Genomic DNA, 45,227 nt, shown 5'->3' on the forward strand with positions numbered 1-45,227 from the left:
CGCCGCCCCGGGCCAGTACGGCGCGGACGGCGTCGACGGTCCCGGGCGCGGGAGCCGCGGCGGCGGGGGAGGGCGCCACGGGCTGCGGACGCCGCACCGGCTCGGGCGCGGGCCTGCGCGCGGGCTCCGGCTCGGCGAACACGGTGGACACGGGCTGCTGGCCGCCCTCCACGGCGCGCACGGCGGCGAGCAGATCGGCGGCCGTCCCGCTCAGCCTGCCCCCGCTGTCGATCGGCGCCGCCTTCTGGGCCTTGCGCTGCTCGATCCGCTCCCGCTCCACGCGCTGCGCCACCAGCTCGGCCTGCGCCTCGGAGAGGTCGGCCGTCCCGTCGGACGCGCCGGCCGCCGCTCCGTCGTCGCCCGTACCGCTGTCGGGCGCGTCCGGGGCCCCGGACGCGGCGGCTTCCCCGCCGTCCGGGCCCTCGGGCTCGGCCGGCTCCGTGGTCGCGGGGTCCGTGGTCACAGCGTGCTCCAGTCGTGATCGGGATAGCGGTGCACGGGCGCCGACACGTCGTCGAGCGCCCGGCGGATCTCGTCAGGAAGCGTAAGGGTCTCCACTGACAACGCCGCCGTGAGCTGCTGCGTGGTGCGCGCGCCGACGATCGGGGCGGCGACGCCCGGCCGGTCGCGGATCCAGGCGAGGGCCACCTGCAACGGGGTCGTGGCGAGGCCGTCCGCCGCGGTGCGGACCGCGTCCACGATGCTGTTGGCCGTGTCGTCGAGGTACGGCGCGACGAAGGGGGCCAGGTGCTCGGAGGCGCCCCGCGAGTCGGCCGGAGTGGAGTGGCGGTACTTGCCCGTGAGCACGCCGCGGCCCAGCGGCGAGGAGGGCAGCAGGCCCACGCCCAGGTCCAGCGCGGCGGGCAGCACCTCCCGCTCCACGCCGCGCTGCAGCAGCGAGTACTCCATCTGCGTACTGGCCAGGCGGGTCCGGGTGCCCGGTGCCGCGAGCTGCCACGTCGCCGCCTTCGCGAGCTGCCAGCCGCAGAAGTCGGCCACGCCCGCGTACCGTGCGCGGCCGCTGCTCACCGCCAGGTCGAGCGCCTGGAGGGTCTCCTCCAACGGCGTCCCGGTGTCGAAGGCGTGGACGTGCCACAGGTCGACGTGGTCCGTGCCGAGGCGGGCCAGGGAGGCGTCCAGCGCGGCGAGCAGATGACCGCGCGAACAGTCGACGCGGCGCTCGGGGTCGGCGACGCTGCCCGCCTTCGTCGAGATGATCAGGTCCCGGCGCGGCACCAGTCTCTCCATGAGCTGCCCGAGCAGGTACTCGGCCTCCCCGTCGCCGTACACGTCGGCCGTGTCGACGAGGGTGCCGCCCGCCTCCCAGAAGGCCTTGAGCATGCCCGCGGCGTCGTGCTCGTCCGTGTCACGTCCCCAGCTCAGGGTGCCGAGCCCGATCCGGGACACACGCAGGCCGGTCCGGCCGAGATGCCTCTGCTCCATGCACGCGACATTACTGGCCTGTACTGGCTGTGTGGGGTGCCTGTGGACAACGTGCGGGGCGCGCCTGTGGACAACCGGCCGCGCCGCCTCCCGCGGGCCGGTCCGTGAGTTCCGTCTCCGGCGGACGGCGCCCTCACCACCGGGCCCGCCCGCGCGCTAGGGTCAGCGGCGACAGCGACGTTACTGATCGGTAAGGGGAATCGGCATGCAGCTCGGGATCAACCTCGGCTACTGGGGCGCCGGGATGGACGCGGACAATCTCGCCGTCGCCCAGGAGGCCGACCGGCTGGGCTACGCCGTGTGCTGGGCCGCCGAGGCGTACGGCTCCGACGCGGCCACCGTGCTCGCCTGGGTCGCCGCGCAGACCGAGCGCATCGACGTGGGCTCGGCGATCTTCCAGATCCCGGCCCGCCAGCCCGCGATGACCGCGATGACCGCCGCCACGCTCGACTCGCTCTCCGGCGGCCGGTTCCGCCTCGGCCTCGGCGTCTCCGGCCCGCAGGTCTCCGAGGGCTGGTACGGCGTGAAGTTCGACAAGCCGCTGGCGCGGACCCGCGAGTACGTCGAGATCATCCGCAAGGCGATGACCCGTGAGCGCCTCAGCCACGACGGTGAGCACTGGACGCTGCCGCTGCCGGGCGGCCCGGGCAAGCCGCTCAAGCTGACCGTGCACCCGCAGCGCGAGCACATCCCGCTGTACATCGCCGCGATCGGCCCGAAGAACCTGGAGCAGACCGGTGAGATCGCCGACGGCGCGCTGCTGATCTTCCCCTCGGCCGACCACCTGGAGGACACGGCCGTCCGGCACCTGCGCGCCGGACGGGAGAGGGCCGGGCTGACGATGGACGGCTTCGACGTGTGCCCGACGGTGCCGATCGCCGTCGGCCACGACGAGGACGTGACCACGCTCGCCGACACCTTCCGGCCGTACACCGCCCTGTACGTGGGCGGCATGGGCAGCCGCAAGCAGAACTTCTACAACCAGCTCGCACGGCGGATGGGGTACGAGGAGGCGGCCGGCGAGATCCAGGACAAGTACCTGGACGGCGACAAGGACGGCGCGGCGGCCGCCGTACCGCACGAGCTGATCGACGCGACGACGCTGCTCGGCTCCGTGGAGCGGGTCGCCGACCGGATGACGGCCTACGCCGAGGCCGGGGTCACCACCCTCACGCTGGCGCCCGCCGGCTTCACGCTGGAGGAGCGCATCACCTCGCTGCGGGCCGGCGCCGAGGCGCTGGAGCGGGCCGGACTCGCCTAGGGCCTTCCGGCGGACAGCGGACCGCGGGGGAGCCTCAGGGGGAAACTGGTCCGCGGCCGTGGTGGGGGCTCGGGGGTGCTCCCCGCCACGGCCGTCATCGACGGACAACGCACGCCGCTCCGATCGGTTACGCCCCTTGAGGCATGCCCCGTCCGTCGTTCGGCTGATTTGTCCGACCTGGGTGTTGCCCGGCCCCGGTCGTCGCATTTGACTCCTTCTCCGCGGAGATCTGCAGAGAGGGGCCCCGCATGCTCTCGGCCAAGAGCCTGTTCCAGGAGATCCTCGACCACGACGCGTCCTTCCGGCTGTTCTGCTCCATCGCGGCCGGCGGAGAGGCGCAGGGCGGCTGGGAGAACGCCCGGATCGCGGCGCTCACCCCCGAGGAAGAGCGCGGCCTCGCACCCAGGATCGCCCGTCACGGCGCCGACGAGGACAAGCACGGGCGGATCTTCCGCGCCCTGCTGAGGAAACGCGGACTCCAGCCCGTCGAGGTCCCGCCCGCCGCCGACTACACGATGCTCCTGGAGCGGGGCGGCATCGGCCTGGCCCACGCCAGGCTCAGTGGCGAGGAGCCGCTCACGGTCGAGGACATCGTCGTCTACCTCGCGCACAGCAGGGTCACCGAACAGCGCGCCTCCGAGCAGATGCGACTCCTGCGCAAGCACTTCGCCGACCACCCCGACATCGGCCGCGCGGTACGGATGATCGCCGACGACGAGGACGACCACCTCGCGTACTGCCACGAGGAGCTGCTGCGCCTCGCGGCGGCGGGCCACGGCCGCATGATCCAGCGCACCCTGCGCACCTGTGCCCTCGCCGAGATCCGCGTCCACCGCGACGTCAGCCTCGCCGTGACGGCCGCCATGGGACGCCTCCTCGGCTGGTCCTGGGCCAGGTCGGCGCTGCTCGCCGCGGGCATCCACGCCGTCTACGCGTACGAGCGGCTCGGCGGCTGGCGGCGCATGGTCTCGCTGCGGATGCCGGAGCGCCGCGACCCGCTGGGCGGCCCGGCCACCCCGTCCCCCGAGTTCGCCTGATCCGGTCCGTCGCAGTCCGTCCGGCCGGGGGCTAGAGCCATCCTCTTCGCTTGAACGTCCGGAACAGCAGCACCTCCAGCATGGCCATCACCGCGATCGCCGCCGGGTAGGACCACGTCCAGCTCAGCTCGGGCATGTGCTCGAAGTTCATGCCGTAGACGCCCGCGATCATCGTCGGGACCGCGGCCATCGCCGCCCACGAGGAGATCTTCCGCATGTCGTCGTTCTGCCGGACGCCCATCTGCGCGAGGTGCGCCGACAGCACGTCCGACACCAGCCGGTCCAGGTTCTCCACCGACTCGTTGACCCGGGTGAGGTGGTCGTTCACGTCGCGGAAGAAGGGCTGGGCGCTGTCGTCCACGAAGGGCAGCGCCACCTGGTGGCCGCCCGAGCCCGAGAGCCGGGTCAAGGGCGGGGCGAGCGGACCGGTGGCCCGCCGGAACTCCAGGACCTGCCGCTTGAACGTGTAGATCCGCGACGCCGTGTGCCGTGAGCTCCCGCCGTCCGGTGAGAAGACCTCCGCCTCGAGCTCCTCCAGGTCGTTCTGCAGCTCGGCCGCCACGTCCAGGTAGTGGTCCACCGTCGCGTCGGCCATCGCGTACAGCACGGCCGTCGGGCCCTTGCCGAGCAGTCCGGGCTCCTGCTCCAGCCGGCGGCGTACGGTCGCGAAGCGCGAGCCGTCCCCGTGCCGCACGGTCACCACGAAGCCCTCGCCGAGGAACACCATGACCTCGCCCGAGGAGACGGAGTCACTGGTCGGCTCGTACACGACCGGCTTCAGTACCAGGAACAGGGAGTCCTCGTACACCTCCAGCTTGGGCCGCTGGTGCGCCTTCAGGGCGTCCTCCACGGCCAGCGGGTGCAACCCGAACTCGCTGCTGACGTGGTCGAACTCTTTCTCCGTCGGCTCGTGCAGACCGATCCAGACGAAACCGCCCGCCGCGCGCGCGGCGCTCAGCGCCTCCGAGAAGTCCTCGGGCCCCTCGGTCCGGCGCCCCTCCCGGTAGACGGCACAATCAATGATCACCTGGTGGGTCCCTTCGCCGTACGGAACGAACCGTGCCTGCCCGTCGCACGGCCCGGGACGCGTCCCGGGCCGTGGCATACCCCGTGGAGTCCCTGGGACACCGGTTTAGGCTGGGCCGCATGCCCACGTTGATCCTTGTCCGACACGGGCGGTCCACCGCCAACACCTCCGGGGTGCTCGCCGGGTGGACCCCCGGCGTCGCCCTCGACGAGCGCGGGGCCGCGCAGGCGGCCGCGCTGCCCGGGCGGCTCGCCGCGCTGCCGATCTCCGAGGTGGTCCTCAGCCCGCTGCAGCGCTGCCAGGAGACGGTCCGGCCGCTCCTCGAGGCCCGCCCGGAACTGCGCCCGCACACCGAGGAGCGGATCGGTGAGGCCCACTACGGCGACTGGTCCGGCCGCAAGCTCGCCGAGCTGGCGGACGAGCCGCTGATGGAGGCCGTCCAGACGCACCCCTCCGCGGTCGAGTTCCCGGGCGGCGAGTCGATGCGGGCCATGCAGGCGCGCGCGGTGGAGGCGGTGCGCGAGTGGAACGCGCGCGTGGAACGCGACCACGGCGCCGACGCCGTGTACCTCATGTGCTCGCACGGCGACATCATCAAATCGCTCGTGGCGGACGCGCTCGGACTCCATCTCGACCTCTTCCAAAGGATCTCCGTGGAACCGTGTTCCATCACGGCGATCCGTTACACCCGGCTGCGCCCGTTTCTCGTGCGCCTCGGCGACACCGGGGACCTGGCGTCCCTGGCGCCGCGCGAGGAGGCGCCCGGTGTCGACGCACCGGTCGGGGGCGATGCGGGCGCACCGTGATCGTCAACCGCAGTAGGGTGAAGCGGTCGCGACGGCGCTGACCTTCGTCAGCAGCCGTCGAGCGGCCGGTCCCGACGTCGATTCCCATGGAGACAGGACGTGTCCCGTCAGGTGTTCCTCTACGACCCTCCGGACCGCTTCGTGGCCGGTACGGTCGGGCTGCCCGGGCGCCGTACCTTCTTCCTGCAAGCCTCCTCGGGGCCCCGCGTGACGAGCGTGGCCCTGGAGAAGACCCAGGTGGCCGCGCTCGCGGAACGCATGGACGAGCTGCTCGACGAGGTCGTACGGCGCAGCGGCGGCAACGCCGCGGTCCCGGCCGTCGCCCCCACGGAGATCTCCGACACCGGGCCGCTCGAGAGCCCCGTCGAGGAGGAGTTCCGCGTCGGCACCATGGCGCTGGCCTGGGACGGCGACGAGGAACGCATGATCGTCGAGGCGCAGGCCCTGGTCGAACTGGAAGCCGACTCCGACGAGGACCTCGCCGAGGCCGAGGAGAGGCTGCTCCAGGACGACGAGAACGGCCCGCCGATGCTGCGCGTCCGGCTCACCGGCGTGCAGGCCCGGGCCTTCGCCAAGCGCGCCCTCGACGTGGTCAACGCCGGGCGCCCGCCGTGCCCGCTGTGCAGCCTGCCGCTCGACCCGGAGGGACACGTATGTCCGCGCCAGAACGGATACCGCCGCGGAGCGTGACTCCGGGTCCGGACGCCGCCGACCTCCTCGCCGAGGGCGAGCTGACCGTGCGCGGGCGCATCCGGGAGGCGTCCAACGCGGCGCTGTACTGCACGGTCACCCGGGGCGACCGTGAGGCGGCCTGCATCTACAAGCCCGTCGCCGGTGAGCGCCCGCTGTGGGACTTCCCCGACGGGACCCTCGCCCAGCGGGAGGTCGCCGCGTACGAGGTGTCCGAGGCCACCGGCTGGGGCCTGGTGCCGACCACGGTGCTCCGCGACGGGCCGTACGGCGAGGGCATGTGCCAGCTGTGGATCGAGCCGGAACCCGGGCCCGCACCCGGTGACGGACTGCTCGCGCTGGTCGACGGCGAGGAGCCCGGAGAGGGCTGGAAGGCCATCGGCTTCGCGGAGGTGGAGGAGGACCGCACGGCGCTCCTCGTGCACGCCGACGACGAGCGGCTGCGGCGCCTCGCCGTCCTCGACGCGGTCATCAACAACGCCGACCGCAAGGGCGGCCACCTGCTGCCGGGCCCCGGCGGACGGCTGTACGGCATCGACCACGGAGTGACCTTCCACACCGAGGACAAGCTGCGCACCCTGCTCTGGGGCTGGGCGGAGGAGCCCCTCACCGCGGAGGCGACCGGGGCGCTGGACGCCCTGCGCACCGGTCTCGCGGACGGCGGGGCGCTGGCGGCGGCCCTGTCGGAGCTGATCACCGCGGCCGAACTCGACGCCACGCGCGCGCGGGTCGACGCCCTGCTCGCCTCGGGCCGGCACCCGGCCCCCGGCGGCCGGTGGCCCGCGATCCCCTGGCCGCCCGTCTGAGCACCCGGCACCGGGCCGGACAGGGCCGCCGACCAGGGCGGACACATGCGGCGACAGGTACGCAAGAGCGCCCTTCCGGCCATCCGGCCCGGTCCCGTTCGTATCCGGAACTTCCGTCCGGTTAGGCTCATGACATGCATGCCTGGCCCGCTTCCGAGGTCCCCGCCCTGCCTGGTCAGGGCCGCGACCTGAGGATCCACGACACCGCGACCGGGGCCCGGGTGCCCCTCGCCCCCGGTCCCGTCGCCCGCATCTATGTGTGCGGGATCACTCCCTACGACGCGACCCACATGGGGCACGCGGCGACCTACAACGCGTTCGACCTCGTGCAGCGCGTCTGGCTCGACACCAAGCGGCAGGTCCATTACGTACAGAACGTCACCGACGTCGACGACCCGCTGCTCGAACGCGCGCAGCGGGACGGCGTCGACTGGGCGGCCCTCGCCGAGCAGGAGACCGCCCTCTTCCGCGAGGACATGACCGCCCTGCGGATGCTGCCTCCCCGGCACTACGTCGGTGCCGTCGAGGCGATACCCGGGATCGTCCCGCTCGTCGAGCGGCTCCGCGAGGCGGGCGCCGCCTACGAGCTCGACGGCGACATCTACTTCTCCGTCGAGTCCGACCCGCACTTCGGCGGTGTCTCGCACCTGGACGCCGCCGCGATGCGGCTGCTCTCCGCCGAGCGCGGCGGCGACCCGGACCGCCCGGGCAAGAAGGACCCGCTCGACCCGATGCTGTGGATGGCCGCCCGAGAGGGCGAGCCCAGCTGGGACGGCGGCTCGCTCGGCCGGGGCCGGCCCGGCTGGCACATCGAGTGCGTGGCCATCGCCCTGGACCACCTCGGCATGGGCTTCGACGTGCAGGGCGGCGGCTCCGACCTGGTCTTCCCGCACCACGAGATGGGCGCCTCGCACGCCCAGGTGCTGACCGGCGAGTTCCCCATGGCCAAGGCGTACGTGCACGCCGGCATGGTCGCCCTCGACGGGGAGAAGATGTCGAAGTCCAGGGGCAACCTGGTCTTCGTGTCGAAGCTGCGGCAGGACGGCGTCGACCCCGCCGCCATCAGGCTCGCGCTCCACGCCCACCACTACCGTGCCGACTGGGAGTGGACCGACCAGGTCCTCGCCGACGCCGAGGCGCGGCTCGGCCGGTGGCGCGCCGCCGTCTCCCGGCCCGACGGCCCGCCGGCCGAGGCCCTGGTCGAGGAGGTCCGCGCGGCCCTCGCCGACGACCTGGACGCCCCGGCCGCGCTCGCCGCGGTCGACCGCTGGGCCGCGCTCCAGCAGGAGCGGGGCGGTACGGACGAGGGCGCACCCGGCGTGGTGTCACGGGCGGTCGACGCGCTGCTCGGCGTGGCTCTCTGAGGCGGCAGGACGACGGCAGGACGAAGCAGGACGACAGCAGGAGGGGCGCCCCCGTTCGGGGGGCGCCCCTTTCGCTCACGTGCTCAGGTGCGGGCCGGGAGCCGGTGCGTCAGACCCGCTGGATCCGTACGCTGCGCAGGACGTGCGGCGACTGCGTGTCCCAGACGCCGATGACCGGCTGCTGGTACGCGAAGGCCTGCTGGATCTCCACCAGGGCCTCCGGGGTCGGGGACTGCAGGACCCGGAGCTGGCCGTTGATGTGCAGGATGATGTGGCGCGAGAGCCCCTGCAGCGGGTGGACGAGGTTGATGAAGCCGTCCGCCACACCCGAGGCGAGGCGCTGCTGCTGCACGTGCTGCACGACCTGCTGAACCGCGGCGACCAGCACCTGCTGGATCTTCTGCTGGATCTGCTGCTCGTGCTGCTGCGCCTGCTGGTCCTGCTGCTGTTGCTGCTGGCCGTACTGCTGCCCCTGCTGGCCCATCTGCTGCCCCATCTGCTGGAGCAGCTGCTGGAAGGGCTGCTGCTGACCGAGCTGCTGGAGCTGCTCCAGTGAGCCGCCCATCATCCCCATCGGCTGCTGCTGGCCGTAGCCCTGCTGGCCGAACGGCTGCTGTTGCTGCTGCCAGGGCTGCTGCTGCCCGTACTGCTGCTGCCCGAACGGCTGCTGCTGCTGGCCGAAAGGCTGTTGCTGCTGCTGTCCGAACGGCTGCTGCTGGCCGTACTGCTGCTGCCCGTACGGCTGCTGCTGGCCCTGCTGCTGGAACGGGGAGGTGCTCGGGAACTGCTGCTGACCCTGCTGCTGTCCCAGGTGACTCATCTGCGGGGTGGTGCTCATGCGGGTGCCACCTTCCGTGGATGTTCCATCGGTATGCCGTCGGTCCGTCGGCCGCGGGCGGCCATGTGTTCAGCCCGTGACCACCAGGCCGACGATCTCGTCGTCCGAGAACCAGACCCGGACGTCGGGCCGTCCCCCCGCGAACGCGGCGTGCACCGCGTGGCGGATCTCGGGGGACGGGTCGTTCAGGTTCCGCCAGGTGCCGGCCACGAAGAGCCGGAGCCTCGGCGGGAGCTCGCGCGGGTACGGCAGCAGCTCGTCCCAGTACCTCTCGGCCTGGCCCGAGCCGACCGCCTCCGGCAGCAGGCGGGAGACCGCCGCCTTGATGTCGGGCCGGTTGCCGATCCGCTGGGATGCGGGCCGGCCCGGCGCGTCCTGCTGCGGGGAGCCGGTGGTCCGCAGCAGCTGACGGGCACGTTCCGGGTCCATCGGCTCCTGGCCGGACGCCTTCAGCATCCCCTGGAGGCAGGCCAGGGAGCCGACCACCACCGGGGAGGCGGAAGAGGTTCCCGAGAACGTGTCCGTGTACCAGACGACTTCCTCGGCCCCGCCCTGCAGATCGCCGGGCCGGTCCCAGAAGCCTCCGGTCGTCGTGACCTCACGCCCCCAGCCCTGCGCGTCCACGCGTCCTCCGTAGTTGGAGAACCCCAGGCGCGAACGGTCCGGACCGTGGTCGCGGCCGTGCGTGCCCGGCGGCGGGGCGCCGGCGCCGACGAGGATCGCGCCGGAGGGCTGGTTGGACGGGTTGAACGGGTTGCGCCACCACTCGGGGAAGAAGTCAGGACGGCGCTCGTAGACCGCGTCGTCCAGCGACTCCCCGCCGTTGCCCGCCGCGGCCACCACGACGACGCCCTTGGCGGTCGCGTACCGGATGGCCGCGAAGTCGTCGGGCCACCACTCCAGCGGGATGTAGCCGCGCTGGTCGTCACGGACCTCGAAGTCGAAGCGCGGTCCCGGCCGGTGCAGCTCGATCAGGACGATGTCGCCGGGACCGAGCCGGTCGGCGGCCGCCTGGACCGCCGCCGCGGTGCCGATGTCCTGGATGGACGCCGCCGCGGTCACCGCGTCCGGGGCGACACCGGTGATGCCGTACTCGTTGCGGTCGCCGCCGATCACCCCGATCACGGCGGTGCCGTGGTTGCGCCAGGCGAGGTCCGTCAGCGGGGTGCCCGCGACGACGCCCGCAAGCTTCGCGGAGAGGTCCTCGTGCCCGAACTGCCAGGCGCCCTCCACGTCGATCACGGTCACGCCCTGCCCGGACCCGCCGGGCCGCTGCCAGGCCCAGTACGCGTCGACGCCCTCGGGCGCCGGGCGCAGATAGCCCTGGCGGCTGGTGAAGTCGGGCGTGACGGGCGCGCCCTCCTTCAGTTTCCGGTTGTCGTCGGAACTCTGTCCCACCGAGCCGAGCGAGGCCGGTACGGCGCCCGGTTTCACGTACGCCGTGTCGATGCCCGGCAGCGCGGCGATCCTCGACCGCAGCTCCTGAGCCCGGTCGGCACTGCCGCGGACCCGGTAGAAGAGCGTCAGGTCGGGGACGTTCTCACCGCTCGCGGCGGTGGACTGCAGCCGTTCCTCGCTGCCGAACAGCGGCTCCATCGTGAGCTGCTCGTCGCTGAGGAACATGTTCAGGGCCGAGACGTCGGCGCCGACCGCCGAGCGGACGCCCTCCGGCCGGGCGCGCAGCCGGGCTTCGGGGCGGGCGACGGCGATCAGTTCCTGCTCGGCCTTCCGGTAGGTGAATCCCGCTCCGTCCGGGCCGGGTCCGGAAGCTCCCGGGCCCTGCTCCGGCTGTACCTGGTCGGTCATCGCGTACCGCTCCTCTCGGTCCGTGCGGGTGCCAAGTAGCGGGTGGCCCGGAAGCGGCCCGGGCCATGAGGGCGGTCTGCCATGTGCCGCCCCCCGGGCCGCGCCTTCCGGACCACAACCAAGCACGCCCGGGACGCCCCGTAAAGACCGCGGTCGCCAACTCGGTTTCAAAAGAAGTTGAACGGGGTAACGTGTGCAATCCGTCCGGAAAGAGGTGTCACGCCGCAATCCGGCCAGACCCTGTCAGTTCGCTGCTGCCGCGTGGCGGTGGAACGGCTCTCGGTCATGCGTCCGGCACACGCCGAGGGGCGGCGCACACGGTGCGCCGCCCCTCGGCGTGTGCCGGTGTTCCCGGTCCCGTCTCAGTCCTCCGCGGAGTCGTCCTCGTCGGTGCCCGGCCGCTGCGGCGGCTTGGGGGGACGCGGACGGCCGCCCGGACCCTCCCGCCGGTACGGGCCACTGTCGCCCTCCGCGGTGGCGTGCCCGCCCGGGCCGCCCCCGTCCCGTCTGCGCAGGTACCGCTCGAACTCGCGGGCGATCGCATCACCCGACGCCTCGGGCAGCTCCGCGGTGTCCCGGGCCTCCTCCAGCGTCTGCACGTACTCGGCGACCTCGCTGTCCTCGGCGGCCAGCTGGTCCACGCCCACCTGCCACGCGCGCGCGTCCTCGGGCAGCTCGCCCAGCGGGACGCGGACGTCGATGAGGTCCTCGAGGCGGTTCAGCAGGGCCAGCGTGGCCTTCGGGTTCGGCGGCTGCGACACGTAGTGCGGGACCGCCGCCCACAGCGAGACGGCCGGGACGCCCGCGTGCGTGCACGCCTCCTGGAGGATGCCGACGATCCCCGTGGGGCCCTCGTACTTGGTCTCCTCCAGGTCCATCCGCTGGGCCAGGTCGGGGTCCGAGGTCACCCCGCTGATCGGCACCGGACGCGTGTGCGGGGTGTCGCCGAGCAGCGCGCCCAGGACGACGACCAGCTCCACACCCAGCTCGTGCGCGAAGCCGAGCAGCTCGTTGCAGAACGAGCGCCACCGCATGGACGGCTCGATGCCGCGGACCAGGACCAGGTCGCGGGGCTTGTCGCCGCCGACCCGGACCACCGACAGTCTCGTCGTCGGCCACGTGATCTTGCGTACGCCGCCGTCCAGCCACACCGTGGGACGGTTGACCTGGAAGTCGTAGTAGTCCTCGGCGTCCAGCGCCGCGAACACCTCGCCCTTCCACTCCCGGTCGAGATGGGCGACCGCGGCGGAAGCGGCGTCACCGGCGTCGTTCCAGCCTTCGAACGCGGCCACCATGACTGGGTCGATCAGCTCGGGAACCCCCTCCAGCTCGATCACCCAGCTCCTCCTTCCGACGTGCCCTCGTGTACACCCCAACCTTACGGCGTGCCAACCGGGCGTCCGCAGCCCCCGTGCACGGGGGAGTGAACGGATCACTGCCCCGTTCGCCGAGCCGACACACCCCTCATTGATCGGAGCTATCGCCTGGACTGACGTGCGAGAACGCACCTCGCCGACGCCTCACAGGGTCGAGCGCAGCCACTGCTCCACGGACGCGATGTGCACCGTCGCCCAGGAGCGGGCCGCCTCCGCGTCCCGGTCCCTCAGGGCCGCGAGGATCATGCGGTGCTCGTGCAGGGTGCGGCGCACCGCGTCCTCCTGGGTCAGGCCGCGCCAGATGCGGGCCCGCGTGGTCGGACCGGAGAGGCCGTCCACCAGGGAGCAGAGCACCGAGTTGCCACAGGCCCGCACGATGCCCCGGTGGAAGTCCAGGTCGCAGGCGACGAGCTGCTCCACCGACGGCTCGTCCCCGAGCGCGTCCAGCTGCGCCGCCAGCGCGTCCAGCTGCTCCTCGCCGATGCGGGACGCGGCCATCGCGGTGGCCGCCGGCTCCAGGATGCGGCGCACCGCGAGGAACTCCAGGACCGTGTCGTCGCGGTGGAAGTCGACGACGAAGGTCAGCGCCTCCAGCAGCAGCTGGGGGTCCAGGCTCGTGACGTACGTGCCGTCGCCCTGCCGTACGTCCAGGATGCGGATGAGTGCGAGGGCGCGCACGGCCTCGCGCAGGGAGTTGCGGGACAGGCCGAGCCCGGAGGCGAGCTCGGCCTCCTTGGGCAGACGGTCGCCGGGGCGCAACGCGCCGGAGACGATCATCCCCTTGATCTTCTCGATCGCCTCGTCCGTGACAGCCATGCGCGCCTCCCGTAGACATCCGATGTCTGGGTCGTCATTATGCGGTACTCCGCCGGGCGGGGCTCCCACCGCGGGGACACCTCGCGACCAGTGGGGCGCACCGGGGTGTCACGTGTCAGGGCTCACTTCCCGTCGAGCAGCCCCTGCACCTTGCCCCGGATCTCGTCCGTCGCCAGGCCCCGGATGGTCAGCGTGGTGCGGCGGCGCAGCACGTCGTCGGCCGTCTCGGCCCACTCGTGGTCCCGGGCGTACACGACCTGGGCCCAGATCTCCGGCGCGTCCGGGTGGACGCGCTCGCCGAGCTCGGGGTTCTCGTTGGCGAGGCGGGCGATGTCGAAGGCCAGCGAACCGTAGTGGGTGGCCAGGTGCCGGGCCGTCTCCGGCGCCATGCGCGGACCGGGCGCCGGGCGGTCGACCAGCAGCCGGTGGGCGACCGCGCGCGGGTTGGCGACACCCGGCAGCGGCAGCTTCTTCGGCAGCGTGGAGACCGGCTCGAAGTCGTCGCCCAGCGGGTGGCCCGGCAGCGCCTCCAGCTTCTTCATCACCGTACGGCCGATGTGCCGGAAGGTCGTCCACTTGCCGCCCGCGACGGACAGCATGCCGCCCCGGCCCTCGGTGACGACCGTCTCGCGCTTGGCCTTGGAGGTGTTGCCCGGGCCGCCGGGCAGTACCCGCAGGCCCGCGAAGGAGTACGTGATCAGGTCGCGCGAGAGCTGCTGGTCACGGATCGAGAAGGCGGCCTCGTCGAGGATCTGGGCTATGTCCTTCTCGTTGACCGCGACGTCGCCCGGGTCGCCCTCGTACTCCTCGTCGGTGGTGCCGAGCAGCAGCATGTCCTCCCAGGGGAGGGCGAAGGTGATGCGGTACTTGTCGATGGGCGTGGCCAGCGCGGCCTTCCACGGCGAGGTGCGCTTGAGCACCAGGTGCGCGCCCTTGGAGAGGCGGATGGAGGGCGCCGCGTTCGGGTCCTCCAGCTTGCGCAGGTGGTCGACCCACGGGCCGGTCGCGTTGAGCACCAGCCGGGCGTTCACGCCGAACTCGTCGCCGGAGAGGCGGTCCTTCAGCTCGGCGCCCGTGACCCGGCCCCGGGTGAAGCGCAGCCCGGTGACCTCGGCGTGGTTGAGGACGACGGCGCCCGAGTCCACGGCCGCGCGGACCGTCATGAGGGCCATCCGCGCGTCGTTCATCTGGTCGTCGCCGTACACGGCCACGGCCTTGAGGTTGTCCGTGCGCAGCTCGGGCACGTCCTGCGCGGCCTTCGACGGGGACAGCAGGTGGCCCACGCCGTCGCCGAACGCCGACAGCGCGGAGTAGGCGAAGACGCCCGCCCCGAGCTTCGCCGCGCCGTGCGGCCCGCCCTTGTACACCGGGAGGTAGAACGTGAGCGGGTTCGCCAGGTGGGGGGCCACCTGGCGGGAGACCGCGCGGCGCTCGAAGTGGTTCTCCGCCACCAGCTTCACCGCGCCGGTCTGCAGGTAGCGCAGACCGCCGTGGAGGAGCTTGGAGGAGGCGGAGGAGGTGGCGCCGGCGAAGTCGCCGGCGTCGACCAGGGCCACCCGCAGACCGGACTGCGCGGCGTGCCAGGCGGTGGAGATGCCCAGGATGCCGCCGCCGATGATGAGGAGGTCGTACGACGCCTTGGAGAGCTGCTCCCGGGTCTCGGCACGGCTCGGGCTGAGGCCGGAGGCCGGGTGCGTTCCCAGGGCAGGCACGGACTGCAGGGTGGGCTGACTGGTCATGTCGGGTTCTTACTCCTCGTCCTCGAGCCAGCCCATGGACCGCTCGACGGCCTTGAGCCAGTTCTTGTACTCACGGTCGCGGGTCTCCGCGTCCATGCGGGGGGTCCACTCGGCGGCCCGGCGCCAGTTGGCGCGCAGGTCCTCCGTGTCGGACCAGAAGCCGACGGCGAGGCCGGCGGCGTAGGCGGCGCCGAGGCAGGTGGTCTCGGCGACCATCGGGCGCACCACGGGGGCGTCCAGGAAGTCCGAGAGGGTCTGCATCAGCAGGTTGTTCGAGGTCATGCCGCCGTCGACCTTGAGGGCGGTCAGTTCGACGCCGGAGTCCTTGGTCATGGCGTCGCTGATCTCGCGGGTCTGCCAGGCGGTGGCCTCCAGGACGGCACGGGCGATGTGGGCCTTGGTGACGTACCGGGTGAGACCGGTGATCACACCGCGGGCGTCGGGGCGCCAGTACGGGGCGAACAGGCCGGAGAAGGCCGGCACGAAGTACGCGCCGCCGTTGTCCTCCACCGACGTGGCCAGCGTCTCGATCTCGGCGGCCGTGGAGATGAGGCCCATCTGGTCGCGCATCCACTGCACCAGCGAACCGGTGACGGCGATGGAGCCCTCCAGGGCGTAGACCGGCTTGTTGTCGCCGATCTGGTAGCCCACGGTGGTCAGCAGCCCGCTGTAGGAGTTGATGGCCTCCTCGCCGGTGTTCATCAGCATGAAGGTGCCGGTGCCGTACGTGGACTTGGCCTCGCCCTGGGAGAAGCAGGTCTGGCCGAACAGGGCCGCCTGCTGGTCGCCGAGCGCGGAGGCGACCGGGACGCCGCCGAGCAGCTCGCCCAGTCTGCCGCCCCTGACCTCGCCGTAGACCTCGGCGGAGGAGCGGATCTCGGGCAGCATCTGCCGAGGTACGCCGATCGATTCGCAGATGCGGTCGTCCCACTGCATCTTGCGCAGGTTCATGAGCATGGTGCGGGAGGCGTTGGTGACGTCGGTGACGTGCTTGCCGCCGTCCACGCCACCGGTGAGGTTCCAGATGACCCAGGAGTCCATGGTACCGAACAGCAGGTCACCGGCCTCGGCGCGCTCGCGCAGCCCCTCGACGTTGTCCAGCAGCCAGCGGGCCTTGGGACCGGCGAAGTAGGAGGCCAGCGGCAGGCCGGTCTCGCGTCGGAAGCGGTCCTGGCCGACGTTGCGGCCGAGCTCCTTGACCAGCCCGTCGGTGCGGGTGTCCTGCCAGACGATGGCGTGGTGGACCGGCTCACCGGTGTTCCGGTCCCAGACCAGCGTCGTCTCGCGCTGGTTGGTGATGCCGATGGCCTTGATGTCCTCGCGGGTGATCCCGGCCTTCTCGATGGCTCCGGCGACCACCTCCTGGACGTTGGTCCAGATCTCGGCGGCGTCGTGCTCCACCCAGCCGGGCTTGGGGAAGATCTGCTCGTGCTCCTTCTGGTCGACGGAGACGATGCGGCCGTCGTGGTCGAAGACGATGCAGCGGGACGAGGTCGTGCCCTGGTCGATGGCGGCGATGAAGGGGCCGGCGGTGTGGGCGTCGGTCACGGGGGTGCTCCCTGCTTCTCGGTGGCTGGTCGGGTCGTTCTCAGGCGTGCTGACGGTGCGCGTCCGGCGCGTCATGCGAAGGCGATGTTGTACAGGCCGCCGGCGATCGCGCCGCCGATCAGCGGGCCCGCGACCGGGACCCAGGCGTAGGTCCAGTCCGAGCCGCCCTTGTTCGGCAGCGGGAGCAGGCTGTGCACGATGCGCGGACCGAGGTCACGGACCGGGTTGATGGCGTAACCGGTCGGACCGCCGAGCGAGAGACCGATGCCCACGACCAGCAGCGCGGTGATCAGGGCGCCCAGCGCGCCGAGGCCGTTGCCCTCGTCGTTCAGCCCCTGGGTCAGGATGCCCAGCACGAGCACGGTGGTGGCGATGATCTCCGTGGCGAGGTTCTGCACGGAGTGCCGGATCTCCGGGCCGGTGGAGAAGACGCCGAGCACGGGGCCCGCCGCGGGCGCGGTCTTCTGGTCGACCATGCCTTCCTCGACGGGCTGCGCGGCGATGATCTCGGGGTCCGTCAGGTGGGCGTGGAACTGCCCGTAGTACGCGATCCAGACCAGGACGGCGCCGATCATCGCGCCGAAGAGCTGCGAGACCAGGTACAGCGGGACGTCGCCCCACGCGGTGCCGCCCTGGATCGCGAGGCCCAGGGTGACCGCCGGGTTCAGGTGGGCGCCGGAGACCCCGCCCGCGAGGTACGCGCCGGCCAGGACCGCGAAGCCCCAGCCGAAGGTGATCGCCAGCCAGCCGGCGTTCTGCGCCTTCGAGCGCTTGAGAGTGACGGCGGCGCACACGCCACCGCCCAGCAGGATGAGCACGGCGGTACCGATGGTCTCGCCGATGAAGATGTCGGAGCTGGACACCCGCGACTCCTTTGTCCTTCGTCCAGGGGGATGCGAACACCGGGTCCCCTCCGGTGGTTCGCGCTCTCGGGGATGAGAGCGATCTCGGCCCTTGGCATTGCCCCACTCTAACGCTTATTGCCGGTAGCTGTTCGACAATGCCGACCGATGGACGCGAGTCTTGCTCCGTTCCCGTATGTCCGTCAAGAGTTCAGTTGTCGAAAACAGGATCGTTATCGCCCGCTGCCGCCTTCCCGGCGCGCACAGCGGGGAAACGGCAGGTGCGCGCACCCGTACGACAGGGGGCCGGGGCGTCCCGTGACACCCCGGCCCCCTGTGCGCGTTCCGGCCCGCGCCCGGCCCTAGAACCGGGCCGCGCCCAGGTCCCGGGAGACCGCGCGGGCGCAGTCCCGCACCGCCGCGATCAGCTCCGGGCGCAGCTCGCCGTCCCGGCCGACCCGCTCCACGGCGCCGGTGATGCCGACCGCGCCCACCGGCATCCGGCGCCGGTCGTGGATGGGGGCGGCGATGGAGGCCACGCCCTCCCAGGTCTCCTCGACGTCGGCGGCGTACCCGCGCGCGCGGGTGAGGTCGAGGATGTGCTCCAGCTCCTCCGGCCCGCTGATCGTCCGGTCCGTGAACGCCGTGCGCTCGCCCTCCAGCATCTCGCTGTGCGCGACCGGGTCGTACGCGGAGAGCACCTTGCCCAGGGCCGTGGAGTGCAGCGGCTGCATGGCCCCGATCTCCAGGACCTGCCGGCTGTCGTCCGGCCGGAAGACGTGGTGCACGATCAGCACGCCCTGCTGGTGCAGCACCCCGAGGTAGACGCTCTCGCCGCTGGCGCGGGCCAGGTCGTCCGCCCACACCAGGGCGCGCGCCCGCAGCTCGTGCACGTCCAGGTACGTGGTGCCCAGCCGCAGCAGCTCGGCGCCCAGCTGGTAGCGGCCGGAGGCCTCGTCCTGCTCCACGAAGCCCTCCTGCTGGAGGGTGCGCAGGATGCCGTGGGCCGTGCCCTTGGCCAGGCCCAGCGACGAGGCGATGTCCGACAGGCCGAGCCGCCGCTCACCGCCCGCGAGCAGCCGCAGCATCGCGGCCGCCCGTTCGAGCGACTGGATGTTCCGTGCCATCGCCGTCCCGCCTCCGTCCCCATCCGCCACCGGTGCGCGACTCCACCGACACCGTTCGGCAATGTCGAACACTACCCGCCGGAGCCGCGCCGCGGCCAACCATGGACACCGTCTTTTCGCCGTAGCGAATGCGAAACGGACCCCCGGTGAAGGCGCCGCGCCCGCCGGGCCGTTGCCGTCGCTGTCGGAGTAAACCGCATGTCATGGGCGCGCAACCGCCCGTCCGGCCCGTGGACGCCCCCTGACCGGTTGCGCCACTCCGGGCTACCCTGGCCGCGTGCGCCTTCCACGGGAAGGCGCAAAGCCGACAGCCGTCGCACTCCAGGGAGCACCTTCATGGCCTCGTCGCCGAACCCGTCCCCCGCGTCCGTCCCCGCACCGGCGTCCCGCTCCGCCGCAGCGGACGGCCGAACCAGGTCCGACGCCCTCCGGCACGCCCTCGCCACGCGCGTCGTGGTCGCCGACGGGGCGATGGGCACGATGCTCCAGGCCCAGGACCCGACCCTGGAGGACTTCGAGAACCTCGAAGGCTGCAACGAGATCCTCAACCTCACCCGCCCCGACATCGTGGCCTCCGTCCACGAGGCGTACTTCGCCGTCGGCGTGGACTGTGTGGAGACGAACACGTTCGGCGCCAACCACGCGGCCCTCGGCGAGTACGACATCGCCCACCGCGTGTACGAGCTGTCCGAGGCCGGCGCCCGCGTCGCCCGCGAGGTCGCCGACGACTTCACCGAGCGCACCGGACAGCAGCGCTGGGTGCTGGGCTCCATGGGCCCGGGCACCAAGCTGCCCACCCTCGGGCACGCCCCGTACACCACCCTGCGCGACGCCTACCAGCAGAACGCCGAGGGCATGATCGCCGGCGGCGCGGACGCGCTCCTCGTCGAGACCACCCAGGACCTGCTGCAGACCAAGGCCGCCGTCCTCGGCGCCCGCCGCGCCCTGGACGTGGCCGGACTGAACCTGCCGCTGATCGTCTCGGTGACCGTCGAGACCACGGGCACGATGCTGCTGGGCTCGGAGATCGGCGCGGCGCTGACCGCGCTGGAGCCGCTCGGCATCGACATGATCGGCCTCAACTGCGCCACCGGCCCGGCGGAGATGAGCGAGCACCTGCGCTACCTCTCCCGCCACTCCCGCATCCCGCTGTCGGTCATGCCCAACGCCGGCCTGCCGGTCCTCGGCAAGGACGGCGCGCACTACCCGCTGTCGGCGTCGGAGCTGGCCGACGCCCAGGAGGGCTTCGTCCGCGAGTACGGCATGTCCCTCGTCGGCGGCTGCTGCGGCACCACCCCCGAGCACCTGCGCCAGGTCGTCGAGCGCGTCCGCGACCTCACCCCGGCCGAGCGCGCTCCCCGCCCGGAGCCGGGCGCCGCCTCCCTCTACCAGACCGTGCCCTTCCGCCAGGACACCTCGTACCTGGCGATCGGTGAGCGCACCAACGCCAACGGTTCGAAGAAGTTCCGCGAGGCCATGCTGGAGGGCCGCTGGGACGACTGCGTGGAGATGGCCCGCGACCAGATCCGCGAGGGCGCCCACATGCTCGACCTCTGCGTCGACTACGTGGGCCGCGACGGCGTCGCCGACATGGAGGAGCTGGCGGGACGTTTCGCCACCGCCTCCACGCTGCCCATCGTGCTGGACTCCACCGAGGTCGAGGTCCTCCGCGCCGGCCTGGAGAAGCTCGGCGGCCGCGCGGTCATCAACTCCGTCAACTACGAGGACGGCGACGGCCCGGAGTCCCGCTTCGCCAAGGTCACCCGGTTGGCGCAGGAGCACGGCGCCGCGCTGATCGCGCTGACCATCGACGAGGAGGGCCAGGCCCGCACCCCGGAGAAGAAGGTCGAGATCGCCGAACGGCTGATCGACGACCTCACCGGCAACTGGGGCATCCACGAGTCCGACATCCTCATCGACACCCTGACCTTCACCATCTGCACCGGTCAGGAGGAGTCCCGCAGGGACGGCATCGCCACCATCGAGGCGATCCGCGAGCTCAAGCGCCGCCACCCGGACGTGCAGACCACCCTCGGCCTGTCGAACATCTCCTTCGGCCTCAACCCGGCCGCGCGCATCCTGCTCAACTCCGTCTTCCTCGACGAGTGCGTCAAGGCCGGCCTGGACTCGGCGATCGTGCACGCCTCCAAGATCCTCCCCATCGCCCGCTTCGACGAGGAGCAGGTCACCACCGCCCTCGACCTCATCTACGACCGCCGCGCCGAGGGCTACGACCCGCTGCAGAAGCTGATGGCGCTGTTCGAGGGCGCCACCGCCAAGTCGCTGCGCGCCTCCAAGGCCGAGGAACTGGCCGCGCTCCCGCTGGACGAGCGCCTCAAGCGCCGCATCATCGACGGTGAGCGCAACGGCCTGGAGGCCGACCTGGACGAGGCCCTCACCGAGCGCCCCGCGCTCGACATCGTCAACGAGACCCTCCTGGACGGCATGAAGGTGGTCGGCGAGCTGTTCGGCTCCGGCCAGATGCAGCTGCCGTTCGTGCTCCAGTCCGCCGAGGTCATGAAGACCGCGGTGGCCCACCTGGAGCCGCACATGGAGAAGTCGGACACCGACGGCAAGGGCACCATCGTGCTGGCCACCGTCCGCGGTGACGTGCACGACATCGGCAAGAACCTCGTCGACATCATCCTGTCCAACAACGGCTACAACGTGGTCAACCTCGGCATCAAGCAGCCCGTCTCCGCGATCGTCGAGGCCGCCGAGGAACACCGCGCCGACGTCATCGGCATGTCCGGGCTGCTGGTCAAGTCCACGGTGATCATGAAGGAGAACCTGGAGGAGCTCAACCAGCGCGCCCTCGCCGCCCGCTTCCCGGTCATCCTCGGCGGCGCCGCCCTCACCAGGGCCTACGTCGAGCAGGACCTGCACGAGATCTACGAGGGCGAGGTGCGCTACGCCCGCGACGCGTTCGAGGGCCTGCGCCTGATGGACGCCCTCGTCGCGGTCAAGCGGGGCGTGCCCGGCGCGGCCCTGCCCGAGCTGAAGCAGCGCCGGGTCCGCGCCACCGCGCAGACGGCTCTCGAGGAGCGTCCCGAGGAAGGCCACGTGCGCTCCGACGTCGCCACCGACAACCCGGTCCCCACCCCGCCGTTCCAGGGCACCCGCGTCGTCAAGGGCATCCAGCTCAAGGAGTACGCCTCCTGGCTCGACGAGGGCGCGCTGTTCAAGGGCCAGTGGGGGCTGAAGCAGGCCCGCACCGGCGACGGACCGTCGTACGAGGAACTGGTCGAGACCGAGGGCCGCCCGCGGCTGCGCGGCCTGCTGGACCGGCTGCAGACCGAGAACCTCCTCGAAGCCGCCGTCGTCTACGGCTACTTCCCCTGCGTCTCCAAGGACGACGACCTGATCCTGCTCGACGAGTCGGGCAACGAGCGCACCCGCTTCACCTTCCCGCGCCAGCGCCGCGGCCGCCGGCTGTGCCTGGCGGACTTCTTCCGCCCGGAGGAGTCCGGCGAGACCGACGTGGTCGGGCTGCAGGTCGTCACCGTCGGCTCCCGCATCGGCGAGGAGACCGCCAAGCTCTTCGAGGCCAACGCCTACCGCGACTACCTCGAGCTGCACGGCCTGTCCGTGCAGCTGGCCGAGGCCCTCGCCGAGTACTGGCACGCGCGCGTGCGGTCCGAACTCGGCTACGCGGGCGAGGACCCGGCGGCGATCGAGGACATGTTCGACCTCAAGTACCGGGGCGCCCGCTTCTCCCTCGGCTACGGCGCCTGCCCGGACCTGGAGGACCGCGCGAAGATCGCCGAACTGCTCCGGCCGGAGCGGATCGGCGTGCACCTCTCCGAGGAGTTCCAGCTCCACCCCGAACAGTCCACCGACGCCATCGTCATCCACCACCCCGAGGCGAAGTACTTCAACGCCCGCTGAGCACGCCCGCCGAGCGCCCGCCGAGCACGCCCACCGGACGAAAGGCCGTGTCGCGCTCCTTGCGCGGCGACCGTACGAGGCGCTCCGGCACGCGGCGCCGTACACTGGTCGGTCCATCGCAGGCCGGTTCCCGCACGGGAACCGGCCTGCTCGTCCCCCAAGGAGGTGCGCCGGGATGACGACGACGGTCCCCGCGCCAGGTACCGGCACCGCAGGCGGCTCCGCGCTGCAGGCGGTGCTCCTCGACATGGACGGAACCCTGGTCGACACCGAGGGTTTCTGGTGGGACGTCGAGGTGGAGGTCTTCGCGCGCCTCGGCCACCCGCTCGACGACGCCTGGCGCCACGTGGTGGTCGGCGGCCCCATGGCCCGCAGCGCCGGGTTCCTGATCGAGGCCACCGGCGCGGACATCACCCTCGCCGAGCTGTCCGTGCTGCTCAACGACGGGTTCGAGGACCGGATCGGGCGCTCCCTGCCGCTGATGCCGGGCGCCGCCCGGCTCCTCGCGGAACTGGCCGCGCACGACGTCCCCACCGCCCTGGTCTCCGCCTCCCACCGGCGCATCATCGACCGCGTCCTCACCTCGCTGGGACGGCAGCACTTCCACCTGACCGTCGCGGGCGACGAGGTGGAACGGACCAAGCCGCACCCCGATCCGTACCTGCTGGCCGCGGCGGGACTGGGCGCCGATCCGGTGCGCTGCGCGGTGATCGAGGACACCGCGACCGGCATCGCCGCCGCGGAGGCGGCGGGCTGCCAGGTGGTCGCGGTCCCGTCGGTGGCACCCATCGCCCCGGCCGCCCGGCGCACGGTCGTCCGTTCGCTGGAAGAAGTCGATCTTCCCTTTCTGCACGGTCTGATGGCGGCCGAAGGCGACCCGACGGCGGCCTGATCACGGAAATGCGTCAGATGCTCACCTGGCGTACGGACGGGAATGCGCCGTAAAGCCGAAAGGGCCCCGGCGTCGGAATTCGGCGGTCCCGGCCGGCCGAATTCCGATAGCTGCCGAACCGAGTCGAGCTGTGACGTTCACCACTTGACAGGGGGTCGACATCTACGTCGGGCCATGTCTGCTTGCCCCGTTCCGGGGTGATCGGTGCACCCATGTGTCCCGATTGGTGAACCGTGCGCCCATCGCTCGGGGCGGCGTTCTGTTCAATGCGTCCACATACGGTTCCGCAGCGTGATGGCACGTGTCGGACCCTCAACTCCGGTGTCAGCGAACGGTGCTCACGGTTCGGTCTAATGTCGTCGCGAGAACATCGTTTACCCCCCGTGGCCCGCCCGCACACCCCAGCCGCCGGGTCCACGCCATCGACAGCTCTGGAGAAATACGAGCATGAAGCGCAAGACCCTGGTGCTGCCGGCCGTCATAGGCCTGCTCACCCCCGTGCTCGCCGCCTGCGGCGGCTCCGACGGTGGGGACGGCGGCGGGGACGCGATCGTCGTGGGTACCACCGACAAGTTCACCGTGTCCAAGGAAGCCCCGGCGCCGCTCGACCCCGCGTACGCGTACGACGTCGGCACCTGGAACATCCTGCGGCACTCCGTGCAGACCCTCATGGCGCAGCCGCGCGGCGAGGGCGAGCCGGAGCCCGACGCCGCCGAGAGCTGCCGCTTCACCGACAGCGGCAACGAGCGCTACGCCTGCACGCTGCGTGAGGGTCTGGCGTTCGCGAACGGTGACCCCGTCACCGCGGAGGACGTGAAGTTCTCGTTCGACCGCGCGCTCGAGATCGAGGCCGACAGCGGTGTGTACGGCCTGCTGTCGACCGTCGACCTCGTGGAGGCCAAGGGCGAGCGTGAGGTGATCTTCCACCTCAACACCCCGGACGCCACCCTGCCGTTCAAGCTCTCCACCCCCGTCGCGAGCATCGTCAACCCCGACAACTACGAGAAGAACGCGCTCCGCGACGGCATCGAGGTCGACGGCTCCGGGCCGTACACCCTCAAGGCCGAGGTCTCGGGCGGCGAACTCGTAAAGATCGTCTTCACGAAGAACCCGCACTACAAGGGCATCTTCGAGCCGAAGAACGACAAGGTCGAACTGCGCGCCTTTGACGACGCCGAGGTCATGGGCGCCGCGCTCGAGAGCGGCGACATCCAGGTCATGACCCGCAGCATGACGCCGGACCAGATCAACAAGCTCGCCAACTCCACGGGCAGCATCGACCTGACCGAGACGTCCGGCCTGGAGATTCGTTACCTCGGCTTCAACACCGACGCGGAATCCGTCAAGACGACCGCCGTCCGCCAGGCCATGGCCCAGCTCATCGACCGCGGCCGCCTCGTCTCCGAGGTGTACGGCACCCAGGCGACGCCGCTCTTCTCGCTCATCCCGGCGGGTGTCACCGGACACTCCAACTCGTTCTTCAACACGTACGGGGAGCCCGACCGCAACAAGGCCGAGGAGCTCCTCACCGAGGCCGGCATCACCACCCCGGTGAAGCTGACCCTGCACTACACGACCGACCACTACGGCGCCGCCACCAAGCAGGAGTTCGAGGAGCTGCAGAAGCAGCTCAACGACAGCGGCCTGTTCGACGTCGACATCAAGGGCATCCCCTGGGCCACCTTCCGCCCGGCGGAGATGAAGGGCGAGTACGACGTCTACGGGATGGGCTGGTTCCCCGACTTCCCGGACGCCGACAGCTACACCGCGCCGTTCCTCGACGAGGACAACATGCTCGGTTCCCCGTACAACAACAAGGACATCCGCAAGACGCTCATCCCCGAGTCCCGTCGCGCGGCCGACCGCCTCAACGCCGCCGAGGCCTTCAACAAGATCCAGGACATCGTCGCGGAGGACGTCCCGGTCCTGCCGCTGTGGCAGGGCAAGCAGTACCTCGCGTCGCGGGACGGCATCACGGGCGCGGAGTGGGCCATCAACTCCTCCGCCGTCCTCCAGCTCTGGGAGCTCGGCCGCGGCGTCACCGGCTGACCCGACCCGGCACCGAGCGAACGGCAGGGCGCCCCTTCGGGAAGAAGGGGCGCCCTGCCGCGTCGTACGAGCCGGAGGAACCGGGCGGGAGGCCGACGGGGCCCTCCCACCCGGTGCTACTGCGCGCCGGGGCGGACCAGCCCGCTCTCGTACGCGTACACCGCCGCCTGCACACGGTCGCGCAGCCCCAGCTTCGTGAGCACGTGACCCACATGCGTCTTCACGGTGGTCTCGCTGACGAACAGATCGGCCGCGATCTCCGCGTTGGACAGCCCGCGCGCCACCAGCTTGAGCACCTCGACCTCACGGTCGGTCAGCGTGTGCAGCGTGTCCGGCACCGGCTCCTCACCGGAGGGCAGGTGCGTCGCGTACTTGTCCAGCAGCCGGCGCGTGATGCTCGGCGCGAGCATCGCCTCACCGGCCGCCACCACGCGGATCGCCTGCACCAGTTCATTGGCCGGCGCGTCCTTCAGCAGGAACCCGCTGGCACCCGCCCGCAGCGCCTCCACCACGTACTCGTCGAGATCGAACGTGGTCAGCACCAGCACCTTCGCCGGACCGTCCCGGCCGGGCCCGGTGATCTGCCGCGTCGCCTCGACACCGTCCATCCGCGGCATACGGATGTCCATCAGCACCACATCGGGCTGCAGGGCCCGCACCTGGTCGAGCGCCTGGAGGCCGTCCCCGGCCTCGCCGACGACCGCGATGTCCTGCTCCGCCTCCAGAATCATCCGGAAGCCGGTTCTCAGCAGCGGCTGGTCGTCGACCAGTAGGACGCGGATGGCCACATGAGTCTCCTTCGCTAGTCCCGCCCCATTCTGCCCTGGGCGTCCCCGCCCGCCTCGGGCGCCCTGACGGGGAGCGGATACGGCGGGGGAGTGCCGCCGAACTCCGGGCACACCGCCCGGTGGTCGCACCAGCCGCACAGCTTGGTCGGCCGCGGCCGCCACTCACCGGTCTCCGTGGCCAGCCGGATCGCCTCCCACAGCGCGTGCAGCTTGCGCTCCACCCGCTCCAGGTCCGCCACGACCGGGTCGTACGTCAGCACGTCACCGCTGCCCAGGTACACCAGCTGCAGCCGGCGCGGGACCACCCCCTTCAGCCGCCACACCACCAGCGCGTAGAACTTCATCTGGAACAGCGCACCCTCGGCGTACTCCGGCCGCGGCGCCTTGCCCGTCTTGTAGTCGACGATCCGCACCTCACCGGTGGGCGCCACGTCGACCCGGTCGATGATGCCGCGCAGCCGCAGCCCCGACTCCAGCTCGGCCTCCACGAACAGCTCACGCTCGGCCGGCTCCAGCCGCGTCGGGTCCTCCAGCGTGAACCAGCGCTCGACCAGCCGCTCCGCCTCACCCAGCCAACGGGCCAGCCGCTCGCCCTCCGGATCGTCCGCGAACAGCTCCACGACCTCCGGCCGGGTCTCGCGCAGCCGCTCCCACTGGCCGGGGATCAGCTGCGTCGCCCGCGGCACCGTACGCTCGGCGACGGGCGCGTCGAAGAGCCGCTCGAGGACCGCGTGCACCAGCGTGCCGCGCGTGGCCGCCTCGCTCGGCTTCTCGGGCAGCTTGTCGATCACCCGGAACCGGTAGAGCAACGGGCACTGCATGAAGTCACCGGCGCGCGAGGGCGACAGCGACGCCGGGGGCGCGGCGGCCACGGCACCGCCCGCTGCCGCGGCGCCGGTGTCTTCGGTGCGGGTATCCATGTCCAAGACCATACGGCCCACCACCGACAACGGGACCCGTCACGGGACGCAACGGAACCGCACCGCCACGGACGGTTGCGCCCGGGGCCGGCGGGTACCAGCGTGAACGGCGGGACGCATGCGTTCACGCACCGCCGCGCCGCACCCGCCGGGCACGCGCCCCCGCGCCACGGCACGGGGAACAGAAGGGGTGCCGGGGCGGAACGAGCGGGAACGACCGCATAGCATCGACCGCAGAGACCCCTCCGCCCCGCACCGGTCGGCGGCGGAGGACGCTTCGACTGAGGGGACACCGTGGACGAGAGCGGCGGGAGCGGGCAGCCGCGAACCGGCAGCGACGAGGCGGCCGAGCGCCCTACGGGGCCGTCGACCCCGGCCGCCGGCACCGCACGCCAGGGAGCACGGCCGCACGACGACCGGCCGGCGCCCGAGGACACGGCCGGCACCGCTCCCACGGAACCCGACCCCGCACCCCCGGCCGTCACCGCCGAACCGGCCGCCACCACCGAACGGGCCACCACCACCGAACGGGCCGGCCCCGGACCCTCGGACCGGGACACCGACACGCCGGGCCCGGCACCCACGGCAGTCCCGGACGAGACACCGCACCCCGCACCCGCGGCGGACCCCCGCCCGGACACCCCGGTGCCCCCCGGCGGCGGTGAGGACCACACCCGCACCCTCGCCTCCTCCGGCACCGGCACCACCAAACCACCGCACCGCCCCAAGGAACCCGGCGGCGGCATCCTCATGGGCCGCCCCTTCGGCGTACCCGTCTACGTCGCCCCCAGCTGGTTCCTCGTCGCCGCACTCATCACCTGGGTCTTCGGCGGCCAGCTCGACCGCGTCCTGCCCGAGCTCGGCGGCGCCCGCTACCTCGTCGCACTGTTCTTCGCGGTCGCCTTCTACGCCTCCGTCCTCGTCCACGAACTCGCCCACACCGTCGCCGCCCTGCGCTACGAACTGCCGGTGCGCCGCATCCAGCTCCAGTTCTTCGGCGGCGTCTCCGAGATCGAGAAGGAGTCCGAGACACCGGGCCGCGAGTTCGTCCTCGCCTTCGTCGGCCCCCTGCTGTCCCTGGTCCTCTCAGGCGTGTTCTACCTCGCCCTGCAGGCCGTCGAACCCGGCACCGTCCCCGGCGTCCTGCTCGCCGGACTGATGATCTCCAACCTCATCGTGGCCGCGTTCAACCTGCTGCCCGGCCTGCCCCTCGACGGCGGCCGCATGCTCCGGGCCGTCGTCTGGAAGATCACCGGCAAGCCCATGGCCGGCACGATCGCCGCCGCCTGGGTCGGCCGCGCCCTCGCCGTCACGGTCCTCATCGGCCTGCCGCTCCTCACCCACTCCGGAGCCCTCGGCGCCGCCCCCGAGGACTTCGGCGGCATGGACACCATCACCGACGGCCTGCTCGCCGCCATCCTCGCCGCGATCATCTGGACCGGCGCCGGCAACAGCCTGCGCATGGCCCGGCTCCGCGAGCACCTCCCCGAACTGCGCGCCCGCGCCCTCACCCGCCGGGCCGTCCCCGTCGAGGGCGACACCCCGCTCTCCGAGGCACTGCGCCGTGCCAACGACGCCGGCGCCCGCGCCCTCGTCGTCGTCGACGCCCAGGGCGAACCCCTCTCCCTGGTCCGCGAGGCCGCCATCGTCGGCGTCCCCGAACACCGCCGCCCCTGGGTCGCCGTCAGCAGCCTCGCCCAGGACCTCACCGACGGCATGCGCGTCTCCGCCGAGCTCTCCGGCGAGGACCTCCTCGAAGCCCTCCGCGCCACCCCGGCCACCGAGTACCTGGTCGTGGAGGAGTCCGGCGAGATCTACGGCGTGCTCTCCACGGCCGACGTGGAACGCGCCTTCGTCAAGGCGATGGCCCGGCCCAGCTGAACGCACCGCACGCGCGCGTGCGCGCCGCCGGCCCCGACGTGGTCGGCGGCCCCCGCCGGGACCGGTAGGCTGGTCACATGTCCGAACCGACCGGTGCCGCCCGCCGTCGCGGGCCCTTCAAGGTCGGGGACCAGGTCCAGCTCACCGACCCCAAGGGACGCCACTACACGTTCACGCTCGAAGCCGGGAAGAACTTCCACACCCACAAGGGCTCCTTCCCGCACGACGAGCTGATCGGCGCACCCGAAGGCAGTGTTGTCCGCACCACCGGAAACGTCGCCTACCTGGCGCTGCGCCCCCTGCTCCCCGACTACGTCCTGTCCATGCCCCGCGGGGCGGCCGTCGTCTACCCGAAGGACGCGGGGCAGATCCTCGCCTTCGCCGACATCTTCCCCGGCGCGCGCGTCGTGGAGGCCGGCGTCGGCTCCGGCTCGCTCAGCAGCTTCCTGCTCCGGGCCATCGGCGACCAGGGCATGCTGCACTCCTACGAGCGCCGCGCCGACTTCGCCGAGATCGCCCGGGCCAACGTCGAGCGCTACTTCGGCGGCCCCCACCCCGCCTGGCAGCTCACCGTGGGCGACCTCCAGGACAACCTCAGCGACGTCGACGTCGACCGGGTCATCCTCGACATGCTCGCCCCCTGGGAGTGCCTGGAGTCCGTCTCCAAGGCGCTCGTCCCCGGCGGCATCCTCTGCTGCTACGTGGCGACCACCACCCAGCTCGCCCGGACCGTCGAGTCCATCCGCGAGATCGGCTGCTTCAACGAGCCGACCTCGTGGGAGACCATGATCCGCAACTGGCACATCGAGGGCCTGGCCGTCCGGCCCGACCACCGGATGATCGGCCACACCGGCTTCCTGCTCACCGCCCGCCGTCTCGCCGACGGCGTCGAGCCGCCCATGCGCCGCCGCCGCCCCGCCAAGGGCGCCTACGGCGAGGACTACGCCGGACCGAACGCCGACGGAGGCGCCGCCCGCTGACGACGGCCCCGGGCCGCACCCAACGCAAGGGCGCCGTGGCCGTGTTCCCCGCACCGTCCGGGAACTCGGCCACGGCGCCCACGCATTGGAGCACCCCGTCGGCACCGCACCACCCGGGGCACGGAACCCACACGACGCGACGACCCCACACACGCGCGCGACCCGGCGCCCCGGGCACCGCCCCCGCCGTACCGCCGCGCTGTGACGTATGGCACTATGCGGTCCACCCCCACCGGCACAGCCCTCACAGGAGACACATCTCTCGTGCAGCACTCCGCCGTCCCGGAACTGGACCACACCCGCACCCGCCCGATGCACTGGCTCGCCACGGCCACGGCCCTCGCGGCGGTCGTCGCCCTCTCCTCCGTCCTGCAGCCCGACCCGGCGACCGCGGTCCAGGCGGGCCCCGAGACACCGTCCGCCCCGGTCACCGCGCCGGCCCCCGACCCCGCCGCGGTGGACTTCCCGATCGAGTGCGGTCCCTACGAGGCCGTGGTCACCAAGAAGGCTTCCGGAGACCTCGACGGCGACGGCCTGCCCGAGACGGTCGCGGTGGTCCGCTGCGACGCGGGCTCCGGCAGCCCGCCCAACGGCGTGTACGTCCTCACCCAGGGCACCGCGGCCGAGCCCCGGGTCGTCGCCACCCTGGTCGACCCGGCCGAGCAGCGCAGCGTCACCGACTTCGCCGTCCGTGACGGCGCCGTCACGGCCACCCTGCTCGGCTACTCCTCGGTGGACGTCCCCAGTTGCTGCCCGGACGTCACGGACCGGGCCAAGTGGCAGTGGCGGAACGGCGCGTTCGTCCGCTCGACGCCCCCCGAGGCACGTGGCGTGTGACCCACCCCCTCGCGCGTGAGCCGAGGGGTCGCTCCACCTAGTGTGAGAAATCAGACAAGAGTGACCTTATGCCCTCAGTTGGTCACTCCGCGTCCGGCCCGTAGACCTCCACACTGTCCGAAACACGACGCACATGAATGCACTCACCCGGACACTCCCGCGCCGAATCCACCACATCCGTCAACAGCGGCAGCGGAACCGGCGCCGTCGCACCCGGGTCCTGCAGCAACTCGTCGCCGGCACCCTTCACATACGCCAGACCGTCGATGTCCAGCTCGAAGACCTCGGGGGCGTACTGGGCGCAGATGCCGTCACCGGTACAGAGGTCCTGGTCGATCCAGACCTCCAGCGCCCCATTTCCGGCCCCGGCCTCCTGCTGCACGGTCATCTCTCCTGCCATTTCCCCCGCCGGCCCGGCCGACACTCGGTAAGTCGGCCCAGCTCTGACGGGTGTTGAACACTTCGACCCTACCTCCGTCAGCTTTCCAATCATGTTCAGTGGGTATTCCCCTGGCGTGAGGGAGAGCGCAAGGGTGAAGATCGGACACACCTTGACAGTCTTTGTGATCTAGGGGTTTCAATCGACACCCACCCAGGTAGGGTCTGGAAGCGTCCAGCTCCCCTTGGAGGAGGTGAGGACCGTGGCAGCCCACGACGACGACATGAACCGCGGCATCCGCCCGGGACGAGGGTCCGACGACCCGGCCGGGCAGATCGCCTACCTTGAGCAGGAGATCGCCGTCCTGCGACGCAAGCTCGCCGACTCGCCGCGACACACGAGGATTCTCGAAGAGCGGATCGTCGAACTGCAGACGAATCTGGCCGGCGTGTCCGCCCAGAACGAGCGGCTCGCCAACACACTGCGCGAGGCCCGCGACCAGATCGTGGCCCTCAAGGAAGAGGTCGACCGGCTCGCCCAGCCGCCGGCCGGTTTCGGTGTCTTCCTGCAGGCGAACGAGGACGGCACCGCAGACATCTTCACCGGAGGCCGCAAACTCCGTGTGAACGTCAGCCCCAGTGTCGAACTCGACGAGCTCAGGCGCGGCCAGGAGCTCATGCTCAACGAAGCGCTCAACGTGGTCGAGGCCATGAAGTTCGAGCGCGTCGGAGACATCGTCACCCTCAAGGAGATCCTCGAGGACGGCGAACGCGCCCTGGTGCTCGGGCACACCGACGAGGAACGGGTGGTCCGGCTCGCCGAACCACTGCTGGACGTCACCATCCGGCCCGGCGACGCCCTGCTGCTCGAACCCCGCTCCGGGTACGTCTACGAGGTCGTCCCCAAGAGCGAGGTCGAGGAACTCGTCCTCGAAGAGGTCCCCGACATCGGCTACGAGCAGATCGGCGGCCTGGGTAACCAGATCGAGGCCATCCGTGACGCGGTCGAGCTGCCGTACCTCTACCCGGACCTGTTCAAGGAGCACGAACTGCGGCCGCCCAAGGGCGTGCTGCTCTACGGGCCCCCCGGATGCGGCAAGACGCTCATCGCCAAGGCCGTGGCCAACTCGCTGGCCAAGAAGGTCGCCGAGGTGACCGGCCAGGCCGCCGGCAAGAGCTTCTTCCTCAACATCAAGGGACCCGAGCTCCTCAACAAGTACGTCGGCGAGACCGAGCGGCAGATCCGCCTCGTCTTCCAGCGCGCCCGTGAGAAGGCCAGTGAGGGCACCCCCGTCATCGTCTTCTTCGACGAGATGGAGTCCCTCTTCCGCACCCGCGGATCCGGTGTCAGCTCGGACGTGGAGAACACCATCGTCCCCCAGCTGCTCGCCGAGATCGACGGTGTGGAGGGCCTGGAGAACGTGGTCGTGATCGGCGCCTCCAACCGCGAGGACATGATCGACCCGGCCATCCTGCGCCCCGGCCGTCTCGATGTGAAGATCAAGATCGAGCGTCCGGACGCCGAGGCGGCCAAGGACATCTTCGGCAAGTACCTCACCGAACGCCTCCCGCTCCACGCCGACGACCTCGGCGAGAACGGTGGCGACAAGTCGATCACCGTCCAGGGCATGATCCAGACCGCCGTGGAACAGATGTACGCCGAATCCGAGGAGAACCGCTTCCTGGAAGTCACCTACGCCAACGGTGACAAGGAAGTGCTCTACTTCAAGGACTTCAACTCCGGCGCCATGATCGAGAACATCGTCGGCCGCGCCAAGAAAATGGCGATCAAGGACTTCCTCGAGAAGGCCCAGAAGGGTCTGCGCGTCTCCCACCTGCTCCAGGCCTGCGTGGACGAGTTCAAGGAGAACGAGGACCTGCCCAACACCACCAACCCGGACGACTGGGCCCGCATCTCCGGAAAGAAGGGTGAACGGATCGTCTACATCCGGACACTCATCACCGGAAAGCAGGGCGCGGACACCGGGCGCTCCATCGACACGGTGGCGAACACCGGACAGTACCTGTAAAAAGCAGGGCGGCTGCGGGTGTCCTCCCCGGGCATCCGCAGCCGATTGTTTTTCCGGTCACCGCCATACCGAGGCAATGACGCAAATGATCTCCCCACCAGCGCAAAGGCGTTCTAGGCTCTTTCGTACCGCCGAGTCGCGCAGTGCGGGGACGGGCACCGCACACGCACCGGAGCACCAGCGGTACTTGAGCGCCGCCCCCGACCGAGGGCGCCGCCGGGCAAGGAGGGCCGCATGACCGTACGGCGAGTAATGGGCATCGAGACGGAGTACGGGATCTCCGTCCCCGGCCACCCCAATGCCAATGCCATGCTCACCTCGTCCCAGATCGTCAACGCCTACGCGGCGGCGATGCACCGGGCCCGCCGAGCCCGCTGGGACTTCGAGGAGGAGAACCCGCTGCGGGACGCACGGGGCTTCGACCTCGCCCGTGAGGCCGCCGACGCCAGCCAGCTCACCGACGAGGACATCGGCCTGGCCAACGTCATCCTCACCAACGGGGCACGGCTCTACGTCGACCACGCGCACCCCGAGTACAGCGCCCCCGAGGTCACCAACCCCCGCGACGCCGTCCTCTGGGACAAGGCCGGCGAACGCATCATGGCGGAGGCCGCCGACCGCGCGGCCCAGCTCCCCGGCGCCCAGCCGATCCACCTCTACAAGAACAACACCGACAACAAGGGCGCCTCCTACGGCACGCACGAGAACTACCTGATGAAGCGGGAGACCGCCTTCTCGGACATCGTGCGCCACCTCACCCCGTTCTTCGTCTCCCGCCAGGTCTTCGCCGGGGCCGGCCGCGTCGGCATCGGCCAGGACGGCCACGAGCACGGCTTCCAGCTCAGCCAGCGCGCGGACTACTTCGAGGTCGAGGTGGGCCTCGAGACCACCCTCAAGCGCCCGATCATCAACACCCGCGACGAGCCGCACGCGGACGCCGAGAAGTACCGCCGCCTGCACGTGATCATCGGCGACGCGAACCTCTCCGAGATCTCGACCTACCTGAAGCTCGGCACCACGGCCCTGGTCCTCTCCATGATCGAGGACGGTTTCATCGCCGTCGACCTCGCCGTCGACCAGCCCGTGCGCACCCTCCACCAGGTTTCGCACGACCCCACACTGAAGCGGCTGGTCACCCTCCGCAGCGGCCGCACCCTGACCGCCGTGCAGCTTCAGATGGAGTACTACGAACTCTCCCGCAAGTACGTCGAGGAGCGCTTCGGCGCCGACGTCGACGACCAGACGAGGGACGTCCTGACCCGCTGGGAGGACACCCTCAACCGCCTCGAGAACGACCCCATGAGCCTGGCCGGCGAACTCGACTGGGTCGCCAAGCGCGAGCTCATGGAGGGCTACCGGCGCCGCGACAGCCTCGACTGGGACGCGGCCCGACTGCACCTCGTCGACCTCCAGTACGCCGACGTCCGCGCCGAGAAGGGTCTCTACAACCGGCTCGTCGCCCGCGGCAAGATCAAGCGCCTGCTCGACGAGAGCGACGTGGAGCAGGCCCGTACGAAGCCGCCGGAGGACACCCGCGCGTACTTCCGGGGCCGCTGCCTGGAGCAGTACGCCGACGACGTCGCCGCGGCCTCATGGGACTCGGTCATCTTCGACCTGCCCGGCCGGGACTCGCTGCAACGCGTTCCAACCCTCGAACCGCTTCGCGGAACGCGTAATCACGTCAAGGAGCTCCTGGACCGCTGTCGCACCGCGGAAGACCTGGTCAGGGTGCTGTCGGGGAACTGAGGGGTACCCGAGCGGGGCGTACCGCACAGGGTGCGAACGAGCGACGTCCGGGAATCATCGAGATGGCCCCCGGACGTTGTGACAACTGCAGGGCCAATGTCAGACCCGGCGAGTAGGGTCTGATCACCACCGATCGGCAGCAATGCCGACCATGTCGGGCGAACTGAGCGGGGTGAGGGTTATGGCGACCAAGGACACCGGCGGCGGACAGCAGAAGGCCACACGCTCGAACGAAGAGGTCGAGGAGCAGGCGCCCGAGGCGCAGGCGAGCGAGGACCTCAAGGAGCGGCAGGAGAAGCTGAGCGACGACGTCGACTCGGTTCTGGACGAGATCGATGACGTCCTCGAGGAGAATGCAGAGGACTTCGTTCGAAGTTTCGTTCAGAAGGGCGGCGAGTAGCCTTCGAATCGAAGGTTGCGACGGGGGAATTGGGCGGATGTCGAAGTGGGTATGAAGCGCTGCTCGCGGTGCAAGGAGACCAAGTCGCGGGCAGCCTTCGCCAGTAATAAGGCGGCCCGTGACGGGTTGCAGGCTTACTGCCGTGAGTGCTGGGCTGAGTATCACCAAACGCGGCAGCCGGCGAAAGGGCGGAACGTCGGGCCACGGGTGGAGGCGCCCGAGGGGTACAAGTTCTGTCGTAGTTGCGAGGAGATCAAGCCGCACAGTCAGTGGCATCGCAATGCCACGGCATCCGACGGCTTGTCGACGAGTTGCAAGGCGTGTCGCGCGGCGAAGGGTCGGGCGGGCCACCTGAAGCGCCACTACGGCATGACTGAGGCTGAACGCGACGACATGGTCGCTTCGCAGATGGGCCTCTGCGTTATCTGCCTGAAGGCCCCGGCCGCCCATGTGGATCACTGCCACAAGACGGGTAAGGTCCGTGGCGTACTGTGCTTCAACTGCAACTCGGCCATCGGCAAGTTGGGAGACGACCCCGACGCTGTTCGTCGGGCGGCCGACTACTTGGAAGGAAACGCGTGGAAGCCAACACTCGTAGCACCGGGCGTCTACCGGCTGCCTTCCTGACGCCCGGGTCGTCCTCCTTCATGGACTTCCTCACCGATCACCAGCCGGAGATGCTCCCGGGCAACCGGCAGCTCCCGCCCACCCAGGGCGTGATCGAGGCGCCGCACGGCACGACGATCATCGCCGTGACGTTCCCGGGCGGTGTCGTGCTGGCCGGTGACCGTCGGGCCACCATGGGCAACATCATCGCCCAGCGGGACATCGAGAAGGTCTTCCCGGCCGACGAGTACTCGGCGGTGGGCATCGCCGGTACGGCCGGTCTGGCCGTGGAGATGGTGAAGCTCTTCCAGCTCGAGCTGGAGCACTTCGAGAAGGTGGAGGGCACCCAGCTCTCCCTGGAGGGCAAGGCGAACCGCCTGTCCACCATGATCCGTTCCAACCTCGGCATGGCCATGCAGGGCCTCGCCGTGGTCCCCCTCTTCGCCGGTTTCGACGTGGACCGCGACAAGGGCCGCATCTTCTCCTACGACGTGACGGGCGGCCGCTCCGAGGAGCACGGCTTCGCGGCCACGGGGTCCGGCTCGATCTTCGCGCGCGGCGCCATGAAGAAGCTCTTCCGTGAGGACCTGAGCGAGCAGGAGGCCACGACGCTCGTCGTCCAGGCCCTGTACGACGCGGCCGACGACGACTCGGCGACGGGCGGTCCCGACGTCGCCCGCCGGATCTACCCGATCGTCACCGTGATCACCGAGGACGGGTTCCGTCGTCTCACCGACGAGGAGTCCTCCGAGATCGCCCGCTCGGTGCTGGAGCGGCGCCTGGAGCAGCCGGACGGCCCGCGGGCCTCCCTGCTCTGACGGCGACCCCCCTCTTCCCAGGTGCTCCAGTGACTCCGACAGCAGAAAGGGACGGATAACCGGTGTCGACGCCGTTCTATGTCTCACCCCAGCAGGCGATGGCCGACCGGGCGGAGTACGCCCGCAAGGGCATCGCCCGTGGCCGCAGCCTGGTCGTGCTGCAGTACGCCGACGGCATCGTCTTCGTCGGCGAGAACCCGTCCCGCGCGCTGCACAAGTTCAGCGAGATCTACGACCGGATCGGCTTCGCGGCCGCCGGCAAGTACAACGAGTACGAGAACCTGCGGATCGGCGGCGTCCGCTACGCCGACCTCCGCGGCTACACCTACGACCGCGACGACGTGACGGCGCGCGGTCTCGCCAACGTCTACGCCCAGACCCTCGGCACCATCTTCTCCTCGGCGGCCGAGAAGCCGTACGAGGTGGAGCTGGTCGTCGCCGAGGTGGGCGAGACACCGGACGGCGACCAGATCTACCGGCTGCCGCACGACGGTTCGATCGTGGACGAGCACGGTTCGGTGGCGGTCGGCGGCAACGCCGAGCAGATCAGCACCTACCTGGACCAGCGCCACCAGGACGGCATGACGCTGGCCGAGGCGCTGAAGCTGGCCGTGCAGGCCCTGTCCCGGGACACCAACGGCAGCGAGCGGGAAATTCCCGCCGAGCGCCTGGAGGTCGCGGTGCTGGACCGTACGCGTCCGCAGCAGCGCAAGTTCCGGCGGATCGTGGGCCGTCAGCTCTCCCGGCTGCTGGAGTCCGGCGGTGCGGAGACGGTCGGCGAGGCCGAGGACGAGGGCGGCGACGAGGAGAAGTAACCCCCTCCGAGCACAGCACCGCCCCAGCACAGCCCCACCGCTCCACAGTGCGCCCCGGCCGTTCATGGCCGGGGCGCGCGGCGTTGTCAGCGGGTCAGCGGGTCAGTGCGACGGCACGGCCGTCGAGCCCCGTACGACCAGTTCCACGGGGATGTCGCCGCCGTCCGGTTCGCGCCCCTCCAGCACGGCCAGCAGGGCGTGCATGCCCCGTTCCCCGAAGAGTTCCGCGTCCAGGCGGACCGTCGTCAGCTCCGGGTCGAGGGCGGTGGCGAGGGCCAGGTCGTCGAGGCCGGTGACGGAGAGGTCGTCGGGGACGCGCAGGCCGAGCCGGCGGGCCGCCTTGTACGCGCCGGCGGCGAGTTTGTCGTCGTCGCAGACGAGTGCGGTGGGCCGGGGGCCGGGGCCGGCGAGGGCGGCTTCGGCGGCGGCGCGGGCGCCGTCGATGGTGATGGGTGCTCGGGCGGTGCGTACCTCGGTGCCGGGGACGGCGGCGAGGCGGGTGGCGAGTTCGCGGGCGCGGACCTCGAAGGTCCAGGAGGCGATGTCGGCGGCGAGGTGGAGGAAGCGCCGGTGGCCGAGGCCGAGCAGGTGGTCGGCGAGCTGCCGGACGCCGTCCGCGATGTCGAGGTTGACGGTGGCGGCGGCGCCGGGGCTGCCGTCGGGGTCGCTGTCGAGCATGACCAGGGGCAGCTGGTCGCCGCGGATGGCGGTGAGGGCGTCGGCGGCCATGGAGGAGGCGATGACGCCGTCGAGGGCGGCCCGGGCGGAGGCGAAGGGGTCGCGGGCGGGGCCGATGCCCGCGGGGGAGGGGTAGAGCACCACGCCGAAGCCGTGCTCGGCGGCGACGCGGGCGGCGCCGGTGTAGACGCCGGCGAAGAACTCGGTGGTGAGGGCGGGGACCACGAGGAGGACGGTGCGGGTGTGGCCGAGGCGGAGGTTGCGGGCGGCGAGGTTGGGCCGGTAGCCGAGGTCCTGGGCGGCCCGCCGGACGCGCTCGGCGGTGGCCGTGGAGACGCGTCCGCGCCATTTGTCGCCCAGGACCAGGGAGACCGCCGCCTGGGAGACCCCGGCGGCCTGGGCGACGTCACGGCTGGTGGGTCGGGTGCTGCCTCGTGCCACCGGTGGCCTGTTCCCTTCGGCTGCGCTCATCTGGACTCGTCGACAGCGCTCATGGTACGTATGACGGCGGACGTTATACGTAACACTTATGGCTTCACCGACCCCGTGCACGCGGGAAGAAGGGCAGGACATGGCCTCCGGATACCTGGAGATCCTCAGGGCGAGACATGCCACGCGCCTGCTCACCGGCACGCTCGTGGGGCGGCTGCCGAACGGGACCGCCGCGATCGCCATCGTGCTGTTCGTCCGCGCGGAGGGCGGCAGCTACAGCCTCGCCGGGGCGCTGGCCGCGGTGTACGGGGTGGCGCACGCGGTGGGGCAGCCGCTGCTGGGCCGGCTGGTGGACCTGTACGGGCAGCCGCGGGTGCAGTTGCCGGCCGCGGTCGTCTCGGGGCTCGGGATGACGGCGTTCGCCCTCATGGGGGTGGAGCCGCTGCCGTGGGCCTACGCCGCGATGGTGGTCGCCGGTCTGTTCACGCCGCCGCTGGAGGGCGGTCTGCGGGCGTTGTGGCCGTCCGTGCTGCGCGGCAAGGAGGAGCGGGTCCACACGGCGTACGCGATGGACGCGGTGGCGCAGGAGGTGATGTTCACCGTCGGGCCGCTGCTGGTGACGGTGTTCGTGGCGCTGTGGTCCCCGCAGACGGCGCTGGTGCTGCTCAACGTCATAGGTGTGCTGGGCGCGCTGTCCGTGGTCGCGTCGCCGCCGTCGCGGGCGTGGCGTTCGGAGCCGCGGGAGGCGCACTGGCTGGGCGCGCTGCGCTCGCCGGGGCTGCTGGCGCTGCTGGCGGCGTTCCTGTTCGTGGGGTGCGCGCTCGGCTCCATCACGCTGGCGGCCAGGTCGTACGCGGACGAGAACGGCGGGGACGTCGTCTACGGGTGGCTGATGGCGGGCATCGGGCTGGGTGCCCTGGTGGGCGGCGGGGTGTACGGGGCGCGGCAGTGGCTGGGTGCGCCGGAGCGCCGACTGCGGTTGCTGGTGGCCGCGCTGGCGGTGTGTTACCTGCCGTTGATGCTGCTGCCGGGTCCGGTGGCCATGACGGGTCTGGCGGCGGTCGCGGGGGTGTTCCTGGCGCCGGCGATCGCGTGTGCGTTCGTGCTGGTGGACCGGCACGCGCCGCGGGGGACGGTGACGGAGGCGTTCTCGTGGCTGGTGACGACGTTCACGGTGGGCTCGTCGCTGGGGACGGGGCTCACGGGGCCCGTGGTGGAGTGGGGCGGGACGCTGTGGGGCTTCGCGGTGCCGGGGGCGGCGGGCGCGGTGTCGTTGCTGGTTCTGCTGGTCACGGGGCGGGTTCTGGCTGTTCCCCGCGGGGGAGCGGTTGTTGCGGTCTCATCCGAAAATGATCCGAACCGTGCCGTCGAACCCCGTTTCAGCTCCGGGGATCGGGCGTAATGTTCAGTCATGGACCGCCGCATTTTCGGGCTGGAGAACGAGTACGGCGTCACGTGTACGTTCAGGGGACAGCGCCGCCTGTCTCCTGACGAGGTGGCTCGGTACCTCTTCCGCCGTGTCGTGTCATGGGGCCGCAGCAGCAATGTGTTCCTGCGGAACGGTGCCCGCCTGTATCTCGATGTGGGCTCGCACCCCGAATACGCGACACCCGAATGTGACAACGTGACCGAACTGGTCACTCACGACAAGGCCGGCGAGCGCATTCTCGAAGGGCTGCTGGTCGACGCGGAACGCCGCCTGCACGAGGAGGGAATCGCGGGCGACGTCTACCTCTTCAAGAACAACACCGACTCGGCGGGCAACTCGTACGGGTGCCACGAGAACTATCTGGTGGCCCGGCACGGGGAGTTCTCCCGGCTCGCGGACATCCTCATCCCGTTCCTCGTCACGCGGCAGCTGCTGTGCGGCGCGGGCAAGGTGCTGCAGACGCCGCGCGGTGCCGTGTACTGCGTCAGTCAGCGTGCCGAGCACATCTGGGAGGGGGTCTCCTCGGCGACGACCCGTTCCCGGCCGATCATCAACACCCGTGACGAGCCGCACGCGGACGCGGAGCGCTACCGCCGCCTCCACGTCATCGTGGGTGATTCGAACATGTCCGAGACGACCATGCTGCTGAAGGTCGGGGCCACCGATCTGGTGCTGCGCATGATCGAGGCGGGCACGGTGATGCGGGACCTGACCCTGGAGAACCCGATCCGGGCGATCCGCGAGGTCAGCCATGACATCACGGGCCGCCGCAAGGTGCGCCTGGCGAGCGGCCGTGAGGCCTCCGCCCTGGAGGTGCAGCGGGAGTACTACGAGAAGGCCGTCGACTTCTGCGAGCGGCGCGGTATCCGCACGGGCACCGTGGAGCAGGTGCTGGAGCTGTGGGGCCGCACGCTCGACTCGATCGAGTCGGAGGATCTGGACCGGATCGGCACCGAGATCGACTGGGTGATGAAGTACCAGCTCATCGAGCGGTACCGGGCCAAGCACAACATGACCATGTCGAATCCGCGGGTCGCGCAGATAGACCTCGCGTACCACGACATCCACCGCCGGCGGGGGCTGTACTACCTGCTGGAGAAGAAGGGGCAGGCGGCCCGCGTCTGCAACGACCTGAAGATCTTCGAGGGCAAGTCCGTTCCGCCGCAGACCACTCGGGCCCGGCTGCGCGGTGACTTCATCCGGCGGGCCCAGGAACAGCGCCGTGATTTCACCGTCGACTGGGTGCACCTGAAGCTGAACGACCAGGCGCAGCGCACCGTGTTGTGCAAGGACCCGTTCCGTTCGGTGGACGACCGGGTGGAGAAGCTGATCGCCGGAATGTGAGCCGGAGCGCGTTCCGTCGAGCCGATCGGGTGTTTCCGGTCCGGTCACGGAACGCGTCGTGGGGCGCCGTACGTTAGCCGTACGGCGCCCTTCTCGCATCGTAGAGTTGCGCGCACGCCCTTCAGACAAGATCCGAACCGATACGAGGCCCCCACCGTGCGCCGACGCTCACTTCTCATCGCCGTACCCGCCGGATTCGCGACGCTCGCCGCCTGCGGTGACGGCGCGTCCGACTCGGACGACGCCAGCAGCAGCCCGTCCGTGTCCGAGAGTGGTTCGGCGAAGCCGCCGAAGATCGTGGACGGTCCGTTGCCGGCGATCACGGCCGGTACGGAGTTCGGTGCGAAGCCGACCGTCGCCAAGGGCAGCGGTGATCCGTCGGAGGACCTGGCGGTGAAGACGGTCATCGCGGGCAACGGCCGTACGGTCGCCGAGAACGACTACGTGCAGGCGCACTACCTGGGTCAGGTCTGGGCGACGGCGAAGGTCTTCGACAACTCCTACGACCGCGGGGCGCCCCTGGTGATGCAGCTCGCCCAGGGCGGCATCATCGACGGCTGGCGCTACGGGCTGGCGGGGAAGAAGGCGGGCAGCCGGGTCGAGATCGCGGTGCCGCCGGCCCTGGGGTACGGCTCGGGGGGCAACCCGCAGGCGGGCATCGAGGGCACGGACACCCTGGTCTTCGTGATCGACATCGAGAACACCTTCAACGCGAAGAGCTCCGCGGAGGGCGAGGAGGTCGCGCAGGACGACACCGCCCTGCCCAAGGTCGGTACCAACACCGACGGCAAGGCTCCCTCCATCGAGGTGCCGAAGGCGGACCCGCCGAAGAAGCTCGTCGCGAACTACGTGCTGGAGGGGGACGGCGCGGAGGTCGCGGCCACGGACACCGTGCTGGTGCAGTACAAGGGTGTGGTCTGGGAGACCGGCAAGGAGTTCGACTCGACCTACAGCCGGGAGGCGATCAGCTCGTTCGGGCTGCAGCAGGTCGTCAAGGGCTGGTCGCAGGGCATGGCGGGGAAGAAGGTCGGCAGCCGCATCGTCATCGTGATCCCGCCGGAGCTCGGTTACGGTGACAACCCGCCGAGCGGCAGCGGCATCGAGAAGGACTCCACGATGGTGTTCACCGTCGACATCCTGGCGAAGCTGTGACCCTTGCGGGGATGTAAGACTGTCCGGGTCGCCCCGTTCGTACGCAGGTACGCGTGAACGGGGATGCGCACACACGTAGTCGCACACGAGCAGGAGCCAAAGACGTGAGCATCGAGAAGCCCGAGATCGACTTCCCGGGCGGCGAAGCCCCGAAGGACCTCGAGATCAAGGACATCTGGGAGGGCGACGGGCCGGTCGCCAAGGCGGGCGACACCGTCTCGGTCCACTACGTCGGTGTGTCCTTCTCCAGCGGCGAGGAGTTCGACGCGTCCTGGAACCGCGGTACGCCGCTGCAGTTCCAGCTCGGCGCCGGCCAGGTCATCGCGGGCTGGGACCAGGGTGTGCAGGGCATGAAGGTCGGCGGCCGTCGCCAGCTGACCATCCCCGCCCACCTGGCGTACGGCGACCGCGGCGCCGGTGGCGGCCGCATCGCCCCGGGCGAGACGCTGATCTTCGTCTGCGACCTGGTCTCGGTCTGACGGTCGACGGTGACGCCCGGCGGCGCGCCGGACCGCCTCCGGCACGCCGCCGGGGGCCGGTCCGGGTCGTACGCGGGGACGGGACCCGGGCCTGCCTCCGGGGCCCGTGCCCGTGGCGGGCGTGGGCCCTCGGCTTTTGCCGCGGTACCCCGGAGCGGTACGGTCATCCGTCAGAAGCACCATAGGGAAGGGCGTCGATGGCCATTGCCAAGGCCGAGCGGCTGATGAACCTGGCGCTGTGTCTGCTCGGGACGCGGCGACCGCTCAGCAAGCGCGAGCTGCGGGAGTCCATCGAGGCCTATCTGGAAGCGGGGTCGGACGACTCCTTCAACCGCATGTTCGAGCGGGACAAGGACGACCTGCGTGAGCTCGGTCTGGTGATCGAGACGGTGGAGAACCTCGACGGCGAGGTCGGCTACCTGGCCCGCCGGGACAGCAACCGGCTCCCGCCCATCACTCTGGACGCCGAGGAGGCCGCGGCGCTCGGTCTCGCCGCGAAGGTGTGGCAGCAGGCCCGCCTCGCCGGTGCCGCCAGTGGCGCCCTGCAGAAGCTGCGGGCGGCCGGCCTGCCCGAGGACGTCGACCCGTACGGGGCGCACAGCGCCCTGGAGCCCCGCATCCCCGTGCACGAGGCGGCCTTCGAGCCGCTGATGCTCGCCTGCCGTGACCGCCGTCCCGTGCTCTTCGAGTACCGCAAGGCCACCGCCGCCCGTCCCGAGGCCCGGCACGTCGAGCCGTGGGCGCTGGAGTGCTGGCGCGGCCACTGGTACCTGGCCGGATATGACCGCGACCGGGGCGCCGAGCGGGTCTTCCGGCTGTCGCGGATCACCGGCCGCGTCAGGTCCCGCAGCGGCAGCTACACCGCGGAGGTGCCGGACGTCGTCACCGTGCGCGAGACCGTCGCGAGCTGGGCCGGTGAGACCGCCGACCGCTCCGCGCGGATCCGGCTGCGCACGGGCGCCGGCTACCCCCTGCGGGCGAGGGCCACCGCGGTACGGGAACTGGGCGACGGGTGGGACGAGTTGGAGGTTCCGTACGGGCACGGGCTGGACGCCTGGCTGGTGGAGTTCGGGCCCGACGTGGTGGTCCTGGAACCGGCCGAGCTGCGGGCCGACGTGGTGGACCGGCTGCGCGCCGTGGCCAAGGGCTGAGGGGGACGAGGAAGACGTGGTGGGAAAACCGGCCAGGCCGGCGAACGCCATCGACCAGACCCGGCGGATGCTCTCCCTGGTGACGTACCTGAGGGAGCGCCCCGGCGCCCGCGTCGAGGACGTCGCCCGTGCGTTCGGGATCACCGAGGACGAGCTGATCTCCGACCTCGACGTGCTGCCGCTGTGCGGGACCAGTTTCCGCGGGGGTGACCTGCTCGACATCGACACCGACGGCGAGCGCATCTGGTGGCACAACCCGGCCGCGCTCGCGGCGGAGGCGGCCGAGCCGCTCAGGCTCGCCGCCGACGAGGCCACCGCGCTGCTGGTGGCCGCCCGCGCCGTGGCCACCCTGCCCGGTCTGCGCGAGGGCGACCGGCAGGCGCTGCTGCGGGCCACCGCCAAGGTGGAGACGGCCGCGGGGGAGACCGCCGGGGCCAGTTCCCGGCTCTCGGTGACCTTCGAGTCGGAGGGCGGGGTCTTCGCGGACGTCGACCGGGCGATCTCCGAGCGCCGCCGGCTGTGGATCACGTACTACTCGCCCGCGCGCGACGAGCTCAGCGAGCGGGAGATCGACCCGATCCGCCTGGTCAGCGTGGGTCACACCTATGTCGAGGCGTGGTGTCGACGCTCCGAGGCGCGCCGCACCTTCCGGCTGGACCGGGTCGCCGAGATCAAGATCCTCGACGAGCCGTCCGCGCCGCCCGAGATCGAGCTGCGCGACCTGTCCGAGGCGCTGGTGCAGCCCGCGGCCGAGGACCCGGAGGTCGTCGTCGAGGTCGGCCCCGGCGGACGCTGGGTCGCCGAGTACTACCCGCACGACAGCGCCGATGAGCTTCCCGACGGGGGCCTGCGGATCACCCTGCGCACGCCCGATCCCACCTCACTGCGGCGGCTGGCGCTGCGGCTCGGCCGCGACGGCCGGATCGTCGCGCCGCAGGAGCTCGCGGACAGCGCCCGCCGGGCGGCCCGGGACGCGCTCGCCGCCTACGACGGGCTCCCCCCGGGCGG

General features: G+C 71.2%; 38 protein-coding genes and 1 pseudogene. 24 read left to right on the forward strand and 15 right to left on the reverse strand.

The window, feature by feature from the left end; translation table 11 throughout:
- Together UW392_RS13660 and UW392_RS13665 are read right to left on the reverse strand one after the other, a co-directional pair.
- Positions 1-463, reverse strand: a pseudogene (locus tag UW392_RS13660) (DNA helicase RecD); the annotation flags it as partial.
- The gene (locus UW392_RS13665) at positions 460-1,443 is read right to left on the reverse strand and encodes an aldo/keto reductase (protein WP_320775226.1); all 984 of its coding nucleotides are present in this window, start codon (positions 1,441-1,443) and stop codon (positions 460-462) included. The gene UW392_RS13665 and the pseudogene UW392_RS13660, both read right to left, overlap by 4 nt.
- A 205-nt stretch (positions 1,444-1,648) precedes the next feature.
- On the opposite strand from UW392_RS13665, the gene UW392_RS13670 reads away from it, so the two are divergent.
- Complete coding sequence (locus UW392_RS13670; RefSeq protein ID WP_320775227.1) at positions 1,649-2,704, forward strand: LLM class F420-dependent oxidoreductase; 1,056 nt, start codon at positions 1,649-1,651, stop codon at positions 2,702-2,704.
- Positions 2,705-2,952: 248 nt separating this feature from the next.
- Positions 2,953-3,741 carry a ferritin-like domain-containing protein gene (locus tag UW392_RS13675; RefSeq protein WP_320775228.1) on the forward strand — a complete coding sequence of 263 codons (789 nt, stop codon included), beginning with the start codon at positions 2,953-2,955 and terminating at the stop codon, positions 3,739-3,741.
- Between the two features lie 31 nt (positions 3,742-3,772).
- Here UW392_RS13675 and UW392_RS13680 read toward each other — a convergent pair whose 3' ends face one another.
- Positions 3,773-4,768 carry a magnesium and cobalt transport protein CorA gene (locus tag UW392_RS13680; RefSeq protein WP_320775229.1) on the reverse strand — a complete coding sequence of 332 codons (996 nt, stop codon included), beginning with the start codon at positions 4,766-4,768 and terminating at the stop codon, positions 3,773-3,775.
- Positions 4,769-4,887: 119 nt separating this feature from the next.
- Between UW392_RS13680 and UW392_RS13685 the strand changes: the two genes are divergently transcribed.
- The 4 genes from UW392_RS13685 to mshC all read left to right on the forward strand — a co-directional run bounded on the left by UW392_RS13685 (position 4,888) and on the right by mshC (position 8,434).
- Positions 4,888-5,574, forward strand: coding sequence for a histidine phosphatase family protein (locus UW392_RS13685; protein ID WP_320775230.1), 687 nt, complete (start codon positions 4,888-4,890; stop codon positions 5,572-5,574).
- A 99-nt stretch (positions 5,575-5,673) separates the two neighbouring features.
- A complete protein-coding gene (locus tag UW392_RS13690; protein ID WP_320775231.1) occupies positions 5,674-6,264 on the forward strand; it encodes a DUF3090 domain-containing protein in 591 nt (196 codons plus the stop codon).
- Positions 6,228-7,070, forward strand: coding sequence for an SCO1664 family protein (locus tag UW392_RS13695; RefSeq protein ID WP_320775232.1), 843 nt, complete (start codon positions 6,228-6,230; stop codon positions 7,068-7,070). The genes UW392_RS13690 and UW392_RS13695 overlap by 37 nt, the downstream gene beginning before the upstream one ends.
- A 134-nt stretch (positions 7,071-7,204) precedes the next feature.
- Positions 7,205-8,434, forward strand: a complete 1,230-nt coding sequence (gene mshC / locus UW392_RS13700; protein ID WP_320775233.1) for a cysteine--1-D-myo-inosityl 2-amino-2-deoxy-alpha-D-glucopyranoside ligase — start codon at positions 7,205-7,207, stop codon at positions 8,432-8,434.
- 109 nt (positions 8,435-8,543) lie between these two features.
- On the opposite strand, the gene UW392_RS13705 is transcribed toward mshC, so the two are convergent.
- The 8 genes from UW392_RS13705 to UW392_RS13740 all read right to left on the reverse strand — a co-directional run bounded on the left by UW392_RS13705 (position 8,544) and on the right by UW392_RS13740 (position 18,526).
- On the reverse strand, positions 8,544-9,272 hold the full coding sequence (locus tag UW392_RS13705) for a hypothetical protein (RefSeq protein ID WP_320775234.1): 729 nt from the start codon (positions 9,270-9,272) through the stop codon (positions 8,544-8,546).
- Positions 9,273-9,341: 69 nt separating this feature from the next.
- Entirely contained in the window at positions 9,342-11,078 is a 1,737-nt protein-coding gene (locus UW392_RS13710; RefSeq protein ID WP_320775235.1) for a S8 family serine peptidase, read from the reverse strand.
- 362 nt (positions 11,079-11,440) lie between these two features.
- The gene (locus UW392_RS13715; RefSeq protein WP_320775236.1) at positions 11,441-12,415 is read right to left on the reverse strand and encodes a PAC2 family protein; all 975 of its coding nucleotides are present in this window, start codon (positions 12,413-12,415) and stop codon (positions 11,441-11,443) included.
- Between the two features lie 183 nt (positions 12,416-12,598).
- The gene (locus UW392_RS13720; RefSeq protein ID WP_320775237.1) at positions 12,599-13,270 is read right to left on the reverse strand and encodes a FadR/GntR family transcriptional regulator; all 672 of its coding nucleotides are present in this window, start codon (positions 13,268-13,270) and stop codon (positions 12,599-12,601) included.
- Positions 13,271-13,392: 122 nt separating this feature from the next.
- Positions 13,393-15,009 (reverse strand): glycerol-3-phosphate dehydrogenase/oxidase, encoded by a 1,617-nt coding sequence (locus tag UW392_RS13725; protein ID WP_320775238.1) that lies wholly within the window; start codon positions 15,007-15,009, stop codon positions 13,393-13,395.
- A 9-nt stretch (positions 15,010-15,018) separates the two neighbouring features.
- Positions 15,019-16,557 carry a glycerol kinase GlpK gene (gene glpK / locus UW392_RS13730; RefSeq protein WP_320775239.1) on the reverse strand — a complete coding sequence of 513 codons (1,539 nt, stop codon included), beginning with the start codon at positions 16,555-16,557 and terminating at the stop codon, positions 15,019-15,021.
- Between the two features lie 71 nt (positions 16,558-16,628).
- Complete coding sequence (locus UW392_RS13735) at positions 16,629-17,420, reverse strand: MIP/aquaporin family protein (RefSeq protein ID WP_320775240.1); 792 nt, start codon at positions 17,418-17,420, stop codon at positions 16,629-16,631.
- A 341-nt stretch (positions 17,421-17,761) separates the two neighbouring features.
- Positions 17,762-18,526, reverse strand: coding sequence for an IclR family transcriptional regulator (locus UW392_RS13740; RefSeq protein WP_320775241.1), 765 nt, complete (start codon positions 18,524-18,526; stop codon positions 17,762-17,764).
- A gap of 336 nt (positions 18,527-18,862) precedes the next feature.
- On the opposite strand from UW392_RS13740, the gene metH reads away from it, so the two are divergent.
- From metH to UW392_RS13755, 3 genes are all read left to right on the forward strand, one after another.
- Positions 18,863-22,414 (forward strand): methionine synthase, encoded by a 3,552-nt coding sequence (metH, locus tag UW392_RS13745; protein WP_320775242.1) that lies wholly within the window; start codon positions 18,863-18,865, stop codon positions 22,412-22,414.
- Between the two features lie 175 nt (positions 22,415-22,589).
- Entirely contained in the window at positions 22,590-23,306 is a 717-nt protein-coding gene (locus UW392_RS13750) for an HAD family phosphatase (RefSeq protein ID WP_320775243.1), read from the forward strand.
- Between the two features lie 447 nt (positions 23,307-23,753).
- Positions 23,754-25,355 (forward strand): ABC transporter substrate-binding protein, encoded by a 1,602-nt coding sequence (locus UW392_RS13755; protein ID WP_320775244.1) that lies wholly within the window; start codon positions 23,754-23,756, stop codon positions 25,353-25,355.
- Positions 25,356-25,471: 116 nt separating this feature from the next.
- Here UW392_RS13755 and UW392_RS13760 read toward each other — a convergent pair whose 3' ends face one another.
- Together UW392_RS13760 and UW392_RS13765 are read right to left on the reverse strand one after the other, a co-directional pair.
- Positions 25,472-26,143, reverse strand: coding sequence for a response regulator (locus tag UW392_RS13760; protein ID WP_014671700.1), 672 nt, complete (start codon positions 26,141-26,143; stop codon positions 25,472-25,474).
- 14 nt (positions 26,144-26,157) lie between these two features.
- A complete protein-coding gene (locus tag UW392_RS13765; RefSeq protein ID WP_320775245.1) occupies positions 26,158-27,063 on the reverse strand; it encodes a RecB family exonuclease in 906 nt (301 codons plus the stop codon).
- A 294-nt stretch (positions 27,064-27,357) separates the two neighbouring features.
- Between UW392_RS13765 and UW392_RS13770 the strand changes: the two genes are divergently transcribed.
- The 3 genes from UW392_RS13770 (at position 27,358) to UW392_RS13780 (ending at position 30,761) form a co-directional block, all read left to right on the forward strand.
- Positions 27,358-28,944: a site-2 protease family protein gene (locus tag UW392_RS13770; RefSeq protein WP_320775246.1), complete on the forward strand. Its 1,587-nt coding sequence runs from the start codon at positions 27,358-27,360 to the stop codon at positions 28,942-28,944.
- A gap of 77 nt (positions 28,945-29,021) precedes the next feature.
- Positions 29,022-29,924, forward strand: coding sequence for a tRNA (adenine-N1)-methyltransferase (locus UW392_RS13775; protein ID WP_320775247.1), 903 nt, complete (start codon positions 29,022-29,024; stop codon positions 29,922-29,924).
- A gap of 264 nt (positions 29,925-30,188) precedes the next feature.
- Positions 30,189-30,761 carry a hypothetical protein gene (locus UW392_RS13780; protein ID WP_320775248.1) on the forward strand — a complete coding sequence of 191 codons (573 nt, stop codon included), beginning with the start codon at positions 30,189-30,191 and terminating at the stop codon, positions 30,759-30,761.
- Between the two features lie 82 nt (positions 30,762-30,843).
- Here UW392_RS13780 and UW392_RS13785 read toward each other — a convergent pair whose 3' ends face one another.
- Positions 30,844-31,149 carry a ferredoxin gene (locus UW392_RS13785; RefSeq protein WP_320775249.1) on the reverse strand — a complete coding sequence of 102 codons (306 nt, stop codon included), beginning with the start codon at positions 31,147-31,149 and terminating at the stop codon, positions 30,844-30,846.
- Positions 31,150-31,402: 253 nt separating this feature from the next.
- Between UW392_RS13785 and arc the strand changes: the two genes are divergently transcribed.
- From arc to prcA, 6 genes are all read left to right on the forward strand, one after another.
- Positions 31,403-33,169, forward strand: a complete 1,767-nt coding sequence (gene arc, locus UW392_RS13790; protein ID WP_320775250.1) for a proteasome ATPase — start codon at positions 31,403-31,405, stop codon at positions 33,167-33,169.
- Positions 33,170-33,403: 234 nt separating this feature from the next.
- A complete protein-coding gene (gene dop / locus UW392_RS13795; protein ID WP_414496081.1) occupies positions 33,404-34,915 on the forward strand; it encodes a depupylase/deamidase Dop in 1,512 nt (503 codons plus the stop codon).
- A gap of 181 nt (positions 34,916-35,096) precedes the next feature.
- Positions 35,097-35,315 (forward strand): ubiquitin-like protein Pup, encoded by a 219-nt coding sequence (locus UW392_RS13800; RefSeq protein ID WP_320775251.1) that lies wholly within the window; start codon positions 35,097-35,099, stop codon positions 35,313-35,315.
- Between the two features lie 51 nt (positions 35,316-35,366).
- The gene (locus tag UW392_RS13805; protein WP_320775262.1) at positions 35,367-35,942 is read left to right on the forward strand and encodes an endonuclease VII domain-containing protein; all 576 of its coding nucleotides are present in this window, start codon (positions 35,367-35,369) and stop codon (positions 35,940-35,942) included.
- On the forward strand, positions 35,894-36,739 hold the full coding sequence (prcB, locus tag UW392_RS13810) for a proteasome subunit beta (RefSeq protein ID WP_320775252.1): 846 nt from the start codon (positions 35,894-35,896) through the stop codon (positions 36,737-36,739). The genes UW392_RS13805 and prcB overlap by 49 nt, the downstream gene beginning before the upstream one ends.
- Positions 36,740-36,801: 62 nt before the next feature.
- Positions 36,802-37,554 carry a proteasome subunit alpha gene (gene prcA, locus UW392_RS13815; RefSeq protein WP_320775253.1) on the forward strand — a complete coding sequence of 251 codons (753 nt, stop codon included), beginning with the start codon at positions 36,802-36,804 and terminating at the stop codon, positions 37,552-37,554.
- A gap of 102 nt (positions 37,555-37,656) precedes the next feature.
- Here the strand turns inward: prcA and UW392_RS13820 are convergent, their stop codons facing one another.
- Positions 37,657-38,673 (reverse strand): LacI family DNA-binding transcriptional regulator, encoded by a 1,017-nt coding sequence (locus UW392_RS13820; RefSeq protein ID WP_320775254.1) that lies wholly within the window; start codon positions 38,671-38,673, stop codon positions 37,657-37,659.
- 130 nt (positions 38,674-38,803) lie between these two features.
- On the opposite strand from UW392_RS13820, the gene UW392_RS13825 reads away from it, so the two are divergent.
- The 6 genes from UW392_RS13825 to UW392_RS13850 all read left to right on the forward strand — a co-directional run.
- Entirely contained in the window at positions 38,804-40,066 is a 1,263-nt protein-coding gene (locus UW392_RS13825) for an MFS transporter (RefSeq protein WP_320775255.1), read from the forward strand.
- Positions 40,067-40,075: 9 nt separating this feature from the next.
- Positions 40,076-41,437 carry a Pup--protein ligase gene (gene pafA, locus UW392_RS13830; RefSeq protein ID WP_320775256.1) on the forward strand — a complete coding sequence of 454 codons (1,362 nt, stop codon included), beginning with the start codon at positions 40,076-40,078 and terminating at the stop codon, positions 41,435-41,437.
- Between the two features lie 156 nt (positions 41,438-41,593).
- On the forward strand, positions 41,594-42,589 hold the full coding sequence (locus UW392_RS13835) for an FKBP-type peptidyl-prolyl cis-trans isomerase (protein WP_320775257.1): 996 nt from the start codon (positions 41,594-41,596) through the stop codon (positions 42,587-42,589).
- Between the two features lie 104 nt (positions 42,590-42,693).
- A complete protein-coding gene (locus UW392_RS13840; protein WP_320775258.1) occupies positions 42,694-43,068 on the forward strand; it encodes an FKBP-type peptidyl-prolyl cis-trans isomerase in 375 nt (124 codons plus the stop codon).
- A gap of 197 nt (positions 43,069-43,265) precedes the next feature.
- Entirely contained in the window at positions 43,266-44,219 is a 954-nt protein-coding gene (locus UW392_RS13845; RefSeq protein ID WP_320775259.1) for a helix-turn-helix transcriptional regulator, read from the forward strand.
- Between the two features lie 16 nt (positions 44,220-44,235).
- The coding region (locus tag UW392_RS13850; RefSeq protein WP_320775260.1) for a helix-turn-helix transcriptional regulator at positions 44,236-45,227 on the forward strand (992 nt) is incomplete at its 3' end.

Source organism: Streptomyces sp. CRN 30 (assembly GCF_034105845.1).

What these genes read in the sequence shown, in the direction of transcription:
- metH (WP_320775242.1), top strand. Translation starts at nt 18,863, where the DNA reads ATGGCCTCGTCGCCGAACCCGTCCCCCGCGTCCGTCCCCGCACCGGCG.
- UW392_RS13720 (WP_320775237.1), bottom strand. Translation starts at nt 13,270, where the DNA reads ATGGCTGTCACGGACGAGGCGATCGAGAAGATCAAGGGGATGATCGTC.
- UW392_RS13805 (WP_320775262.1), top strand. Translation starts at nt 35,367, where the DNA reads ATGAAGCGCTGCTCGCGGTGCAAGGAGACCAAGTCGCGGGCAGCCTTC.
- UW392_RS13785 (WP_320775249.1), bottom strand. Translation starts at nt 31,149, where the DNA reads ATGACCGTGCAGCAGGAGGCCGGGGCCGGAAATGGGGCGCTGGAGGTC.
- UW392_RS13845 (WP_320775259.1), top strand. Translation starts at nt 43,266, where the DNA reads ATGGCCATTGCCAAGGCCGAGCGGCTGATGAACCTGGCGCTGTGTCTG.
- mshC (WP_320775233.1), top strand. Translation starts at nt 7,205, where the DNA reads ATGCATGCCTGGCCCGCTTCCGAGGTCCCCGCCCTGCCTGGTCAGGGC.
- UW392_RS13665 (WP_320775226.1), bottom strand. Translation starts at nt 1,443, where the DNA reads ATGGAGCAGAGGCATCTCGGCCGGACCGGCCTGCGTGTGTCCCGGATC.
- UW392_RS13685 (WP_320775230.1), top strand. Translation starts at nt 4,888, where the DNA reads ATGCCCACGTTGATCCTTGTCCGACACGGGCGGTCCACCGCCAACACC.
- UW392_RS13695 (WP_320775232.1), top strand. Translation starts at nt 6,228, where the DNA reads ATGTCCGCGCCAGAACGGATACCGCCGCGGAGCGTGACTCCGGGTCCG.
- UW392_RS13800 (WP_320775251.1), top strand. Translation starts at nt 35,097, where the DNA reads ATGGCGACCAAGGACACCGGCGGCGGACAGCAGAAGGCCACACGCTCG.
- UW392_RS13705 (WP_320775234.1), bottom strand. Translation starts at nt 9,272, where the DNA reads ATGAGCACCACCCCGCAGATGAGTCACCTGGGACAGCAGCAGGGTCAG.
- UW392_RS13675 (WP_320775228.1), top strand. Translation starts at nt 2,953, where the DNA reads ATGCTCTCGGCCAAGAGCCTGTTCCAGGAGATCCTCGACCACGACGCG.
- dop (WP_414496081.1), top strand. Translation starts at nt 33,404, where the DNA reads ATGACCGTACGGCGAGTAATGGGCATCGAGACGGAGTACGGGATCTCC.
- UW392_RS13670 (WP_320775227.1), top strand. Translation starts at nt 1,649, where the DNA reads ATGCAGCTCGGGATCAACCTCGGCTACTGGGGCGCCGGGATGGACGCG.
- UW392_RS13725 (WP_320775238.1), bottom strand. Translation starts at nt 15,009, where the DNA reads ATGACCAGTCAGCCCACCCTGCAGTCCGTGCCTGCCCTGGGAACGCAC.
- UW392_RS13765 (WP_320775245.1), bottom strand. Translation starts at nt 27,063, where the DNA reads ATGGATACCCGCACCGAAGACACCGGCGCCGCGGCAGCGGGCGGTGCC.
- UW392_RS13755 (WP_320775244.1), top strand. Translation starts at nt 23,754, where the DNA reads ATGAAGCGCAAGACCCTGGTGCTGCCGGCCGTCATAGGCCTGCTCACC.
- UW392_RS13740 (WP_320775241.1), bottom strand. Translation starts at nt 18,526, where the DNA reads ATGGCACGGAACATCCAGTCGCTCGAACGGGCGGCCGCGATGCTGCGG.
- pafA (WP_320775256.1), top strand. Translation starts at nt 40,076, where the DNA reads ATGGACCGCCGCATTTTCGGGCTGGAGAACGAGTACGGCGTCACGTGT.
- UW392_RS13775 (WP_320775247.1), top strand. Translation starts at nt 29,022, where the DNA reads ATGTCCGAACCGACCGGTGCCGCCCGCCGTCGCGGGCCCTTCAAGGTC.
- UW392_RS13750 (WP_320775243.1), top strand. Translation starts at nt 22,590, where the DNA reads ATGACGACGACGGTCCCCGCGCCAGGTACCGGCACCGCAGGCGGCTCC.
- UW392_RS13710 (WP_320775235.1), bottom strand. Translation starts at nt 11,078, where the DNA reads ATGACCGACCAGGTACAGCCGGAGCAGGGCCCGGGAGCTTCCGGACCC.
- UW392_RS13825 (WP_320775255.1), top strand. Translation starts at nt 38,804, where the DNA reads ATGGCCTCCGGATACCTGGAGATCCTCAGGGCGAGACATGCCACGCGC.